A 57,671-nucleotide genomic window follows, 5' to 3' on the forward strand; every position below is an offset into this window, starting at 1 on the left:
TGAGATGGTTAACAAAATCAACGGTAAGGTCCCCAATTGGAATAAAAATCAACAAAAACAAAAATGTTCAAATATCTCTAATGAGGCCAAAATTCAATATAAAGCCTATCTATGTAAATGATGCAGTCGAATTCGATATTTCAATTGAAGCAGAAGGTGCCATAACGGATATGGAAGAAAACATCTCCTTACCCCACCTTAAAGAAAAAATCCAAGGGGCATTAGAGAAAGAAATCAGGGATACCTACAAATATGCTCTTGAAAAAAATATAGATATCTATAATTTAGAAGGAGTTATCTACAGAAAGGATTTGAAAAAATGGAAAGAAATTTCTAAAGAGGGTTTTAGCCTTAATGAAGGATCAATCCGTAATATTCAGGTGGAAGTTGGTATTAAAATAACAGGCGATTATAAATATGAGTACATGAATTGATCCTTCAAAAGTGGATTGCAGGCTGCCATGACAGAATCTTTCTTCAAACCCGTTTTCAATGATCATGATATGGCAGCTAATGTAAATGATATATTCAACAACTAACTATGTAAGGATTTAATTTGGCTTACACAATGAGTAAAGGTAATTCAATTTTACTTCAATAGGCCTAACCGAAAACCAAGGGAGCGGTCCGGACTATGACTAAAGATGCTGGGACCCGAGTATGCTTCAAAAGGGGTACGTGTAAACTCGATTCATCCAGGATATATCGATACCGGGATGGCGGACTATGCTTCTGAACAAACGGGCAGTTCAAAAGCTGAATGGGGTAAAGATTCCCGTTGGGACATCTGGGCAGCGTCAATCATGTGGCGAATACAGTGCTTTTCATTGCCTCGGACGAATCTTCTTATACGACGGGTACTGAATTTGTGATAGACGGCGGAGCGACTGCACGCTAAAACCTGACTTTCTAGCGGATAGTAGTAACTAAAACTAAGGAGTGTTTAGATATGAGATTAGAAAATAAAGTGGCAATCGTAACAGGGGGAGCAAGCGGGATTGGAGCAAGTACGGCTCAATTATTTGCAGAAGAAGGAGCAAAGGTGGTCATTGCCGATTTTGCTGATCATGGACAAGCGGTGTCAGAAGAGTTAAATGGAAAAGGGTATGATACTCTTTTTGTTAAAACTGACGTGACGAATGAAAATGACGTAAAGAATATGATCGAAGAGACGGTTAACAAATATGGAAAACTGGATATCATGTTCGCAAACGCAGGAATTGCCAGAGACGGAAACATCCATGAGTTAAGCTACGAGCAATGGCAAAAAACGATTGATATTAATTTATCCGGTGTCTTCCTATCCGATAAATATGCGATAGAGCAAATGCAAAAACAATCTACTGGCGGCGCCATTGTCAATACAGGCTCCATCCATAGCCATGCAGGGAAACCGGGGGTAACAGCTTATTCTGCTGCTAAAGGCGGGGTCAAACTATTGACACAAACATTAGGTGCGACTTATGCGAAAGATGGCATTCGTGTCAATGCAGTTTGCCCTGGATATATTGATACACCACTTATTGCCGAAGCACAAGGTGAAATAAGACAAGGTTTGATCGATTTACATCCAATCGGCCGTTTAGGCAGAGCGGAAGAAGTGGCTAAAGCCGTTCTCTTCCTTGCAAGTGACGATGCATCATTTGTTACTGGCACTAGCCTAATTGTCGACGGCGGTTATACGGCAGTATAAAACCGTGTAAGGGTTAATAGCTGGTTCTATCAATCAGGAAAATCGTTAGATGTGATAATTGCATGTGAAATGGAGCTTCTTCCGTAAGATGAGTGGTGTTAGATTACTCAACTCTGCTGGAGGGCTCTTTTTTTTGCATAGTATAAAAAAGTACCTGGGAATGCTAAAAACATTTCCTTGGAAGAAGAAACGATACAAGCAGTTGCAGGGAGAGAATTCAGTAATTTTTATGTTAACCGCCCGCGAAAAACGAGTGCCCTATGTTCCAAGCGACGTTCAAGGTTTTATAAACCTAAATAAAATGGAGACAAACTTGTTCTTCAGCGAGTTCGTCTACAGTTGAACTCAGTTCTTTCTTACTTTGGAACTGAGCTTTTTGTATTTCGCGTCATATCATTTTTATTGTTGATCCTATAATTAGCTTAATAGCGTATTTCGTAAAAGACACTTTTGCGAAGGGGCATTTTTTACAAAATGGCCTTATATTAATATCGCAAAAGTATAATCAAAAGAGAAGGTTAGTTCATTGATGAAAGTGGAAGTGAATCCAATTAATAGTATTTTTATGTTAAAGTTATACAGTTGATATTTTATTACATAATTTCAATAGGAAGGAACAAAATCTGTATGATAAAGGAAGGGTTAAATGGCGAAAAGAATAGTAGGTAGTATGTTGTTTTTATTACTAGGCATGGTTAGTTTTACTTTTTTATCTGGCTTAAAAGTTGAAGCAGCAGATCCAGTGCATACTGTATCCTCTCAAGAAACGGTAGAATCGATTGCAGCAATCTATGATATATCGACAGAGCAATTAATGGATATGAATGGTTTACCGGATGGTAAGTTATATATTGGCCAGAAGTTAACCATTCAAAATGCTTATACTCCTTCGAACTATCAGTGGTCAGAGAGAGGGAAACAAATTGGGAATTATGCGAAAACTTTTACAGGATTTAAAAAAACGGCTGGACAAGAGACACCTAACAAAGGGTTTGATTCTAGCGGATTGATTCATTGGGTACTCTCGCGGCAAAAGGTGCCTATCGACCGTTTGTCAGTTGAAGGCTATTATAAGCAAGGAATGGATACAAATACGCCTAAGGCTGGAGATATTATATTTTTTCTGGAAAAGGGGAGTTCAAAAGTCGTGACTGCTGGGATCTATTTGGGGGGAAATCAGTTCGTTAATTCTGGATACGGAGCGGAGACAGTTCAGGTGAGATCTACCATAGAAAAATATTTTGCTCAATACCAAGCCGAGTATAAAACGTATACACCAAAAGGAGAGCATGTCGTTCAAAATAATGAAACACTTAAAAGTATCTCGGATAATTACGGTGTATCGGTGGATACAATCAAAAAGCGTAACGCGTTACCAACTGATAGCTTGATGCAGGGACAGTATCTTCAAATATACAGCAGTCCCTTGTATCCATTTTATGCAAATCAAGAGGCTTCCTATGATAAAGCTTATGATGTCATAAAGTATGCTTATACTTTACGTGGATTTACCTATGTTTTCGGAGAATATGATCCGATGATTGGAATGGATTGCAGCGGTTTTATCTATTGGGCCATGAAGGAGCAGGGCATTTCCCTTAAGCGGGGTTCGGCAGCGGACTACTATTCCTTGCTGCCGAAACTCAGAGATCCAAAGGCAGGGGACTTAGTATTTTTTAGAGATACAGACTTAAGTCAAGAGATAACCCACGTCGGTATTTATCTAGGGGATGGTCGCTTTATTCATACAACAAGGAATACTGGTGTTCATATATCTGACCTTACTTCAAGTGATTTTAATAAGAAGTTCGAAAGTTTTGGGCAAGTTCAAATCAATATGGACTAAGATAGACACGAGAGAGTTAGACTACTTGGATTTTCTAGTCATAATTAAGGTAGGCAGTGTAACATCTAGAGGGGTTTTTAATGGCTTAAAAAGGGCAAAAGTTTTGTGGAATATACAAATGAAAAGAAAATGAAAGTTGTTAAGTTTTATCGGATATTAATAGATGTTTTAACTGCGGTAAGAATCGAAGTTGTGGATTAGAAAAAAAGTTGTACTGTTTATAAAAAAGAAAAACCGAAATGACCTGATTTCGGTTTTTCTTAATGAACTAAATGGGCAGTTAGTTGAAGAAAACTTTATTTTAATGGTTGTGGTGAAAATTCCAAGTCGTTTTTTTGAGAAAATGCTATTTTTGGAAGAAACTGACTATGATGTTAGAAACGAATATTTAAAGATTAATCGAAAGTTTTAAAAGTGTAAAAAGCCTTGGAGATAAAACGGTAAAATCAATTATCCGAAAGGAAAATACATGGGACACATAAAATCGAGTCTGTTGCGGTAATAGTAAAGCGTTTGAGTGGAAATATGATTTCACAAGGTAGAATGACCTTTTAACTTTATACGGAGAAAAGAGATATAGAAATCGTGATGAAGTATTTATAGAGGATATATCTTCAAAATCCGAGCTAACTATTGTTTGGGAAAAGGATGGAAAATCCTAATTGATATATACTTCAGAAAAAAACTGTTTTCTTAACGGGTGCCACTAGAATTTTATCTTGGTATAATCCATATGGATATTTTTATTTACTTTCATAATTTCTGCCACCAGCTTTTCTTGGTGAGATGATCTTAGATCCTTTTACTATATTCATCGATTTCGGTTAACATAGCAGCTGTTTTTCTTACTCTTCGAGTTGTTGAGCCTAATACTTCCCGCAATCGAATGGCTTTGATCCTTTTGTCCCTATATCCTTAAACAATGCTTGTCTCGTTCTTTCCCTTACGTTATGAATGCGTATACTTCCAATTTTTGTGCGATTGATTGAATATTTAAAAAACATTTGTTAGTTTCTGTAGTTTTATATTAGATTCTGTGGTTCCTGTGATAAATTAAAGGTGTTTTTTTGTAAGAGAAAATACGAAAAAAACAATATATGTGTTTTGGGGTTTTATGGTATGCAAACTTTAAAGAAACGGTAGAAAGAAACTTTATAATTCTTGCAAATGGAAACAAACTTAAGAGGAGAAACCAATATGAATCATCTACAAAAGCAAATACTTTCTTTCCTTGAGGAATGCAATAGAGAAAGATGTGTAAGTAAAATTGCTGAAAAGTACGATAAAAATCTTGAAGTGGTAAGGGCTGAGTTAGTGATACTTGCGAACAAGAAGCTCATAGCTATCAAAAAGAGTACAACTGGGAAGATAAGCAGAGCAACGATTAGTCCAAAAGGTAAACAGTGCTTCAGGGAAGCCACTGCAATTAAGGGTTCAGTCCAAGAGCAAATCAATGAGTTGAAACAAAAGTTGTCAGCTCTGGAAGCCTCCTTCATACGTGCAAAAGAGAATCCAACTGGGGAGAATAAACAGTCACTATTGGATAATGCGAATACGGTTCAATCAGTGGCTTATGGATTAAACTCATTCTTTAAAGTTGGATTGGATACCTTAAAGTAAACAATAACCTCAGAGGATAATCTGGGAACTCTTGTACATCTACATCATCAGGGACAAAACAGGCTAGCTCATGGGTTTATTGTCGAGGTGAGCTAGTTAATGAGATCCACCAAAAAAGGTCCGAGCCTGGTTGTATTGTTATCATCCATTATTTATTGTCAACCTCTTAAGGGAGCGATAGTCTGTGATGCACCGAGGCCGTTGGGTCAGACTAACGAATGGGCTTTGGCACCATTGTTCATCGCCTTACTCAACCAGCCATAGAATGAGTATGGACGATTTTCATTCTCTGTGGAGGAGCGCTGATTTTTGCGCTTAATGGACATGGCTGACAGGTGCTTTACTTCATTATCAGGAGCTAATGGGCATCTCCTTTTTTAGCGAAAGGAAATGAAGGACTTAAGTCGAAAATATTAAAGGAAAATGCACTTTATTAAAGACGGTCATCTTCCCATGCCCTATCATAATCTCATATATTGTGTTTTTCTATTGGAGTTTCTTCTTGTTGATCTGCTTTCTTCATTTGTTGTTGAGCTTGAGAACTATATGATACTATCTGTTTTTTTTATGAGTTTGAAGCTAGATTTGCTGGGCCACCTTGTGTGGAATTTTGAAATGGAGATACGAATTAAATTAATTGAGAAACTTCTTGATGAATATTTGCAAGCTCTTGTCCTAATTCAGTACCAGTAAAGGTTGCTACAGATAGTTGAGTGTCTATTTTTTTTGCTGTTGATTGTTTTTTGACATAGTAGAAAACCTCATTTAGATAAATTATGGCCAAGGGCAGAATAGCTTAATAAAAATAAGTAGATTAAGTGTGTTCAAGAAAGAATCGTTTGTGGAGTAATGAAAATAGAGAGTGTTATGTAGAAAAAAATGATGTATAAAATATAACAAACAAAAGAAAAAACCAGTTTTATTAGACTGGTTCTTTCATCTTAATATAACACTTTGTTAAATTCAGTTTTTGAGACTTACATGCTCAATCATCCGCTTCATTGCCTGAATTTGCCCCATATGAGTCGCTTCATGCATTAATGTTAAACCTGCAAGTTCTCCAACAGTCTTACATCCTAGGAATGGTGTATCCAAATCTTGATCTAGCTGTTCAGGAGGAATTTGCTTTAAACGAGTTAATTGATCTTTCAACTGTACAACCAGCTGATCCATAGCAGGTATATTCCCTGTCCAATCGGCTGGTTTTGTGCCATTCCCAAATAACTTTATATAATTCGTGGGAAGATGGGTTGTTACATTCGGGAAACCAAACATAGTTTGTTCTGTAATTGTCAAAACGTGACCAGTATGCCAATGAATTGTGTTATTAAAGCCATCTGGCTGCACATCGTTTAGTTCCTTAGGAATGGACTCTACATTCTTGATGAAGTATTCTCTCGTCATCTCAAATTGCTTAAATACAAGTTGATTCATCTTTTCTCCCCTCTCACTAACAAAATCATCCATATTATACCAGTAAAAACCGGAAAAGAATATGGTTTGAATTTCCTGAAATGAGCTTTATTTCAACCGGTTCTTGTTCCGCAATAGGGAGCAATCTTTTATAAAGAATCGCTTTACTTATAGAACTATATTATTAGCATTCTTACAAAAATAAAAAGTCCCATGAGGTTTTTTGGGCTCAACTGAAAATTCGATAAACACAAGATAAATGCTAAACGATAATTGTTATACAATTGTAAAATTATACAGTTTCATTTGCGGTATAATGGAAATTATTAGAAATGTATTCTGGTGTATGAATATTTACATATAGAGAGCTATTCATTCTTCAAATTCTAGAATTAAAAAGGATCCAAACAATTTTTGAATAAAGATACCCTCAAAAAAATTAACTATTAAAGTAATGTTTGAGGGTAAAGTGATTAAAAGGGAGGGGAATTGTTTTTGACTATAATAGATATTGACCAATTGCTTTTTGCTACTGAAGAACTTGCCGAAGAGTCAATTCCATTTCATCTCGATGCATTTGATATTGATCAATTATTAKATAAAACGAATAACTGGTAAAGAAAAGCATACGTGAAGTGAACTGCACCCTAATGGAGGTTGCAGTGGGGGTGGTMAATTTAAAGATGCAATTGGCTGGCTTCATCGCTCCTTTAACGATTGGTTTTGTCATAGACGCTTTCGATGGATCGTTTAATGGAGCTGTTTGGTTATTGGTTTCATTCGGAGTCATTTGTTTTATCGCTTTCATGACCTTGAAATCGGGTAAGGAAAATTTCGTGACTGAACATCCACAAACAATTCCTGCTGTAAAATAGTTTGAAATCAATGCAGGAAAAAGTGGGTATGATTTATAAAAGTTTGTTCGAAATCATATATAGATAGTGCAAAAACTCTACCGGTTAGATCTTGAAAGCCTGATGTTACTGAATTTCAGCTAACAGGGCTTTTTATTTTTTTATACGCCATTAGCAATAATATTAATCAAACAGTATGGCCCTGGCATTTTCCATGATGAATATATAACTTTTCTAATGGCTGCAATTAATCTAAATGGTGGACCTGTCAAAGGGAATGAATATACCATATCGTGCAGTAGAGTCCGAGGGAAGCACATGTATAACTTTGGTAAAATCAGATGAAAATAACCAATGTTTTTAAGGAGGAAGCAAATGAAAGTAAATAAAATACATCATGTAGCAATAATTTGTTCCGATTATGAAAAGTCAAAGAACTTCTATGTAAATATTTTAGGGTGTGATATCGAGAAGGAAACATATCGGTCAGAAAGGAAATCGTATAAATTGGACTTAATCGTCGGAGGGGAATATCAGCTGGAATTGTTCTCATTTCCTGATACCCCGCATCGTCCTAGTTATCCTGAAGCWAGGGGGCTTAGACATCTTGCTTTTGAAGTTGAAGATATTAATCAAGCGATTGAAGATTTAGAAAAAGAAAACATTCCAGTCGAACCAATCCGTGTTGATGAGTTAACAGGAAAAAGGTTCACTTTTTTTAGTGATCCGGATGATTTGCCTATTGAAATATATGAAAAATAGGATGAGGTTACCTCTATTTCTTAAGCTGATTTCTAAGATGAATACGATGATTTAAAGAGGTTACTTATATCAATTAAACTATGAAGATTCCCTATGATATGTCGATACCATTAAGTTTGATCCACTTGTATTCCATATTTCGATGAGAGCTGAAATAATCATCGGCTATACTATCTGTAGATTGGTCATTTAAATATGTCAGGAGATAAAAAAATGAATGTTTACAAATTTACAGTGTTGATACTTTTAACGACATTTTTGATGGGTTCTTCTTTTGCAGTAGTTAAAATTGGTCTACCTTATTCATCCCCATTATTATTAGCAGCATTACGCTTCACACTTGCCGGACTCATAATGGCGATAATCGTAATCTTTTTAAAAAGACCGCACCCAAACTCTAAAGGGGATTGGATAAAAATGCTCATTATCGGCACTTTTCAAACAGCCGGAGTAATGGGGTGCATTTTCCTGAGTTTACGCACGATTACAGCAAGTGAATCCTCCATTCTTACATTCACGAACCCGTTGCTTGTTGTTGTATTCGGTACGATCTTTTCACAAACACGCTATAAACTATATCAATGGATTGGTGTTTTATTAGGATTTGTTGGAGTAATTATAACGATGGGCGCGCAACTTGAATTTAAGGTTGGTATTCTTTTCGGCATTCTTTCTTCTGTTTTCTGGGCGATTTCCACTTTATTGGCGAAAAAATGGGGGACGATTTCCGATACATGGGTTTTATCTGCCTATCAGATGCTTTTTGGCGGTTTACTGCTTTTACTTGGCAGCTTTATTCTTGAAAAACCATTTTTCATACTGAATGGCAATTCGTTGTTCATTTTATTATGGTTAAGTATCATGTCATCGATCGTGCAATTTGCTGTTTGGTATTACCTTTTACAAAAGAGTGATCCCGGAAAAACAAGTGCCTTTTTATTTTTGGCACCTTTCTTCGGTGTATTAACAGGGTGGGCGCTATTAGGTGAACAGATATACACTTCACTCTTGATTGGCGGACTGTTTATCATCATTGGCATCTATCTTGTAAATTGCAATTTCCAAAAGGAAAATAAATTCGTTAAAAGAGCTTTATAGTAATCGTATGGATTTAAGCCACTACAGACAGAAAGTCCCACATGGTGAAAAAGAAAAGAGTTTCACCATGTGGGATTAAAAAATTATACCTCTATACAAAAAACTTCTTTAAATCCTTCTTTCCCTTTAGGTGTTACTTTTACTGCGCGAATAGTTGAAACACGGACTATCCAGCCTAAATCAAAAAAATGTGTAAGAAGCCCATTCCCTAAAGCTCCGCCAAGATGATGGTGACGTTCACTCCAGTCTAAACAGGAGTGGGAAAATGAACGGCGTTTTCTTCTTAAATCAAGTAAATCGATGCCGAATTCTGAAAAAAAATGATTCCMTTTGGGTGTAACTGTAAACTCTCTCTCTTCTTTTTTCAAATATCCGGCTTTCAACATCGATTCAGTTAATTGGACGCCTAGTTTTCCTGCCAAATGATCATAGCAAGTTCTTGCTTCCTGAAGCATTTTGACCTGACTTGATTGTTTTAACGACCGAACTTCAGGAGGTGGGGAAATGGCAAGAAACGATTCCAAAATGTGCGCAATTTCTCCATTTGCTAGCTGATAATAGCGATGTCGTCCCTGTTTTTCAACTATAACAAGGTTACCTTCCACTAATTTAGAAAGGTGAAAGCTGGCGGTTTGAGGTGTTATTGCAGCCATCAATGCTAATTCACCTGCCGTATGAAAACGCCCATCCAGCAGACTTGCAAGTATTGTTGCACGTGACGTTTCCCCAAGGAGGGAGGCTATCTCCACCATATTTGGATTTATACTCAAAATAGTTACCAACCTTTCTGCCGATAGACTAGTTAATATGCTGAACGCCAATTAATCAGCATTAAAAATAGGTAAACTTATACTTCCATTATACAGTACCGCTGCCCTAGGATATTCACGATGCCTGCTTTAAAAAAAGAATATTGGACCCAACAATAAAATGGAAAGCGTTATTACGTGTTTTTTCTAAACATTACATTTTGAGTCGTTTCTACAAGGATTGATGCACGTGATAAATTGGTTGCTTTTTTTGGGGAGAGATTATGAAATCAGGAGAGGTTAAAAAGAAGACTGTAAAGAAGAAAGACTGTCTACCTTTGGATAAGCGTTTTTTACTGAAGTATATTCTTTGTAAACTAGGCATACATTTTTACATGTTCACTAATAGTAAACGTCCATAATAGTCTTGGAATGAATACCGGTAAATAGTCCCTTTTGTGAATTTAGTAGTTAAATAGGAGGGAATGGAGCGTATGAAAATGTCAGACGTTGGATTTAAAGGCCAGGTTTTTGGATTTATAAAGTTCACACCTTTTGTGGAAAGTTTTTTGTCTGGAGATTTATATATGAATAATTTCAAAAAGTATATTGATATAGAAAGTGCTTCAGGAGAAAAAGGTGTAGGAGACAAATTTGAAGCAGCACATGTTTTTACGGAATTAACCATGAATTTCTTTACTCAAGATACCAATGAATTAATAATGTCGGGGCGAACTAAAAAATTGAATTTCAGAAAAAATATAAATGAAAAAAGACCATTATATTGTATGTTTGCAATTATTGGCGATATGTTAAAAGTGGTTAACGAGGATGAAAAATATTACTATACCAAATTTGATTTACCTAATGAACAAATCGATAAAATGATCAGGGAGTTCGGAGACAGCTTAATTTTTGTTACCCCATCGCAATTCATTGACAGAATTACTAGAACACTCAATGAAAAAGGTTATGCTTACAGAGGGGGCTTGGTAAAATATGATGATTATAACATCAATTCCTCAGCTAGGATGAGCTCTTATAAAAATCAAGGGACTGATATTTATTTTTGGAAAGATAAATATTTTGAAAATCAATATGAATATCGCATAGTTCTCACAGATCAAGAAGTTGATGAAGCCTTAATTGTGAACATAGGTGATATTTCAGACATTAGTACGATTTTTAATGCAAATGAGTTTTTCAGTGATAAATTTGAAATAAGATTACGAAAGAAAGGAAATCTAAGCATCCATTAAATGGGGTGATTTTTATATTTGCAGGATTAGGTGTGGAAATATCTATAAATCTGGACTACTTTTCATATCTTAATTTTTAAAACATTTATGGATCTTTTAAGAGAGAGCCATTCAATAGAGTCCAAAATACAGCAAAACTACCCTGAATATGACGACTTTCTTCTATAAGTTATTTATAAAAAACTAAAAAGTATCATTCGCATTAGATCATAGGGACCAAGGTATCAAAACGTGGAAATATACTAAGCAAATATCGGCAACGTAATTACAACAATGGTGATTATTTGTTATAGCCAGTTAAGAGTGCTTTTTATGCAATAAAGGTCGATCACTTTATAAGAATGTTTTGATGTCTGCTGCAGCTATTTGATCCGCTCTTATAGGGTAGTGACTTTTGAAGGTACTTCCTTTCGTATATGGCTCAACAGCAACCCTTTGACTAGGCTAATACGCATCAATCGCAACCTGTTCTTTAAACGAAATCGCCTTTTAGTTGTAGGGAAGTAATGATTTAATGCCGACTTTATTGCTTTTATTTTTAACAGCAAATTACTGGAAATATGATGTAAATTCGTGTAATCTACAAAAGTATGTTTTTTTCCAAATCGTAAAGGGGGGCCATAATTGAGTTCAACAAATCGTAAACAGACAACAATTGTTGCTCTTTTGCTTGCGGGTACATTTATTGCGATCTTGAATCAAACATTAATGATTACCGCCATTCCTCCGGTAATGAAGGAGATGAATGTTACGGCAAATAGTGCACAGTGGCTAACAACCGTTTTTATGCTGGTTAATGGGATCATGATTCCTGTTAGCGCGTTTTTACTGGAGCGCTTTACCACCAGACAGCTTTTCCTTTCCGCGATGGGGATTTTTGCTATTGGTACATTGGTAGCGGGGCTAGCTCCAAATTTTGGAGTGCTGCTGCTAGGAAGGATGATTCAGTCGAGCGGAGCCGGAATCATGCTCCCGTTAATGCAAACAGTCTTCCTAATGATTTTCCCTGTGCATAAACGGGGTGCAGCCATGGGACTGGTCGGTCTGGTCATTTCCTTCGCGCCGGCTATTGGGCCCGCTTTGTCGGGCTGGGTTACGGAGACCTACTCATGGAGGGTGTTATTCTTTATCATACTTCCAATTGCCATTATTGATATCATAGTTGCGTTCTTCGCTTTAAAAAATGTAACAGAAGTTACACGGCCAAAAGTGGATGTGCTTTCGATTGTTTTATCTTCCGTAGGTTTCGGTGGATTATTGTATGGTTTTACAGCTGCAGGTAATTATGGCTGGACAGACGAGAGTACCATCATATCCCTAGGCATTGGAACAATTTCACTTGTTTGGTTCATCAAAAGGCAATTGCGATTGAAGCATCCAATGCTGGAGTTCCGTGTGTTCACGTATTCATTATTCCCGATTGCCATTATTATTGGAGCCATTACCTTTATGGGGCTGATTGGTGCCGAAACGCTCATCCCGCTATTTATGCAAAACATGCGAGGATTTACTGCGTTTGAAGCTGGTTTAGCCATACTCCCTGGAGCACTTATTACCGGAATAATGTCACCGTTCATTGGCCGTATTTTTGACCGGGTTGGGGCCAGGTGGTTGGTTATTGGCGGATTACTCCTCATAACCGCTTCATCCTTTACTTTTATGGATGTTGGTCCTTCGACAAGTTTTACATTTATTACGGTTATGTACAGTATTCGGATGTTCGGATTAGCCATGGTTATGATGCCTGTTTCAACAGCCGCCTTGAACCAGCTGCCTAAACGCTTAATCGCCCATGGTGCAGCAATGGATAATACGATGAAAATGATTGCCGCATCCGTAGGTACAGCAATACTTGTTACTGTAATGACATCAGCTACCAAAAATGCTCAGCAGCGTCCCGAGATAGTCCATCCTGATATGTATGGCGCGCAAATCTCATTTATTGTCATCGCTGTACTTTCGTTAATTAGCTTCCTCATTTCTTTTAAAATAAAGGATCAAAAATCAGCAGGAAAAGAGATCGGGGAGAAGAATTAAAGATTTGAATCCGAGTTATTAAACTAAATATTAGAACTCCATTTTTTAACTTGTTATGAACATTTTCCAACGCCGCCCCTGGCGGCTTTCCCTCCCAGGCGCTATCATTCCTTTGTCATGCCTACCTAAGGGATTCTAAAAAAGAGGGAGAACAAGTCATCCAGATGATTTGTTCTCCCTCTTTTATTTTTTCTTTCTTTATAAAAAAGGTAAACATACATGAATTAGATGTAGGTGTGGAATTATCTTTTATTAAATCTGGACTATTTTTCAAATCCTTAATCTTTAAACCATTTTCGAAACTGGATCATTTAAGAGTGCGCCAAAAATCACAAAAACCCCTCTAAATATGAAGATTTTCTTCTATTATATACTACTCCCCAAACAACAAATGAATAGCTTGGCGTTCATTTTCAAAAACTTTCTCCAAATATATCTTTGAAGTGGAAAGCTGCTCATGGCCCAGACTCTTCATCATCTGATAGACATCCACTCCATTCAAGTGAGAAATGATGGCTAAAGCATCCCTAAAGGTATGAGGTCCTAAACAAATTCTCTATTTATTTAGGTTAATCAATATTAGTCTATAATTGGATTAGAAAATTATAATAAAATTATAGGATTCAATTATTATATTAATAATGATTATATATAGATATATGAATGAATAGTTAATCCTGAGATATATATACATATAGCAATGAATAAAAAAGGGTGAATAGACAAATTATGAATAAAAACATTCAGACTGTATCTTATGAAATGGGGGAAACGGTTTTTGTTCTCCTAACATGTACGGAAGAAGAAGACCCAGAGAGTTTTTACTACTTTAAACAACCACGTCTCCATTATCGTGTAGAATTTGGCTAGGCGGAAGCAGACTTGTATCATGAAGAATTGACGAATGGAAACCAACGGGATGTTCGGATAATCAAGAAGGATGGGAGGGGGATAAAGTGGAATGGTATACACAAAAAGAAGTAGCTGATTTACTCGGAGTATCCAAGGCAACTGTCTACCATTATGGAAAGCAGAAGAAAATCATGAAAATTCTGGACCCCCATCGATTGCATAAAGAGGCACGTTATGAAAAAGCGGAAGTGGATCGACTAGTCTATGAAAAGCAATCTTTACCTACTGGTATGAGCCCCAATGATGTTGCAAAGAGATTGGGGTTATCTGTACAGAGTGTGTATAAGTATATACAAGATGGTTCGATAAAAGCCGAGGCCGTCCCTTATGGGGATGAAAGAATCACGTATGTAATTTCGGAAGCAGCCTATCAGGATGCAGAGAAATCACTCAAACCAACTGAAATACAGCGATCAAAAAAATATGAATATTATGATTCGAAAAATGATATTGTTTTGTATCAAAGATTTCATTCGAATAAAATACCAGAGGCACGTGTGGTTCGTAATGAAGAAAAAGTATTTGGTTTCTACTTACCCAATATCCAAAAGTGGTTGACGTATGAAGAAGGAATGAAAACTTATACATTAAAGCCATCATACTCGATTCACCATCCTGCTTTGGATTATAAAGGTTATGTTGAGCTTCAGGTACCTAAAAATGAAGTAGTATTTTATCCCTTCATGGACTATTTATACGAAATTTGGGGAGTGGAAAACATTCGACTTAGAGAACAAAGTGAAACAGTTTTACTCTACGTTAAGGCAGGGGAAAAGCCGTTAAAATCTGATGTGTTTGGTATGACAGATATCTCACCGTATTTAACCAATGGAGAAATGCACTATGGAGAAGGTACTTTGATATTACGAAGTTCCTATCGAAAAACGAGTTTGGAATTACCTATTGATCTATTAGAAAGTATGACAGAGTTAGCAGAACAAGAAGGAATAGTATGAGTAAATGGATAGAGCAAAAATTATCATCTATACTTAAATGATTTTATTGAGGTCTTCATACCATCCACACAGGGTCATTACCCATTCATTATATACAGAGCTACTCAGGCGTCAGTATGAATATAAACTATTTCTTTCCACATTTTTCACACCGAAATACACAAAAAAGAGACCATTTCATATCCAGGAAGAAGCATGAAATGATCTCTTTGATTATTATTTTTTAGGTTGTTGCAGAAATCTAATTTTATAAGTTCCAGTATCTATATATTATCGAAACTTAGACTCATTGTAAATTAATAAGCCTGCGATGAAGATCCAAAAGATATTTATTAGGCAATCTTGAAAAGTAGTGTGTTTCTAAAAGTTTCTATATTAGAACGAAAGAACCATTGTCCATAAAATAAAAGTTAATTACGCTGCGAATCTCAGTATGGAAATTTGAAGTATAAAGGTAATCTGTGGCTTTAAGAAGGTTTTTTGAATAGTAGATTTAAAACAGCCGGATTCTTCTTTATTAGTTCCAATTTCATAGACTGTTTAACGAAGCATTGACTATGTTAAAAATCCTCCTTAGTTGTTTCTTCTAACCTCTTATCCCTTAGTTTTCCTAAGAATCATTGAAGGGGATATTTACTTTGTCTCTGGATATGCCTTTAATGTCTGAACACTCAAGTCATGTTTTTTTCATTATCAAACCATTCAAATAGTGACCATAGCGTTGTTTAGGGGGGGTCAATATAGCTGTCCTTATTTGATTCATTTCAATAGAGTCGTCAAATCTTTTTCGGTTTCTTTGATGCAAATCCTCTTTTTTTCTTATTGCTGCGATCCCACCACTTCGATCAATTTAGTGGTAATACTATTGAATGAATTAAATAAATTTGATTTTGAAATGTTGATCATTTATCTGGGGGCGATGCTTGAATAAGGCATCGCCTTTTTAACTTCGAATCACAAGCAGTTTTTCAAAATATGTACTAAAACTATTGGATGCAATTTAAAGCTAGAGGATAGTATATACATCCCTCAAGCTTTAAAAGGTTGTTGTATGGTATATTTTTGGACAGTAAATGCAACGTAACGCGACAAATCGCCTAGAATTGAATTTTTGTAATTAATGGAGCGTTGTATAATTCAAGAAGATCTTATTTAAGATTGAGTGATACCAGTATTTGGTGTAGGATGAATATAATATAGTAATTGATAAATTATGTATAAGTGATTCACTATTTTTTGGAGGTATATATAATGTCTCAAATTCAATTAATCGAAGATGCTGAAAATATTAGAGTATATAAAGATAGAATTAGAATTTTCCTTATACTTTATATTTTTTCTGAAGAAATTACAGAAAAAGGTTCCAGCTCATATAAAAAAGTTTTTAAAAGTGAGGTAAAAATACAAAAAATCGACTTTTTACTTCGTAATCCAGATTACTTTTCGTATGAATTACTATTATTTGCAAAAGAAGGGAAGTTTGATAAAAGCGAAATTAAAGTCATCATTAAGGAAATATTTGATACAAAAGAGCCCAGTATAAGACGTCTAGAAATGGAAAGGTTTTTCTTTGGCGCATATGAAGATATAGATGATGTAATTAGCTTTCTAAAAAGTATAGATTTTATTGACTTTAAAAGTAAGAGAAGCATTGATTTGAAAACTATCGATAAGCATTATTATATAACTGATTTTTCTTATAACAAGTTTGAAAGTTCACTTAAAAAACTTTCATCAATTCAATGGTACATAAAGAGGTGTATGCTAATTAAGCAGTTTTTTGGGGATTTAACTGGTTCACAGCTGAAAGTATTACAATATCAAATAGATGAATACAGAGATGCCTCTTATAAAGAGTATATTAGTGATATTCAAAGTAATGTTAAAAAACTTTTTTCGGAAATGTATGGTGAAGAATTATGATAATTGACTACGATAAGTTTTTGAAAAGTTTACATGAAGACTATAAAGATGACTTTTCAATAGATGAAATTAAAGATTTGTTAAATGGACTAGGAGAATATGATAAAGATACTCCTGTTTCTACAGGAAAAAGATTATCATTAACTAAAATTTGTATTAAAGGGCATAAGAGTAGTGGAGAGGCTATTGATTTTTCTCTACCTTTTGAAGATGGAGTTAATTTAATAATAGCTGATAATTTAAAGGGTAAATCAAGTATATTTAAAATGATACAAATTGCACTTACAGGTAATAATAAATTAAAACCTGACGTAAAGAAATGGGTTAACCAGGTTATTTTGTGTTTTAAAATAAATGATAAAAATTACTCAGCTGTTATAAAAATCGATAAATCTCGAATGAAGGGATCACTTTATAGTCAAATTGTTGACGAAGGAAGCGATACAGAATTAAATAATCTTAATCTGATTTTTAATGCTACTAGTATAGCTGACTATGAAAAGAATATTCAGGATTTCTTTTTTAAGCAGTTCTCATACTATTCCTTAAAATGGACTCAAAAAGCATCGCAGAAAGATAAGAACGAACTTAATGAAGCAAAAGCTAGTTGGAAAACATATTTTAAGTCAATTTATCTTGAATCTAAGGATAGTGCGAAACTAATGTATGGGGGGCAAGGTAAAAAAGTATTTCAAATGTTATTAGGGCTTGAATTAACTTATGCAATTAATAACCTTACAGTAAAATCGGATATGTTAACCTTTAATAAATCTAAACAAAATGATCATTCTAATCAGAAAGATCAAGACATAAATGAGATATTAAGTTTGGAAAAAAGAATAGATGCAATCAATAATGAATTAGCTATTTTAAATTCTAAGAACTCTAGTATTTTAAATAAACACTATGAGAATTACAAAAGGGTTATCGAAAAAATTAACGATGAAAATACATTAATTATTAAACAAGGAAATCTTGCAAATGGAAAAGCAAATGAATTGACTTCAATTAGTTCTAAAATAATAGGATACAATAATGAACTAAAACGAATTGATAAAGAGATTAATAAAACAATAAGATATATTAATGATATAGAAGAGTATATTGAAATAGGGATGTTCTTCTCTAATCTTGATATAAAACATTGTCCTAGTTGTAATAACAAAGTAACAGATAATAAAAATAATGATCATACTTGTTCTTTGTGTAATGAATTAGTTCAGGATTCAGACAATGAAATAAATAGAGAAATATTTTATAAAAAAGTAAGTAATTTAAAAATCACTTTAGATAAACTGAATAATGAAAAAAGTATCATTAATAAGTCTATTTATAAACTCAATGAAGAATATAAATTAGTTGAGCAAAGCTTTTTGGAATTAAATTTAACGATAAAATCACAAAGTAATAATTTTAGTCTTAAAAATGAATTAAAAGATATAGAGAATAAGATAAATAAAGAAAAAGAAAATATTAACGATGAAAGAAAAATCAACTTGATTGCGGAAAAAGCGGTTGTTGAATACCAGTTATCAAATTTTAAAATGGAAGCATTTGATAAAAAACAAAATAAAGAAAATAAGAAAATTGACATTGTAAATCAAGCTATAAAAATGCTTAGTAGTATTAGATATGAAAGTAGTAAAAAGATTTTGAACTACCTCTCAGATATAATGTTGGATGAGCTTTATCATTTCGGTTTGACATCAATTACCAAAATAAAGATTAATGAAAATTTTGAGGTCAATTATAAGCAAGACGGAGATTATATTACATTTGATGAGATTGCAGAAGGTGAACAACTAAGAGCAAAAATAGCATTTTATCTTTCTCTTATAAAATTGGATATTGAGTATAATTTTGGAAGACATACTCGTTTTCTTATAATAGATAGTCCTAACAAAGAAGAAGGGGATTCTCAATATCTAAATGGATTAACTCAAACCCTAAAAAACATTAATAAAAGATACGGTAATGACCTTCAGGTAATAATAGGAACAGCTGAGAGAAAGTTGATGAAAACTGTAAAAAGTGAAAAAATATTTGAGGAAGGGGTTTATGTTTTCTAATGAATGATTTGGATGAGATTAAAGAGTTTAAAAATTGGTCTATTATGGATAAATTCTATTTCTTTGATAATAATTGTATTGATATATTAAGTAAGTTAGAGATAAAAGCAGTTCAACAATTCTTAAATGAAATTATACTTAATCCAAACGAAAATTCTAATATTAGAAAAATGGCTCTAGAAAATTTCATGTATTTAGTTAAACTTCAAAAAATAAAAAAAAGAATTGCACTAAATTTATTATTGGATAATTGGATAGAAACGGGAGATGTTTTTTTAGAAACAATTAGGTTGAAAAGTTTAATCTTGTTCTATGATGATGGATTAGAAGAAAAAGAAGAAATAGAAGACTTATACTATAGCCTAATGGAACATGAAGAAAATGAGATTAAAAGTGAGAGTTTATTTCAAATAGCTTTGATATTTTTTTTAAAGGCAAATGTAATGAAAGATAAAGATACTTATTTGACTTGTTTAAAGAAGAGTTTGGAATATTTCAAAGGTTCAAATATCCATATTGAAAATAGAATTGATGCTGAATTTTTCATAGTAACTGTTACAAATTTAATTAATATTATACAAGGAAGAGATAGAGATTTTGAACAAAGTATAAGGAAAACCGCTCAACTTTTATGGGAACAGCAGCTTTATTCACTAGACGGTACCATTTCATCAGTTCAGGTAGGACTCTATCGGACGCTTTATGCATTTAAATCTATTAAAATAGTAAATCCAAAGGATTGGTTGGATTATAGAAAAGAATTTAATGATTTATGTTATTATTTCTATGAAATAAAGAATCAAAAAATAAAAAATGATTTATTAAAGAATGTTTCAGATAACTTAATAAGAAGATCTGTTGAACCGATTTTTGCTCTTAATTTTAATGCTGAGATATGTAGAATTAACAAAAGGATAAATGAAGTGGATAATGATTCAAAAGAGTATGAATTTCTACTGTATTTAAAGAAGATTGCTTCTGAGTCGAAACTAAAAGAAAATGCTGAAACAAATTTAATTCTCAATAAATTCATTAATACATTTCCTCATATAGAGAAAGAAAGAATTGAGCAGGAAATAAAAAAGATTGATGAGGTGCATGATACTCAAAGTATTTTGCACCTTTTTGAAATATTATCCGACTCCTCATATGAGAATCTTTTAGATGTGGTTATTAGTGCGTGTCTTAATATGCAGGGTAATCTTATATACCGAAATGCATCCGAAAATGAAAGGAATACGTTTATAGCCTCCTTACTAGAAATGGCGGGATTTAACAATAAAGATCAGACCTTGTGGGGAAAATCTAGAGCAGGAAAAACATCTGGAGAAATAGATATATTTGTTAGAAAGAAGAATGGAGATCCATTTTCAATTATAGAAGCATTAAATCTTAGTTCCCTAACTAAAAGTTACTTAGAATTTCATTTAGATAAAATATTTGGCTATGACACAACTGGACTCAAATACAATTTTATCTTAGTTTACTCTTCTTCTAAGAACTTCAACGAGTTTTGGGATAAATATATTAAACATATTCAAATACATAGCTATCCTTACCCTATAGTAAAATTCGAAGAAGTTGATGGTTATGATTTTGCTGATATAAGAGTTTGTAAAACGGCTCATATAAGAAAAGGTAAAGAATTGTATTTGTATCATATTGTGATGGATTTGTTTTAATATATTTCCTTATACACTTCACATTACATTTAAAGTGAGTAGAAGAACATACTTTATAAAACTTTCTGTATGTTTATACTAACTTAGCAAAAGGACTAATTAGGTGAAGTATAAACTCGGAAAGTTGTATCTTTTGGATTGTACTCACTCAGCATAAGTCCATTTGGTAAGATAAAAAAGCTCATACTTTTAAAATCTTATAAAATATATAATTACAATGGGGAGTATAACAATGACAATATCAATGGCGTGGGTTCGAAGTGTAGGCAGTAAGCAGGAGTTAGTTTTTTGCACTGATAGTAGACTCGGATTTGGGGGATATTGGGATTGTTGTCCTAAACTCTTTCCACTAGAAAGAGGTGATTCAGCTATTTGCTTTGCTGGAGATACTTTATATGCATATCCTTCAGTTCTACAAATTATATCATACATTAACCAATATAAACCGGCAAGAACACGAGGATTAGCGTTAGAAGATCTTAAGGGTCACCTTCTCAAGATACTGAATAGTATGACATCACTAATTGCTGATTTACCACCAGGAACAGAGGAACCAGAGGTAGAGTTCATCCTTGGTGGTTACTGTTGGAAAAGGAGTAAATTTAACATATGGTTATTCCATTATGACAGAAGTATTCGGAAATTCACATACAGACCCGCTTCTCCTTGGAGGGGGGGGAATGAGGAAAAATATTTGGCATTTGCTGGAGACTATGAGGAGGATGCAAAAGCTAGATTAATTGATTTGCTAAGAGCAAAGGGAAAAATCAAACAGGGAGGGTTTGACTTTGAACCTTTAGAAGTATTAAGAGATATGATTAGATCTTATGATAATAATAGCCGTATTGGAGGAGCCCCTCAGGTATAAAAATTCACAAACATTTAAACAGTACTCAGTTTGGGGTCTGGCCAAATAGAGAATCTAATCAGGTAAGTGTTATGTTGCGACCTTTACTTAATTATGAGCGAACAGACTGTAGAATTATTGATTTGGACACGCTTGAACAAGGATTTCTCGGTCAAAATAATTCTGTTTTTTGAAAAAAGGACAATTGAAAACAAATATTATATCTTATACAAAAAACGATTTAACCATTACCTTTCAAATTTGACTTTTATAAATGCTACGGACCTTCTTTAACAATATAGCACTATTTCTTAAAGAAGGATTATTCCTAAATAATATAAAAGCAATTCCTATACGCTCTCTATTTACCGCTCATAACATATATTACAGGTTTTAGGAGCATTAATTAGCCTTACCAAATGACGGAAACATAGATGGTGCCTCTACACACTTACCAAAAAGAGAAGACTGAAAATCTTCTCTTTTTGTATTTAATCCTTTTCAATATAATTGGTTCTTTTCTCTCCCAGCAGTTTCGCAGCCTTTTTAGCCTTTTCCTGTTCAGGGTTTGTATAGAGGGCAGCCGTTGTGGTCGACGTATGACCCAGTTGAGTCATCAGCAAATGAATATCTCCTGATTGCTCCATTAAGTTCGTCCCATATGTATACCTCAGTTTGTGTGGCGACATCGATTTATTGGACTTAAATGCCTTCGTGTATTTCTTAACTAAAGCTTCGATGCCACGGTTGGAAAGAGGGGTAGCTCCATCATTCACCCTAGTCAAGAATACATATGATGTATCATCATTTGAGCCCCTATAACGTTCCGTTCGCACTGCTAGGTATTCTTTTATGTCCTGCATAGACGGTGGAGAGGCTGCCACTACATCTTTTTTTCCACCCTTACGTAAAACGTGTATCTGTTTCTCCTCAAAATCCAAGTCTCGCAGCCTTAAATTAGATAACTCGTTCACCCTGATACCGCTTCCTAATAAGAGGGATAAAATCGCAAAATCAAGTTCCTTGTCCCTTTTAAAGTAAATAATTTTCCTGGACTTTTCAGATAGCTCCTTTTCATAGTCTTGTTTCACGAATTCAAGAAACCGAGCATCCTCATCATTGTGTAAAATCTTTGTCGATATTCTGGAAGCACATGCTCCCAATGTTTCTTTCACTTTATTCACTTCAATTTTCAACATGACATTTCGATAGAAGTAAGGTTCGCCGTATTCATTTTCGGTCTGAGTCGTTAAATACTTGAAAAGGGAACGTAATGCTGAAATTTTCCGATTAACAGATACCTTTTCCGTTTTTTTTGTTTCCTGCTTATTGATGGGGATGTTTCTMCGTTCTGAAAATTTTATAAAGGATTGAGCTTCGATCAACTTTAACTTTTCCAGAACTGACAGGGGGAAATCCTTAATATGCTCCTGTTCAGCAATGCCTACAGCTATCAGCCACTCCAAAAATAATTTATAATCAAATAAAGGTATAATAGAAGAAAAAGTAAGTTGACTTAAGAATAGGGAGACATTATCAATATGAACAATAATTTTCCAACTTAAAAAAAATTTTTGAAGCAACTCAGAGAAGATTAAAAGGAATGAGAAGGATCTGTTCACGGAACAAAGAAATAGATGAAGTAGATGAATTAATGTTTTATCTTGTTGGAAATATCAATTTAAGAATAAATACTATTTTTCATCTATTGGAGAATGATATTACTGATGGAGTTTTACCTTTACAAAGGACATTGTTTGAATTACAAGTAGCATTTGACGCTTTTACGAGTGCTGAAGAAGAAGATAAAAATATATATGTTAAGTTTTTTAATAAGAAAAACAACTTTGAAACTACTAATAAGTTGAATAGATTTTTCCAAAATAACAATGAAGAAATAAGAAACATTGCTACTTCTGAAGAAATTGAACAACTGTCTCAACTTAAGAATACAGCGATAAAACAAATTGAATCAAAACACTTAAAAGGGAAGAATCCAGAATTTAAACAATGGTATGAGATAGCGAGCGGAAAAAGTTTGAAAGATTTGAGTGCTGAATTTCAAGAGATAGCCTATTACCAATGTTATGATGAACCTTCAAATTGGGTTCACCCGCAAAGAATAATTGAAAATATGGACTTTGAAACATTTAGTCAGCAAATGCCTTTTTATAGTTTAATGATAGGAAATATATATTGGAGTATCAATCAACTTTTAAACAACATAACATTTTTAGCAAATTTTTATAATATTGTAGAAAGCAATCTGCTATATGAATATGGAGAGAAGCTTGTTGAACTGGCTGAGCAATTAAAGCTTTTAGTAGAAAAAGAGGACTAAATAGCCCTCTTTCTGTTTATGATTACGGTTTTAGATTTCCGTTATTGTGGTAGTTGTGGATACAGTGGCTATGGCGTAAGCTTTGGCTGGGGCGGCTAAAAGAAATAGGCGCTCATTTTAGTGTCTCTTCTTTATGAAAAAATCTCCAAACATATATAATATGTTTGGAGATAGATTTAATAATATTATTTAAAATTAGGTCTTGATAAATACACAAGGGGTTTAGCTGTGGTATATTGGTGGCAAAACCAATCAAATTTCCACCAATTACATCTGTTTAGATTATACTTAGTAAAAGCTTATTATATCAACAATAACAAACTATATCTGATATAAACTGGTTCTCTTCACTTTCTTGACAGGGAAGCGGTCGTGGGTTCGAATCCCTCCTGGGACACTAACTTTTTAGACGGAAACCACCGTCGAACAAGCATTCTAACACTCATAATGAAACGGTCAATGATACGGTCAACATACGTATTTAACCGAAATTCATTAGCAGGTTAGGAGGTTTTTTATTTTGTCTAAAAAAAGTCGTCACTTAACATAAGCCATGACTTATCCGGCATTTTTATGAAGGAGCCATCGCCAAGGAAGCCTATCGAAGGTATCCTAATTGATCAAGCTCTTAAAACTGTCATGCGACAAATGTAGGCAACTGGCTTTAGAGAGCGAACGATTAGCGACTATCACTTACATGTTACACACTTCGCAAAAATAACGGGCGTACAGACAATTGAAGAGATTACCGTCGAAACACATATACAATTGGTTATCGAGTACGAACGTAAGCAAACAGACCGAGCTGACGCGCTTAAAGTGTCTAAAGGCTTTCTTGGGTCGTTGCTCTGATATTGGATGGATCTTCACGAAGTTTTGAAAGCCGATTACAGTAAGGGTTGATAGTCCTGTAAAGACGGGCGCTACCGAAAAGGATATACGACTTTGAGGGTTGATATTTTTTTATCGGTAAAGTCTTGAGTATTTATACGATAAGCAGCCCATTGTGGCTGCTATTTTCATGTTTCTATATTGTTTATGTTTACATTATAATAAGTTTTCAGAGTCCTCATTTGAGGGCTTTTTTTGTTATTAAAAACCAAAACCACCCAATATAAATTGGGTGGTAGCCGTTTCGAGAGAGTGAACTTTATGCAAAATTAAGGGACTAACTTATCGATCAGCATGGTGCTCGGTTAATAGCGCGAGCTAACGAACAATGTTCCGGGTCCGGGTCCATTTCTTTAAATGTCATATATTTCATCACCCCCCCCTTTTAAGTGGCATGCCGACTCATCGAGTCGGCTTATTTGGTGGCTTTTTGTCTCTTTTGTCTAATAGGCATAAACCCATAAATGCGTAATGGTCACGAACTACATCGCTAACCATTGTAAGGGTATTTTGAATGAATTCTTCAGGCATCCCTAATGTAACTCCGCCTTGTGAAACATAACTTACTAGAAGAATTATTCCTAAACCTTTCATGTAACCCTTAATTTGTCTCTTTGTCATAAAAGTTCCCCCTCGAATTGGCTTTTGGTAGAGACCTCTAGCCTTTCCAAGGGAGAGGCTTAGAAGCCTCTAGGTTAATATTACCATTGATTTTTTATTTGGGGAAATAAAAATTTTATACATTATTAAATGTAGGGAAATTGAACGAAGATTCATAGTTTAGTTACCTGAAAAATATTTTTGATATAAGAACTTTTTACTATATTGGTTTGATATACTAGATATGGAAAAATTAAGCGAGGTATTATAATGACTAATATTGGATTTGCTTTATTTTCATTGGGTTTGCAATTGTATTATTCATCCTTATGGGTCTTGTATTAAATAAAAAATTTAATAGAAAATATAATTTTATTACAACGAACTTTTATATGCGGATCTTGTATAAACCTTATAAGTTTTAGAGATATGAAAAGACACTTCAATTCTCCCTCAAAATAACCCTTTAAAGTGTCCGGAAGTTAGTCTAGAATTAAATTACAGAAGTTAATTAACTTTTAGATAAATGAAAAGAGGTTATATATAATGGCTATTATAGGATACGGACGTGTAAGCACCATTGACCAAACATTAGATTTTCAGGAAGAGAAGTTAAAAGAATATGGCTGTGAGAAGATATTCATGGAGAAAAAAAGTGGTGCTAAAAGTGATCGTGAGGAACTGATTAAGGCGTTGGACTATTTAAGGGAAGGTGACAAGCTGGTTGTTTACAAAATAGACAAGCTAGCTAGGAGTACATTTGATTTACAAAAGATTGCTAAGGAACTAGAAGAACGGGGAATAGCTTTAGTATTCATCAAAGAACAGATTGATTTTAGTACACCTTCAGGAAAGCTAATGTTTACTATGCTGGGTGCTATTGCTGAGTTTGAACGGGATTTAATCAAAGATAGAACCACTGAGGGACGTGAAAGGGCAAAGGCAAAGGGAAAGCATATGGGACGTAAAGGTAAGGACGAGAAGGACGTTAAGAAAGCGTTAAAGCTGTATGAAGAAAGAGAATCTAAGGGTTTAAGCGTCAACGATATAGTTAAAATGACAGGAGTTCCACGATCCACTATTTACGCTAAAGTTAAAGAGATGAATAGCGATAGCTAATCGTTTTTTTTTCTGCTTTCAGGCATTGTGCTGTCATTTTACCCAATAATTTGCACTTATTTTAAGTGCTATTTTGCACATCCAACTAAAAACCGAGCTACGCTACCTTCACATAAGAAAATCGAATAGATAAAAGCCTTGATAATATTAAGAATCATAGTCAAAATGGAATAGTTTCTTTGTTGAGTATTCAGATTAATATCAAATTAAATTAAAAAGTTGGGGGAGCTTATGCGAATTAGATTTGAAGAATGGCTGGATGAGCAGGAAATAGATATTGAGGCAAATGATTTATTCAAGGAGAGTATTATTTGTTATAAAGCCTCTGCATATCGGGCGGCACTTTTGTTTTCTTTCCTTGGTTTTCAAACTATCATAAAACATAGAGTTATTAATTCCAAACCTGCAAAAGATTATTCCGAAGGAGAATGGAATCATTTAAAAAAAGAACTCAGGAATGATGACAAATGGGACAAATTAATAATCGAAGCTATACAAAGTAAAAAGAAACCCATCTTTAATTTAACCGAGGATTTGAGAGAACAATATTTGTTCTGGAAAAATCGAAGGAATGACTGTGCACATGCTAAAGGGAATACAATTAGTTCTCCTCATGTTGAAGGTTTCTGGCTATTTATTCAGTCTAACTTAGCTAAGTTTGTTGTTAATGGTGGGATGAAATTTATTTTACAAGAGATTAAGAATCACTTTGATCCTGCCCGTACACCTATTGGGACACCTGTTGAACCAATCATAAGACAGATTCCATTTACAATTGAAAAAATCGATTACAATGATTTTCTTCTTGAACTTAAGGACTTTTCATTAAATCACCGTTCGAAATCAGTTTATAAGAGTTTTGATAAAAACATTGCTAATATGTGGTTTCAATTATTTATTTTGCAGGATTCTTACTGTGAGATTATAGTCGACTTTTTGGTGAAAGAACTTACTTTCTGTTTGGAAATAATAAGGGGTAAACCTGAAATAGTTCAATATTTCTATGATAAAGAAACATTTATAAGAATGTTATGGAAAAAGGATTTCTCAGTACCAGAAGATTATAAAGCGTTTATTGAACTGCTTAGACATAACCTAATTCATAAGTCGCAACTTAGTGAAGCATTCGAACATATATTTAACACCTTGGATGCAGTAGCCTTTGATGAGGAGGCTTGGTGGTTTGAAGTTTACGAGCAGATAAATGAACTTGATAAGTTAGTTTTAATAGAAAGTGGATTTTTTACTAAGTTTAATACGATAGCCTTTGAAAGTGAAAGAATAACATACAACTTTAAATGGGCGAATCGAAACAAGTGTTTAGTCACTTATTATATAAAACAATTTGGTTTGGATGAAACTATTGTAACAGCTATAAACAATGCATTAACAGCAACGAATCCTCCTTTCAAACTAAGGGATGAATTAATGTATTTTTATAAAAAAAATCAACAGCAGCTAGAGCTACATATAGATATCAGCGAAAAAAACTCTTTAAATATTCCGAAAATCTTAATTGGATTACGTACTGAATAGGATTACCCTGCTAAAGGGTGAAACAAATGGAGATCAAGATGTCTATACGAATAATTAATATATATTTATTCGAAAAGACACAAGGAGGACAAAATGTTCAGTAAGACTACAAGTATATACTCCATAATCAACTTTAATAAAGAGGACTATAGTCAAATTATAAAAAATATTGAGAGCTCAAGAGGTTACATATCTTATATAGACTCGAAGCTTAAAAAAGGTGTCACAAATCCTAGATACGAAAAATACCTGGATTTAAAGCAGGCTCTATATACATTTAGGCCACCTGTTCTCCCAAGTAATAAAACAAATCTAATCGCGCATCAACTACCAGATGGACTCACTAAGAAAAAACTGGATAGTTTAAATGTAAAGTACGGTGTTCAAGACGATTACTATATTGATTACAAATTAATAAATGATCAACATGGAGTGAAAGTGTATAACTATAAGGCTATTCCAATCGAATGTGAAATTTTCAATGATTCACTTAGGTTAGATGAAAACTTTCAAAAATTAAATCAATCCTGCCTTAGTGATACTTTTATTATGAATAATAATAGAAGATTTATGATGCTTCCATTTCTAATAAAATTGGAAGATAAATATGTGGAGCCGGTTGTAATAGTAAATGTGTATGATGTTGGTATAATTACAATACAGTTAATTATTTATGTAGAACACGACAATGTTATACAACTAACTGAGTCTTCACCTCGTTTTGAAAAATTCCCTGAAGTATATTTTTATAAAATTCTGCAAAACTATAAAACTGATGATTTTTGGGAAAAAGAGGTAAAATACAATTTGAATTCTGATGAAATTATCGAGTTTTATGAGAAACAGTTATCAACTATTAGTGAAACTAAATTAAAATCCAATCAAAATAATCGGTCAATGAGTTGGGTTTTTGGGGATTTTGAGTTAGATAAGAATGCAGACCACAGGGACTTCATTACAAAACATAAAAAACTTTATGCAAGTCATCTAACTAACGGTAATAAAGACGTAATAGAACGAAAAACAAATGAAGATATTGATGAACTATTGAAAGAATCTGAAATAGATAAAAATGGACAATTTGCCTATTTCAGTTCACCTACGTCCTCTGTCGTAAGTGTAGGGTATAGTGCGTTTATAGAAAAAGCCAAGGAGACATTAAAGGATACTGCTGAAGAGTTAAAAAAAGAAGGCCGGTATTCTGACCATCTTAACCAAATTTTTAGAGTCCAAACTTTTAATCTAATTATTCAATATTATAGGTTTTATGAACTTACATTTATTAAAAGATACTTTTTAAAAGAATTATTGACTGGTATATCTTCAGGGAATTACAAAACAATAAAAGACTATAACGCGGTTAAGAAAGAGTTAAATTTTATTAAATTACAATACGATGAAGAAGTCTTGTTCTTTACGGAGGGTAGTCCAAAAGAATTGTATAAAAGCATCTTAGAAAAGACGAACGTAAATAAATTACTAGCAAAAGCTGAGGAATTAGTAAAGAGCATCAGTGAGGATACCTCGATAATTAGAGAAACGAGAATTAAGAGGAATGAAACTCTCATACTTATCCTAACATCGATAATGACAATACTATTAGGTTATACAGGAATTAAACTAATTGTAAATGACGTATTATTAAACCTCCCTATAATGGGGGAATTTTTTATGCGCCATCCACTAAGATACACAGTAGGCATATGGTTCGGACTTATTTTAGTAATGGTTGGTCTTAACTTTAGAAGATGGTTGATAAATAGATAGGATTGGGGACATGCAAACGGAGATAGGTGGTTATTATCTCCGTTTATTATTTCAAGTTATATTACGGGATTTGTAGATAAAAGTGTTGAAAAAGGGCATAACGAAAAAGGGGAAGTTAGTTTTGATGTAAACTTCGAACATAATAAAGGGGACAATGACCATTGGTTGAATGGAATGACGACAGGCATTAAGAAAGTCAATGGTGGATATAATTTCCAACGGAAAATGGAATATCCATTATTAATACAAACAAGATTAAATCTATTCTCGGGAATAGCCATTTTTTTCTCCTTTTATAAGAACATTAGTTCTCATATAATGAATGAAAAGGAGGGATCTTTCTAATGGGTACAATTCGTGATAGAGGAATCATTAAATGGCAAGCAGCATTGATGTTACCAGAACATAAAGCATTACAAAAAAGAAAGGATAAGGACGATTATTTCTTAAATAAAAAACCTATCCTTGATGAATACCAGGTTGAAGAATTTGAAAACAACATTCATTATGCAATGGAATATCATTTACCGATAAGCTTTAGATTGCATAACGAGGGAAATCCAATTGAACTGCATGGATACTGTGTGTATATTGATCCTGTCACGAAAGAGTTAAGTATTCAGAAGAAAGATAGTTCCTTCGAGAAAATTAAATTTAATGAAATTATTAGTGTGATTGTTGAGGATTAAAAAAAGTCCTTTTTAAATTCAGGAAGGAAAAGGCACAGAGATTTAGGAGTATACAAATGGAAATTCAGATTGAGGTTCAATTGTTTGCGAACGGTGCTAAGTTCTTACAGTCTGGTAGTTGTTCAGTAATTACAACTGACTTTAGAAAAGAACCGGAATGGTCAGCTGCTGTATCAGCTTATGAGTGGATACAAAAGATAAAAAGCTCTGTTCGCTATCCAGGCGACTTTCAAATTGTTAGTGTTGTTTACAACAGAGAAAATGACATAACAGATTTAGTAAGAAAGGTACGCCCTATAAAAAAAGATGATTTACCTTTTTAGGAACTTAGAGAATGTCTAATCTATAAAGTGGACTTCAACCAATGCCATATAGGGTTATACAGCTATATTAGGATGTCTAATCTTATATAGGATTTAGGGGGACTTTCATATGTCATTAGTCATTTGTGGGGAAGAATTTTAGGAGGGAGATTACTATGCTTAAATTATCATATATTGGAATAAGTCTACTAATAACTGTAATATTTATTTTGGATTTCTTACAAACAAATTCCCAAAAAGAGAGTTTTCTGGAATTAATTGGACCATTGGTAATGGTGCTACTATTATTCAATTTTTTGATTTGGATTGCTGGTATTGCACAACGTAAATTAGATAATTGGTTAGAGAAAAGAAGGCAAAAAAATTATTCTTTGTTTACATGGCTAGGAGATACTAATGTACCCCTTGACTTGTTTGATGATTTATCAAATATAAAAACGTTTAATCATGATGATTTTTATAAAAACTATATGATGGTAAAGAATAAAATAAAAGAACATTACCCTACTAAAAATGAGTTAAAAAGTTTAAAATCCTATATAGAAATTAGAAATGAAAGTTCAAAATTCAATACAATATTTAATTCTACACAAACAATATTAATAGCTATTATTATTCCTTCAATTCTTACGATGGTAAATTTCTCACAAAAACATTCAACCATTTTTTTTAGTACTATAATTTTTGCTGGTTGTTTTTTTTCCTTAATAAGCATTATTGAATCTACGGGAAAAGAGACCGATCAAAGGAAGGTTATGTTAAGGCTAGTTAATGAGTGTATTGAGGAATCAGATTGAATTTTGATAATAATTTTGCATAGTTAGAGAAAGTTATCGAAAGAAGGTGCCCAAAGATGAAAGAACTTACAGAAAAGGTTTTACAGTTTCGTAATAAGAGGAACTGGTCACAGTTTCATAATCCAAAGGACTTGGCTATTTCGCTTTCATTGGAAGCAAGTGAATTACTAGAGAATTTTCAATGGAAAACTAGTGAAGAGGCTATTGAAGAGCAAATGAGTGATATTGAAGATGAATTAGCTGATGTTATTAACTATAGCATATTGTTATCCAATGAACTGGGGATTGATCCGAAAGAAGCAATACTACAAAAGATCAAAAAAACGAATTAAAGTATCCGGTAGATAAAGCCTTTAACTCGAAGAAAAAATATACAGAGTTATAAATAAGGAGAGAGAATAATGAACCATGTGATATTACAACCTTCAGGCGGAGCAGGGAAGGCTAACTTTGATAATACTATAAAAAGTCCCGTTCCTTTAGAAAAAATTATTCTTTCTTGGACGAGAAGGATGTTCAAGCTGTCTCCTCACATTATGAGAATGGGTTAGAACCTGTCTGGGGTGTTACCCCTGGTGCAAGTGATACTAACCGAAATAAGTGGGACCGAATACATACTGGTGACATCGCCTTATTTACAGCAAATATGAAAATTTTCGCATCTGGAACAGTAACTCATAAGTTTCATAGCCAGGAACTTGCCCTGGAACTATGGGGTTGGAAAGAAGACGGAGTGACATGGGAGTATATCTATATCCTTGATGAAATTGAAGAACGAAATGTACCTGTTCAACTTATGAATGAAGCAGTAGGCTATTCTACTAATAAGGCTGTAATGGGATTTACAGTTTTAAATGACGAGAAAAGCAATATATTGTTAAATACATTTAACTTTCAAAGTGATGTTTATCAACCATCGGTTTCTGAGGAGGAATATAAAGAGTCCATTTTAGAATTGGATACATCGAAACCTTTGGATACTAAAAATGTAACTTATAGAAGAACAGAACAAGCTTTTTTGAGGAAATATTTATTTGCTAATAAAAAACTAGGAACTTGTGGGGTTTGTTTAAAAGAAATGCCTGTCGAATTTCTTGTAGCAGCACATATCAAAAAGCGGTCGGAATGTACAGATGATGAAAAAGCAGATTTTAAAAATATTGTGATGCCAATGTGTAAATTCGGTTGTGATGATTTATATGAAAAAGGTTATATAACCGTCCAAAATGGGTTAGTTGTTTCTCTTAAATCTGTTTTTAGTATTCATGTGGAAAATTACATTAATAGTATTAGTGGGAATGAATGTGTTCATTGGAATAGCAATTCAGAGAAGTTTTTTAATTGGCATAATGATTATCACTTAAAGCGTATTTAAAGATTATAGTATAAATTCTTGGAGGAAAAACAAATAAATGGTGAAACGAAATTGTTGAATTCCAAAGTAGGTCAAGTGGGTAAAGTCGATGAGGAGGATGAGTTTTGAAGCAGAAAATATTAAAAGATTTTGATAACCAACGAATTGTGTACCTTGAACTGGAAGAAAAAATAAAACAATTAATTATTTCCTTATTAAAGGAAGAAAAACTAACTATTCATGCAATTGAGTCTAGAGTTAAAGAAAGAGAAAGTTTAGCAAAAAAAATAGATAAAAAACAGGATAAATACTCTGGTCTACAAGAAATCACAGATACTCTTGGATTAAGAATAATTACATACTTTGAGGATGACGTAGATAAAGTCGCCAATGTTATAAAAAAAGAGTTTGATTTGGATGAAGAAAACTCAATTGATAAAAGGGAAAAAAACTTTGACTCTTTTGGATATTCCTCTTTACATTATGTAGTTAAATTAAAGGAAACCCGTGCATCACTTCCGGAATATGCAAGGTTCAATGACATTACATTTGAACTACAAATCAGATCTATACTCCAACATGCCTGGGCGGAAGTTGAACATGACATAGGTTATAAGAGCGTTATTGAGATTCCTAAAAAAATGAGAAGAGATTTTTCAAGGGTTGCAAGTTTATTGGAGTTGGCAGATATAGAGTTTATTAGAATTAAAGAGGGGATAAATCAATATTCACAGGAAATAAAAGAAAAAATTACATCACAAGATTTAAATATTCCAATTGATAATATAACTCTCAAAGAGTTTTTATTGAGATCTTCGATCATTGATGAAATAGAAAATAATTTATTAGATAATTTGAATTTTAGTGATTTAAAATGGAAAGACGAAACCTTAGAAGGGAGGGTCAATCAAATTAGTTTCTTTGAAATAAAGACTATTAAGGAATTGGAAAACACCATTGAAATAAGAAAATCCTTAATTGTGAAATTCGCAGAAAAGTGGTTTAAAATGATGCCAATAGATAAATTAGAAAAAAAATCTATGCCATTAGGAATATCAATTTTTTATTTGTGTTATGTGTTGGCCTGTGAAACAGAAGATTTAGACCAAGTTTCCGAATATTTGAAACATATGAACATGGAGTTAAATGACCAGTCGGGAATAGCAGCTAAATTAATGGATGTTTACAAACAAATAAAGGAATAACATTTCTACCAGCTCTCTGGAGGACACTGAATGAACGGTTACAGCCGTCTTTTGGTGTCCTTTTTATTTTGTCAATAAGGAGAAATAAGGATGAATCTAGTAGCAAAAGAAAAATTGAAACAGTGAAAAAAGATATTAGGACAGAACAAGCTAAGAAACCAAAATCTCTGCAAGTGGAGCAATTAATTGAGCGTACATGGGGCCGCCGCAATGTTGCCTTAAGACGACGGAGGTAAATTAAATGACTGAGCAAATGAAAAATTGGGAAGCTGAACAAAAGGTTATAGAGTGGATTCGCGATTATAATTATATGCTAAGAGAAATAGCTAGATTAAATAGATTGTTAAATACACCTTTTTTCGGGGGTCAAAAACTTACTGCCACATATGGAATAGAGGCTACTTTACCAAAAGAAAATGGGAGTATTAGCCAGGTTGAATTACGGCAGTTGGATATACGAGAAAGAAGGCTTATTAAATATGAAATGATTTTAGATTTTTTAGAAACGGCCACTGATTTATTGAAAGATGAAAAACAATGTGTCGTATATGATTGTATGATTGAAGGCATGAGGTATACAGCTATTGCAAAACATTTGGGGTTTTCTAGAGACACTATTAGAAAAGTCAAAGATGACATAATCGGCAATATCGCCAATAAAGTCAAAAAAGACTGCTTTCTGCAAAAGTTGAAATCTATTAAAATTGCAGTGTAGAATGGAAGGCAAGACGGGGAGTAGGAAATTCTCTCTGGTTAGGAAGAGGATTTTTTTGTCACTTTTTGTCGGATGATATATATGTATAAATGCAGGGTTTTCTATGATAATTAATATAAATAAGGGGGAATGAGTGAAATCTTATTTTATTAATATGAAGGACCCTAATTGTAATAAATAGGGAGTAGGTACAGTATATGGACTCTGATACGATTCAATCAGCAAGAATTGCAGCAGAAACCGCAGCTAACAATGCAGAATTATCTGCTGGTATAGCTTTATTGACAGCAGTAGTCGCAGTTTCAGGTGTAATAATTAATAGTATTATATCTTCCAAGTCAGCCAAGAATTCGGCTAAAATAGCTAAGGGTATTGGTCAAGATAATATAAAATCATTAGAGAAAAGAAGATTTATTGATACTATAAGTGCTCAAAGAATTGAGTGGATTAATAATATACGAAAAGAATTTGTAGAATTTAACAAGTTATCACACACGATGAGTATGGTTTTATTATCAATAAAAACTCAAGGGAAAAACCTAAACTATAATTTTGGTAACGATTATCAAGATATCAGTGCTATCAAAAATCATATAGAGCTATTATTAAACCCTAATGAACTTTTATCGAGAAAGATAATTATTTATCTCGATAAAATAATTGATAATTTAGCTTCTGAATTCAATATGGATATTTATAAGAAAGACAGAAAATATTTATATTTCATTCAACAAGTAATTTTAAAGTCTGAATGGAAAAGGATAAAGGTTGAAACTGAAAGAGGAGAACAAATTACAGAAGAGGAAATGACACAAATATTTTTTGAGGTAGGGAAAAAAATAGATCAAGATAAATTCAATATATTATTCGAAAAGCACTTATAGGTGCTTTTTTCTTTAAACCTAATTGTGGGTTAGGCATGCGAGGTCTAACGGACGAATATCAAATACCATGGGGATTAAGAGACAAACCCTTTATGATTGGAAAAGGAAGTATACTGTCATTTCTGACTCCATAAATCTCAGTGCGAATAGTGACTTGATGCTTTGCTTTTATAAAGATTTCCATCACCGAGAACGTAAATCATATTACACCCATAAGTGATGAGTACTTTTCTAAAAACGAGGACGTTATTTAACAGGGTGTTATGATGGCGATGGAATCAGAGAAATTAGGGACCAACAGGTTAAATAGACCAGAATATCCTTGAAGAGAGCCCAATTCATTGCTGTTGATTAGACTGGTTCTATCCTTGGTCAAATGACAGCGAAAGGACATTCAAATATGGGTGTTAAGAAATTCAAATGGCTGACACCACAGGATGAAAGAGTTCGAGATTTCTACGAGGTTCTTAGAAACAGGATATTTTCTTACTCTAACACGCCAGCTGTTGGCTTACTTGGAAACGGATTATCGTTGTCGCTCTGTTGATTTATCAGTATTTGGAGATTTATATTAATAATTGGTTACTTTTTAAAAAAACAGGGGATATGAAAAATATGAAAATTCATGAAAATAAATTTTTAGAGCGTATTAGTCGTTCTTTCAACGAGTTTATTCTTTCGAAGAAGGTAACCTATAATGGAAAAGATTTTTTTACATACAATCCAAAAACTGATAGCTTTGAGGTAATAAGGCCTTATACCAATGGTCAAACAAAACTTAGAGATTCACAGGGGAATTTGTGTTATATCTCTACTCTACAGTTTTTAGTTAATAACCCAGGTCCCTATAATCTAAAGCAACTTGTACAATTAATGTATGATAAAGAAATTCATAAGTATTATGGTTGGACTCATGGTTTTTGGAACCGTGAAACAATAACTTTATACTTCGATTTACTTAAGGAAAATGGAGAGCCACTCCATGAAACGTATATAAGAGACAATCATACTCCTTTTTATAAAGCAATAAGAAGTGCTTACAAACACGAAAAACAAAGGTACAAGAAGTTCCTATTGGAAATGGGAGAAGATCCTGAAGAAATTAGCCGTAGAAAAGATATAGATTTTTTTCTTCAACAAGGAATGGATGCTGAATACAAAATTGTCAAGTTGCTTCAAGACATACAGGCCCCTTTTCTATATTTTCAAAGGTTTTCTAAAATACAACCGGATTTATATCGAAGAGATACCAATGAGGCAATTGATATAAAAAGGTCAATCAAAACAGCCATTAAAAAAGAGACAGAAATATACACGAAATACTTTGATACCGTTACCGTTATCTATTTATTAGGTTCGCGTCAAATTGAAGACCAACATTCGCATGTGAGAAGGTTAAGTATTTTTCCTTGGATACAAGAACAGGACTTTTTCCAAAAGTTATCTGATTACGAAAAATTCCAGACATTACAAGCTTTGGAGGAGATAGCTGAATCCGTTAGTGAAAAAAATGCTGAAGCAGATAGACTTGATTCCTATCGTAATCTCGTAAATCAAATTATTGAGCTGGATCAACAGGGATATAATAACAAGGAAATAGAGGGCAGTTTGGGTATTTCTTATAAATATGTAAATATGATTCTTAATGGAAAGGCATTAAAGGAATATAGTGGAAGTTATTCAGATGTTTATAAGCTTAAGATGAAAGTTAAGGAGGATGCCCGAGAAGAGACTAAAGTATTGGTTAAGCAATACAAAAGTAGGGATAACTTATCTTCTAAAGAGATATCGGCATTATTAAATATAAGTGTAGATATGGTGAATTTTCACCTGAGAAATGCAAATTTAGATTCTAAAACTATTAGAGAAAAACGAAATAATAATATAATTGACTTGCTAAATCAAAATACTTCACATTCCACTCTAACAAATAAATTAAATTGGATTCTTAATGAATTGAAAAATGAGTATCCAGAATTAAGGTTGTCAACTTTGAAAAATTTCTATTACTCTAGATATGTGAAAAAAATTTGATAATATGTTTTCTTGAGGCTGCCATAGGTGGCTTTTTTCTGTGCGCTAGAAGGGGGCGATTGTGTGAATTTACAATGCTTTGATAGAACACTCATTCAGGATTATAGCAAAACACAAGAAGTCAACTTAACGGTTACCGTACCGATCACGCGCCCATGTGTTTTTTCATACCAATGGCAAAATGGAACAATCCAGATGGAAGCCAAACTTCCCGACGAAATCTTTAGCGATAGAACGATTTGTTCAGCTCGGTCAATACCTGTTAAGGATGACCATCCTAATAAACCGGTAAGTACAAGGGAATGGAAGCTTATTGTTTGATATTAATTTTTTTATTAGGGGGTAGAGGTGTGACGTAAATGAATTGGGAGATTATCAAAAATGAGTACGAGACATCATCAATTACATTAAAAGAATTAGCTGAGAAGCATGATATTAAACTCGGTACATTAAAGAGTAGGAAAAGCCGTGAAAGTTGGTCGAGGGATGCAATCCAAGAGAAAAAGGTTGCAACTATAAAACCGGTAATTGAATCGGATGACTTGAATGATAATCAAAAGCGATTCTGTCTTTATTATATCAAATATTTCAATGCTACAAAGGCTTATCAGAAGGCCTATAATTGTGATTACTATACAGCAAATGCAAACGGAAGCAGGTTGCTAGTAAAAGCTAGTGTGAAGAAAGAAATTCAACTATTGAGAGTAGAACAGCAACAGTCCATATTCCTTGATGGCAAAGCCGTACTGCAGAAATACATTGATATAGCCTTTGCTGACATTACAGACTTTGCCAAGTTTGGTAAGAAGGCAGTTCAAGTGATGGGGGCATTTGGTCCGTTAGAAGATGACGACGGAAACCCGAATATGGTCGAAGTTAACTATGTAGATTTTGAAGATTCATCAACGGTTGATGGGACAATAATAACCGAGGTTAAAAAAGGTAAAGATGGTGTGTCTGTTAAACTTGCTGATAAAATGAAGGCTTTGGATAAATTGTCCTTATACTTCGATTTATTCCCAGATAAATTTAAGCGTGATATTGAAAAGGGAAAACTAAAACTCGCTCAACGTAAAGTAAATGGTGAGGATGAAGAAGAATACGAAGACGATGGTTTCTTGGAAGCGTTGGATGCCAAGGATGTGAATTGGGATGAAAAAGCTTAAACCAGCCTTGTTCAAATTCAAACCATTCAGTGAGAAACAGTTAAAAGTATTAAAGTGGTGGCGGCCTAATTCACCTTATGCCGATAAAGACGGAATCATATGTGATGGCTCTGTTCATGCTGGTAAAACTGTTGTTATGTCCTTATCTTATGTTATGTGGGCAATGGACACCTTCACCGAAGAGAATGTAAGCATGGCAGGTAAAACTATTGGTGCATTGAGAAGGAATGTTTTAACCCCTCTTAAAAGGATGTTGAAATCCAGAGGATATAAAGTTAAAGATCATCGGGCAGACAACTATCTAACTATCAGCAAAAATGGAGTATTTAACTACTTTTATATATTTGGTGGGAAAGATGAATCTTCACAGGATTTAATCCAGGGTATCACATTGGCTGGGATGTTCTTTGATGAAGTAGCCTTGATGCCGCAATCCTTTGTTAACCAGGCAACAGCGCGCTGTTCAGTTGAGGGTGCTAAGTTATGGTTTAACTGCAATCCGGCCGGTAAAAACTATCGTTACTCTTAAAATTACATAGACATTTGACAAAGGTAACGGTATTAGCCTGGCTACCCTAGATGGCCTTCTAACAACCTAACCGGTGATACGAGCCTTTTGATGTCCCCAGAATGTTCTGGGAAAATAACGAAATTTGACATGGAGTTTCCACGGGTATGCTTTCCCATCCAGGAAGCCAGTTAATCAATACACCTGGCTCGCCGACAAGGCTAGCATACCCGCCCCTCCATATGTAATTTAATTAAGGTTAGATTGTATGATGTTCTCATGTAAAACCCCACAATCTATGGGCGGCATGATGTAATCATCGCCTAGAACCCTTGGTATATAGGGGTTTGCAAGGTGGAGATTAGTGAAATGCTAACTTTTTGCTAACTTTCAGTTTTTGAAACAATTTTACTTCACCAATTAGAGGAGACCTTTCGTAAGTTCACTGAACTTATGGGAGGTCTTTTCTTCGATATTTTTTGTCATATGAGCGTAAATGTTCATCGTCGTGTTTATATCTGAATGCCCTAATCTTTCTTGAATCTCTTTTACGCCTGCCCCAGCTTCAATGAGAATGGATGTATGAGTATGTCTAAAGCTCTGGGGGGTAATATGCTTGTCTACATCCAAATGCTTCATTAAACGCAATACCGCTTGCTTCATAACCCTTGGATTCCCAATGTTTTCAGCAAAAATGAAATCTTGATCCTCATATACTAACCGTTGTTTCATTTTCAATTCCATTTGCTCACGCTTGTGTGCTTTGAATAAGGCGACAAGTCCATCGTCAATCATGATTGTGCGGGTTGACTTTTTTGTTTTTGGGGTTAGGAGTTATTTTGAAGCTTCTGAGAAAGAATTGACAATCAACTATCACCTGGATACGAAACATCTTCAGCCTCTAACTTTACAGGATCTTATTGGGTGGAAAGACGCCTACAATCTAACTACGAATATAATTCATCCATTAGATGTATTATACAAGCAACACAATCTGACTGAAGATTTCTTGTTAGTTCAAATTTAAAATCCCAATTTATAAATTTAGATGTTTTTTCCGTTATCATGTGCTAATTCAAGAGTATTGAGTGGCACCTATTCTTCTGTTAAGGGGGCCTATAATTCATCTGGTTTTTATAGCAGCCAAAGGGTATCAGACATGAAATTCCAACTTAATGAAAGGACTTAGAAAGCCTTTGATACAAACTTGCGGCTTAAATACCCATTGAAGAACTAAGAGAGAACTTATTTCTTTACCAACCAATTATAAATGTTGAGGCTTATTGTAGAGGACCTTACAATATATTGGCAGTCGAAGAGTAGATCTTATAAAATTCAGTGGGGTAAATGCATCTTCGTTAGAAGAGTACATGCCAAAAAACAATTAACATTAAAAAAACTAACTTAGTGGATAGGAAATGAAATTAGGAATTTTTTTTAGAGAGTAAAAATACAGTGAAAGATGCTCTCAAGGATTAAAGAATAAAGAAGAGTTTTAAGTAATAAAGGAATCTGTTTCAATTTTTTAAGTTTAAATTATTTTAACTATAATTAAAGTGATTCCAAAATCAGGGTTATATTTAAAGAAACGAGTAATCTTATAAAGAAGACTACTCGTTTCTAGAATGTATTTTTTTATTAAGCTTTTTATATGCTCTCCATAAATTTTTATCTCCTGAATAGTAAAAATATTTTTTAGCCATAATATCACGATCTTTTGATGCATCGTCTAATTCGATGTACTCTTCAAAATATTTAGAAGCTTTATTTTTTGATTTGGTTTTTTTTAAATCTAAAATAAAATTAGTAATTAAAAGTGCAATAATATATGGGGTAAAAACAATAGTACCCATATTAATTATGTTAGCTTTTGAAAAAGTAGATATATATTTTTTTAGTTCATCTAAGTTTTGAGAATATTTATTATCACTTTCTACTATTGATAGGGTGAGTTCCTTATATTCTGGTAATGAAATACTTGAGAATTTCATACTTACAAAGAAAAAAATAAGAGTGGAAATTACTGAAATAATGATATTGCTAATTTTTAAAACATTACCGAGTTGTTCAAGCTGATAGGGTGGATGTATTAAAATTATAAAACTTAAAAAGATAATGGAGTATATGCTTATTATAATGAAATCAAATAGGTCATTTACTTCAAACATATATGAGTTAAGTATCAAATTAGTAGGTTCAAAAAAAGATATAAAATTATTTGAGTATTCTAAATCGCCTCCGTTCATTGCCCAGTTCATTGCCCTTAATAAAACGCCTAATATTGAAGTGACTACTATAAGTATTACCATTACTCCAAAAAATGTAGTACATAATATACTGATAAATCTCAGAATAAAACAATTATAGTATATTGCAACACCACTAAAGAAAATGCAAATGGAGATACATAATATTGAGAATCCATGTATACTACCCCAAAATGCTTCTGAATTTGGTCTATATTTTAAAAATAATATTATTAAAAAAGTAAAAACTGATATTATTACTAAAAAACTCCCTCTTTTTTGTCGATCTGTCTTATAGTCTTTTTCTTTAATATCTAGGAAATCTAGTTTCCTCAATGAAATATATAGCCTTATAGCTTTTAACACCCAAAGTAGTGCTAATACACCTGCAAATATGTAAAACAAATAAAAATGAATTATAGAAAAAATGCAGGCGATAGCAAGATACATTATTGAATGTCCCATTCCTTTTTTTGTATCCATATTATTAATGAGTATCCAAAATTTATCCATATAGCCCCCGATTTAAAAATATTCTTTTGTATTTATTAGAAAGTCGATTGGAAAGAAGATGCTTTTGGAATTATAAACCATTTATAAAGTATTTTCTATAGTTAATAGTCTCTGGTAGAAGAGGTGTGCTTATGGAGAAAAATTAAAAAGGCTAAGTTAAGGAGAAATGTGAATAAATGTAAATTTGCACCATTCTTTTTTTAAAATGCAAGAAGAACTGAGATGTCAGTGAGATTAGTATTGCAACTGATGTTGATTTATCTCATAAAATGCCGTGTACATAATTCATAAACATTTAGTGAACCTTTTGCTTAATGAACTCCCTCAGTATGATAGCTATATCTCTCGTTAACTAAGAGGTGATGTCATAGAAGTCCCAGAAGCATTCGGTCAAGTATTGCGAAAACATAGAAAAGTAGTTAATCTTTCTCAAGAACAATTAGCTCTACACTGTGAATTAGATCGAACATATATTGGTTTACTTGAACGATCATAAAGACTACCAAGTATATCTACGATATTTTCAGTTTCTGAGGTATTAGAGGTAAAGCCCAATAAATTAATAAAGGAAGTAGATGAGCTATTAAAAAATAATAAAAATTTTATACAAAGTTTTCAAATCAGAACAGGCACAGCATTTAGTGAATAGTGTGGGCTTTATTTACAGTATAATAAAGTAATAATACCCCAATAAGGAAGAAGTTTAATTTCAAATTAGAATTCTATATAAACAGAACAAATGAGATTTAAGCACTTACAATCTTTAATAAACAAAATAAATGTTTTATCGGAGATAATGTAGGACTGAACTAGATATTTAAGTTAAGTGTTGATCTTTAAAAAGTTTGATTATTTTACTAACTGTGCTGCTAAACTATAGAGCCTGTTTATTAAAAAATGAGAGTATAAATTTAGAAAGAGTACTTAAAAGAACTACCATTAGTGTTTAAGACTTTATGTAATTTTCGAGCAGTTCATTCGCTAGTTCCAGAAGGAGTGCATGTTCGGAAGGAGATTGCAGCTTTTTAGCGAAATATGTACAAATATATTCTTAGGTTTACAGAAAGGAACTGATGGAGAAACATGGAAAAGAGGTTGAAAAGTTGAAAACTAAAACTGAGGCAGCTGAACCGATGACCAAGGAAGAAAGTAGAAATCAATATAATAGATAAAGCGGATACACCATCAAAAGAAGAAATACAAAAATAAGGATATCAATTAATGTAAAATTTCTTATTTCGTCTCAAAATATAAGATTACTCGTTGCAATGAGATACGATAAAAACCTCTAAGGAAATGAGCCCAAAGTTTTTTTCTCTGAATGCGACTGGTCCTGGACAATCGTATTCAGAGATCCAAATAAGGGGTACCTATATTATACAATGAACAAGTATGAATATTCTGTGGAATGATACGTTTAAGATGTGTGCTTTTTTGGCACACTTTAATTCTGTCTCACTACAAAAAGATTACTTGTCATTTTGAGACAGTGAATTTTATATTTTTATAACTTCCTATAATTTATCATATGTAAACTCGATAAATCTCAAACTATGGTGTGAAGTCTATATATTCTTATGAAAATTCTTCAAAAGAGTAGATTTAAATATGTTGAATAAATTCAAATTTCACAAAATTTTACGGTGGAGATAGCAAAGGCTACACAGATTACCAATTATTAAATTCTAAGTAAGTTGGATTAAAACAAGAACTGTTATCTATACTTCTTGTTTTAATATTTTCAAAGGGCGAATAGTGGGAAACCATTATTTTAGTCATTTAATATTATTTGGAATAAGCCTATTCGAGATCACTCTCGAGTAGGCTTATTTATTTTTACAAGCAACACCTTTATTTATGGTTCCCGTAATGCATCTAAATGATGTTTTTATTTTTCATTGATCAAACTATCAATGAAACAATTTTTGCTTGATACCCTTTTGTTTATTTTTGGGAGGGGTAAGGTCTTTTGGAATTAGGGATGTATAAGTTTCCCCGTCGAGTCTTTCAGCTAATTCTTTTTTAGCATTATCAAGTAATTCAGGGTTTTCAAGAGCCGAAATAGCGGTACATGCCATTGCTTTTCCAGCTAATAACATGGCATCATGGGCGTAGCTTTCTTTACCTTGTGCGACAGCCTGCCAAGTATGAAAGGGTGTTCCAAACGCCCAGGTGGAAGTAACACATTGTGCAGTTGGAACATTCCAGCTAACATCGGCAACATCTGTAGACCCTCCCATAAATGTTTCTTTTTCAGAAAAAGGAACGATAAAGTCGGCAATAGGTCGATCTGCTAATTGAGAAGCTCCTTGTTTCCCAACTTGTAAAGCTGCCGCACGCTTCTCCTCGTCAGTCAACGTTTCATAGATTGTTTTTGCATAGTTTATATCCTGTTGAGTAGCAAGAGGAGCTCCTATTTCCTGCATATATTGGTGCATCACTTTTTCAAGTGTCAGATTTGGAATTAAATTATGGCAGGAACCTTGAATTTCGAAATCAACCTTCGTTTGCGTCATAAGTGCCGCACCGCGGGAACAGTTAACTACCCTGTCATAAAGCTCTTTTACCTGATCTGGTTTCGGTGCACGGATTAAGTATGTCACTTCCGCCTCAGCCTGAACGACGTTTGGAGCCAATCCTCCTGTATTGGTTACAGCATAATGAATCCGAGCTTCATCAATCATGTGTTCCCTCAAATAATTGACTCCAACATTCATAAGTTCGACTGCATCTAAGGCACTTCTTCCTAAATGTGGTGATGCAGCGGCATGGGCACTTCTCCCTTTAAATTTAAAGTGTGCATGGATGACCGCATTGGCAGTGGAGTTCATGACAGCATTCATTGTTGAAGGATGCCATGAGAAGGCAGCATCAACATCTTTAAAAAGACCGTCTCTTGCCATAAAGGTTTTCCCGTATCCACTTTCTTCTGCTGGACAGCCAAAATATTGTACTGTTCCACCAAGCTTATTTTCTATCAAATAATCCTTAACCGCAATTGCTGCTGCTAAGGAACCTACTCCCAGCAAATTATGTCCACAGCCATGGCCATTTCCATTTTTAATAATGGGCTCAGATATACTGCTTCGTGCTTGTTGACTTAGCCCTGCCAAGGCATCATATTCCCCGAGAATCGCAATGACCGGATGACCAGATCCATATGAGGCGATAAAACCTGTTTCAAGACTAGCTATTCCCTTTTTTACGGCAAACCCTTCTTTTTCCATTGCTTCGCTAAGCAAATCAGCTGAACGGAATTCCTCAAATCTGGTTTCTGCAAACTCCCATATTTGATCACTTAGCTGTGTAAACAAGGTGCGTTTATTATCTATTAAATTTGTAATTTTTTCTGATAGAGTAGTCAATTTTTCCATCTCCTAAATTGCATTATTTTTGAAAGAAGGAACCTCTTTCTTAGTGCGAATTAAAAATAAAGATCCCGCACACAATAGAGCAAACATAATCAGCATAATAAAAGCTACTGTATAAGAACCGTCAAAAGTATCGACTAAAAATCCTATTAACATCGGAGTAAGAACCCCAGCGAATTGCGCTCCGGTATTAATGAACCCATTTGCAGTCCCTACAACCTCTTCAGAAAGCATTTTTAATGGAGCTGAGATGATCAGAATAATATTAAACGACATGAATACAGTAACAACACTTTGATAGAAAGCAAACATTGCTATATTTGGTGCATAAGCCATTAAATATAGAAAAACCGCCGTTAATACTGCAAATACAGCTGCAATTACCTTATCTTTCCCTTCAGGTAATTTATCCAAAATATAGCCGCTTACAATCATTGCAATAATTCCTGCAAACGCTGGAATAGCTGAAATATACCCGACTGATGTTAAGTCGAGATGGCGTTCCGCTACTAAATAAGTTGGCATCCACGCCATTAATCCCCATTGCACTGCATAAATGGCAAAATAGGCAATGAACAAATTCCAGATAATCGGAGTTTTTAAAACTTCTCTTAAGGGTGCTTTATTTTTTGAAGGGTTTTCACTTTTTCCTACAATTGAATCTTTCCGCTCTTTTATAAAAAATACATAGAGGAAGGCAAATATAATACCAACGGCACCCGCAATATAAAAGATTGTTCTCCAACCGATACTTTGCATGGATTGGGTACCAATTATTGGTGTTATTACCCCCATAATCGTCCCAGAAGTGAGCATGAAGGACATGGCACGGCTACGTTCATTTTGTGGAAACCAACTCGCAATACCTTTTGACGCAGATGGAAAAAAGCTGCCTTCCCCAAGTCCAAAAAGAAACCGAATGAGGATTAAGGACATGAAGGACCATGCCATTCCTGACAAAATCGTGAAGACGGACCAAGCAAAAACAGCCATGATAATGATTTTTCGGAAACCAAACCGATCTGCGAGCCACCCACCGGGAATTTGCATTAAGGCATAACCTGCAAAAAAGCTGCTTAAAACAATTCCAGTTTGGGAGGCACTTAAATGTAGATCCTCTGAAATACCTAAAATCGCATAATTCATAAAAAATCGATCAAAGTTTCCAATTGACCATCCTAAAAATAGCAAGATGATAATGACATACTTCCAGTTCTGCGACAATTTAGATACCATATAATTCCTCCTAGCGAAATTAGTTGAAGTCTGTATAATTATAAAAAATTCTAACTATTCAAACAATGTTTGGTTCTATATAATAATTACATAAATTATGTGGAGGTCTACATATTCCTATGGAGGTTATATAAAGTGGAAACATTGATGAAAATCAAACAATTTTTAGTGGGTGACTGTTGCTTTTCACATTTTCAGCTGTGGCAAAGCTTAAATGGATTAGATTTTTCACTTGTTTTATCTCATCATTTTGACAAAGAAACACCCATACCAGAAAGATTTTTCAATGAAAAAATTCGCACCCAAGAAAATCACACCGATATTTACTATCATTATGTCAATCATACAACCATTGTCCTCAGGCTCAGCAAATCATCCGTATTAAAAATCGAAAGCAAGCAAAAACTTAAAACGATAATCGATTTACATTACTTGCAAGTCATGCTAGATAGAGAAAAATATGTTAGGAACAAAATGATGGAGAGCATCCGTGATATATCCGTACACGAAGATTTAGATGATTTGCTAAAAAAAATATTAGAAAATGCCTTGTCTGTTATACCTGTAGCTAATATGGGAGTTTTATGGATATACGAACCAAGCTTAGAGGTGCTTTTTCCTAAAGCATGGACAGGCGGTCCTAATGAAGAAATTGGAAAAATGAGAATGAGGGTTGGGGAGGGAATTATCGGAAAAACCTTTAAAGATAATAAATCTTTTATTCTTACAAATATAGAGGGAATTCTCTCAGAATCCTCTAATATTTCACCAGGTAATCTTTTTCATTTGTATAACTCTGTCCAATTTGACGATTTACAATCCATTATTTCAGTGCCAATAAAGGTTGAGGAGAGTACTTTATGTGTTTTGATCGTCTACCAAAATGGTACTTATCCGCTTTTAACGAAAGATGATCAACAACTGTTAGAAAGTTTTTCCGATCAGGTTTCTATTGTCTTAAGAAATTCGAATCTATACCAAAATCTAAAAAAACAAAATGACCTTTTAATTCAACGAGATACCATACACAATTCTTTAATAAAACTGTCTCTTCAAAGTAAAGGATTACAAAAAATCGCAAATGAAATAAAAAAGATGATAAACCATCCATTAATGATAGTAGACTTAACAGATGATCAATTATATTCAAGTCCAACCCCATGGAAAGTGGAGCTTCCTTCTGAACTGATAAAGATAAATACAAAATTACCAACTCAATCTTTTTTTACTGAGTCTTATAATAGTAAGTCATTGTATATTCACCCTATTATTGCTATCGATGTACCCATTGGAATAATGGCCGTAGAAATGGAGGAAGATGACCTTTTTCCTTTAAACAAAATGATTATTGAACAGGCAAGCTCAGTAATTGCATTAGAGATTATCAGGAAACAAACATTAGTTGATTCTTTTTATCAAAAAACAAATGATCTATTTAATGATTTTATTCAGAGCCAAGAATATAACCTGATACGAAAGAAGGCCATTGAGCTTAGAATTAATGATCATCCCTATTATATGGCAATCGTAATTCACCTACATCCACATGCAGATTTCCATTTTGTTAATATGCAAATGCACAAACTTATTGCCCAAATTAAAAAGCATTTAGGAATATTTGTTTCAATCGTTTTTGGTTATGGAAATAAAGTGAACTTGGTATGCCAATTTAATAACTTTGCAGATCAAGATTATGTTAAAAGGAGATTAGCGCTTATTCATTCCAACTGGATTAATGTGCATGAAGAATCGCTAAAAATAGGGATGGGTACCTGCTATCCAAGTATGAATAATATAGCAAAAAGTTACTCCGAAGCGGATAAAGCCCTTTCTTTTTTGATCTCGAGGCAGCTTAAAAGTATCATGAATTATCAGGATATTGGCATAAATCATCTTTTTATTCACCAACCCATTGATGACTTGAACTCTTTTGTAAATGAAGTTTTTAATCCCCTCCAATCTGAAAAAGACGGTACTTTGGATTTAGAACAAACCCTGCTTGCCTATATGGAGAACGACCGTCAAGCTACACAAACAGCCAAAAATTTACATATCCATGTTAATACTTTATATCAAAGGCTAAAAAGGATCGAAGAAAAGCTTCAAATTTCCTTTTCGAATCCAGAAGACATTTTAAAAGTTCAACTTGCATGTTATTTAAGAAATTCAATCGTCTCACTAACCTGACTACCGCAATATTGCTATTAACAGTTTGTTAAGCTGCAGTTAAGAGAACTTTCGCTTTTGTAACAAACGGGGTAAAGTGTTCACTTGGATTATGGCTGGCAACAGTTTGCAGTCCTGCAAACTTCAATCATTGTAAAAACACTAATCTTTATATATGCGACAAATTGGAGCGCTATAAGATAGAACCTATATTTTAAAATGTTAAAATGTAAGTATGATTACATTATTCAGTTAATTCGGTTTTTACACTAACCCTGATTGCTAGGGGACATTGGTTCTTGTCTACTAACGTAGCAAGGGACCAAGCAAACATTTTAAAAATATTGAACATGGGGAAAACCGTCTGTAAAAGATTTTAATATCTTAAGGAGGAGAAAAAGTGAGTCGAACGAAAAGCATCATTTCACTTAAAAATATTATCTGGAAGCGAAATGGAAATCTGTTATTGAATGGGGTTTCATGGGAGGTCCAAAAAGGGGAACATTGGGCACTTCTAGGTCTAAATGGATCAGGGAAGACATCTCTTTTAAAAATGATTACAGGTTATCAATGGCCGAATAGTGGTGAAGTGTCAGTTTTAGGAAATCTTTTTGGGGAAACGAATATTCCTGAACTGCGGAAATCCATCGGCTGGGTCAGTTCCTCATTAGATCAGGAATATCAGTCACGCCCAAATGATACAGCACTTGAAGTAGTTTTAAGCGGAAAATTTGCTTCAATTGGATTATATGAGGAAATTACAGAGGATGATGTAAAGAAAGCAAAAGCATTACTTGACCAATTCAGAATCAAATTTTTGTCTAACTAATTTATCCACACACTATCTCAAGGTGAAAAAAGAAAAGTAATGATTGCAAGGGCCCTCATGCCTTCACCGCAATTATTAATCTTAGATGAGCCTTGCAATGGACTGGATATTTACTCTAAAGAAGAGCTGTTAGCATCTATTGAAGATATGACTGCTGAACCGAACGGCCCAACCATTTTATATGTTACACATCATATTGAAGAAATTGTACCATCTATAACCCATGCTATGTTAATCAATTCGGGGAACGTTATGGGTAAAGGAGAAAAAAGGGACGTATTAACCGAATCATTATTGGAAAAGACCTTTTGTGTCCCAGTCAAAGTAGAATGGGAGAATGAGCGTCCCTGGATCCGGATTAAATCCCTGTTATTTTCTGAGAAAAAATAAACCTAGTATGCTGAAGAGTAAAGTATAGCGTTCGTAATGGTAAAACTACAAGATGAATATAGATTGCTTTCCATTGGAGGGCCTAATCAAATAACTTGATTTAGTGAGGCATAATAATAGTCGTTAGGACATCTTAATTATACCAATATGTAGAATGGTAGGTGTCTGTTCTGGCTGTTATCATTTGACAACTCCTAAAGTTAATGTATTTTTATTTTTCTTAAAGGCTTTATTTTTGGTGAAAAGCGATTCAATCTGGATAATAACGGAAGCAGGGGAACTGTTAGTATATTGCCCAGAATATAAGAAGATATTATAATAAAGTAAGTATGCGTCTTTAAATATAATAGTTGTCTACTTTGTTTGTTGTACAATAAGGTAACGTTTAGACTAATATCCATTTATTTTAACAATATTAGATGTAGGGTGAGTAAAAGTAGGATAAAATGAGATGGAAACTGTTTTATGACAATAAAATTGGATTGTAATTCAAACGTAAGATAAAAAAAAATATAAGAATGGGGTGTTTTCAATTAATTTCAATCCAGTCTCCAGTAAAAAGTTATATGTTCAAATTTATAATCAAATTCTTTCTAGTATACTTTCAGGAGAATTTAAAATAGGTGATAAACTACCAGCGGAGAGAGAATTATGTGAACAATTTGGTGTGAGCCGTGCACCAGTCAGACAAGCTCTTAGTGCTTTGGAACTGAATGGATTTATCTATTCTCGACAAGGCGAAGGTGTTTATATTCAAAGTAATCAACCTCAATCAGAGGATTCTAAATCTGATCACGTTTTAGACTCTATATCACCAGAGGATATTATTGATGCTAGAATGAATATCGAACCACTTATTATAAAATTCGCTGCTGAAAGAGCTACAGATGAAGATATTCAGGAGCTTCATACAATTATTAATAAGATGGAAGAAGAAACAAACGCGGGTGTATATGTACCCGAAACAGATGAGGCCTTACACTTTGGGATTGCAAAAGCAACACATAATGAACTATTTATTAAAATCATTTCAGACATTATTAGTTCGATGAAACAGCAAGAAATGTGGCAATTTATTCGTGATCGTACCGTTACTCGACCAGATTATCGAGATGTTAACTTTCGTGAACATCAATTACTGATTAAAGCAATTGAAGAACACAACCAAGAGGAAGCAGTGAAACTCATGACATCTCATATGCAAAATTTATATAACCGATATTGGATTGACTAATTAGATGAAATGTCTTTATGCTAAACCATTATATTTAACCTTAGAAAATTGAATTTCCTTTAAAAAAGAAAAGGCGAAGCCATGCAGTTGTCATTTACCTGCATAGACTTTGCCTTTTTTGTATTTTAGTTCAATTTTATGAATAGCCGATTTTCGTTAATATCAACAGGATTGCCCTATCAAATTTGTAAATGGAGGTACTCAATTATATTTTGATTAAAAGTACTTGACGATAACCATAGATTGTAAGTAAACTGTTAATATAAGGTTACTTGTTAGACAAGTAGTAAAGACGCTAAGTAACAAAAAGCACCTTTTAATCAACATATTTAATGATTAGATTGTGTAAACTATAAACATTTAGTATATCCAAGCTTATACCATCTTTTTTAAAAGAAGTGTAAGCACTTTAGGGGTGGATTTTAGTGTTTATGAAAAGTGTTTTACATGTCTATTAAGATACTAAATGATGTTAAAGATAGGAGGGTCTATTTGAGAGCTGCAGTAATTGATAAACCATATTCTGTTGTAGTAAATCAGGTTGACACGCCCAATATCAAACAAAGCCATGAAGTGAAAATTCAAGTGAAGGTGACTGGAATATGTGGTTCAGAAGTACACGCTTATCATGGAACACACCCTTTTCGGGTTCCCCCAGTTATCTCAGGGCATGAACTAGCAGGAATAGTAGTGGATGTAGGAAATGAAGTATCGAGTGTTTCTATAGGTGATCGAGTTACGGTAGAACCCCATTACGGATGTGGTACTTGTAAGCGCTGTCGGTCTGGGGAATATAATATTTGTGAAAACAAAAAAGTATTAGGTACACAAGAATGGACAGGATCGTTCGGTGAATTTATAGTTGTTCCAGAAAGCACGGTCGTACCATTACCGAATAATGTGTCCTTTGAACAAGGTGCTTTGATTGAGCCGCTAGCGGTTGGTATACACGCTGTCAGAAAAGCAAAAGTCGGTCTTGGTGATAAATTGGCCATTTTGGGCGCGGGTCCAATTGGGTTAGGAATTTTATTAGCAGCAAGAAACTCAGGTGCAACAAAAATATTCATTACAGATGCATTGGAATACAACATGGAAATTGCGAAGAGACTTGGAGCTACCCACCCAATTCAGACATCAAAAGTAGATGCCATTGAAACGATACTAAAAAAAACAAACGGAGACGGAGTCGATCATGTATTTATAGCCGTTGGAATCCAAGCAGTATTGAATGATTCTTTTAGGATAGTAAAAAGGGGAGGCAAGGTCTCCGAAGTAGCTCTATTTGGAAAGAAACCCGAAATTGAAATTTCCTATCTTCAAAATAAAGAAATCCAGATTATCGGCTCCAATATGTATACGAGGGATGATTTTGAAATCGCGGCGGATGCCATTGCAACTGGCATGTTTGATACCTCATTGTTTATTTCAAAGATATTACCCATCGAAGAGGCCAAGACTGGTATGAAGATTGTTGATGAGAAGCTCGAAGATGTGATAAAGGTATTATTAAAATTTTAATGATTTAATCCTTCATAGTTTCTATGAAAATAACAAAAAGTTAAAATTGTTCTACAACAGTAAGAAGAATTTTCCAATATAAGAGGTAGATAAAATTGTAAACGTTTACTCCGCTATATTGCTATAACTATGAACAATGTACCAATAAATAGTCCGGAACTAAGGAGTTGTTTAGGATGAATGCACATCAATTAGAACAATCTACTACCAAAAAAGTAACAATGAGGTTAATTCCGTTTTTATTCCTGTGCTTTACCATTTCAATTCTAGACCGGGTTAATATAGGGTTTGCAGCACTACAAATGAATCAAGATTTAGGGTTCTCAGATGCTGTTTTCGGTTTAGGAGCAGGAATTTTCTTCCTTGGGTATTTCCTTCTGGAAGTACCTGGAAGCGCTATGATGAGCAAAGTTGGAGCTAGAAAATGGATAAGCCGTATTATGGTCACTTGGGGGATTATAGCGGTCCTTATGGCTTTCATAACAGAACCTTGGCAATTCTATACTGCTCGTTTCTTACTAGGGATTGCTGAAGCTAGTTTCTATCCTTGTATGGTTCACTATTTAAGCGGTTTCTATCAATCTAAGCACCATGCTAAAGCCATTGCTGGATTTATGATTGCAATCCCAGCAGCAAATGCAATTGGTTCACCACTTTCAACCTTTTTTCTAGGTATTGATTGGTTAGGGTTCTCTGGATGGCAATGGTTATTTGTATTGGAAGCAATTCCTGCCATTATTCTAGGTGTTATTTGCTACTTCTATCTTGATGATACAATCGAAAAAGCAAACTGGTTAACAAAAGATGAAAAGAAATGGTTAATTGATGTTACAACTAAAGAACAGTTAGAAAAGCAGGCAGTTAAACACTATACTTTCACGCAAGCGTTAAAAGATCGAGATGTTTTAATTTTATCTGTTGGATATTTTTTCTGGATGATTGGGTATTATGGAATTGTAATGTTCTTACCAACCATCACGAATGGACTGTCCGAGCAAACAGGCTTAAGCATGCAATCATTGGGCTGGGTAATTGGTGCTATGTACTTTTTCGCGATGATTGTGATGTACTTTGTAGGAATCCACTCTGATAAAAAGAACGAAAGACGTTGGCATGTGGCAGCATGTTTATCTATAAGTGCGGTTGCCATGGTAGCAGCTACATTTGTTCTAGAAACAAATGTATGGTTAGCATTTGGATTATTAACGATTAGTTTAAGTGGAGCGTTCGGTGCTTACTCCCCATTCTGGGCTATCCCACCTTCTTTCTTAACTGGAGCAGCCGCAGGTGGTGCGATTGCCTTGATTAACAGTATCGGTAACCTTGGTGGTTTCTTTGGTCCATATATTGTAGGTTGGATTAGAGATTTAACAGGTAACTTCCATATAAGTATGATTTTCCTAGGTATAAGCTTAATAGTAAGTGCCATCATCGTCGTTACTTTAGTTAAAGTATCAGGAAAGTCTCTAGTTAAAGGAGAAAATGCGTCTGTTGAAAAAAATATCGCTAACATGTAATCCGATTAGAGTCATCAATACAATTAAGAAACTACGGCGGATTGCTATATAGTTGCTGTATTTTCTTAAATCGAATTTTGATTATAAAAAAGTGAAAGTTTTTCGTATTGACAGGGAAAACAAATGAGAAGCCTAGAAAATAGTTCTAAAAAAAGTTCTGAAGTGACAAACACTTAATGTAAAAATAAATAATTTGGTAGGAAAAGGGTCATTCATAAGTTGAGCAGTCAACTATGAATGACCCTTTTTATATTCAATCTTACTTATTTATGAATCTGGTAATAATTTATGGAAGTATTCTTATGATCCAAAAACAATATCATATATCAATACCCCAAAGAATGTAAGGGGATTATGGGTAGAGTTGCCGATTTAACAAGTTGTGGTGATGTATCAGGAATGAATGTAGCTATTCGTGCGGCAGTAAGAGGTAATGATTTTATATTTAAATAGTAGTGACATGACACCATAAAAGCGACAATGGACTTATTAGAAAGTCCATTTGTCATGTTTATGGTATGAAAAATTAGTAAATTAAAGTATTTGATATGGGTTGACACTATATAAATATAAAATTATACTTACGATATCTACTTAGTAGACAAGTTTACAATGAAATAGTCCTATAAATTAATATGTCTAGTATCTACAGGTGAAAAGGTTAATAGCTTACATCTTCTAATAAATAAAATGAAAGGGTTATCATCTCGTTGTATAGAGGCATTATGGAGGCTGCTAGGGAAATGATTAATTGTCTAAGTAAGTTTAAATGATTTATTAGAAAAGGGCACTTGAAAACAAAGCTAAAAATTAAGGTAAGAGAAGATCATATTGCTGAACACAATGATTAAATGTTAATTGTGAATAACTATATCTGTGTACCATTTTCTCCGTTACTATATTAAAAATTGAAAGCGCTATATATGAAATTAATATCTAGATTCACAAACTAGAATATTTATATTAGAAGAGTATTTTACATAAATTAATAATAACGTGCATTTCTGGAAATAAAAGTTTAATCCTAACAATGAGTGGAATCAATTTAAGTTTAACAGGATGTAAATGAGGAAGAATGTTGAAATGATAGATTTGGAGGGTTATTCATGCCATTATTAATAACAGCTATTGGTGTTTTACTACTACTTATCTTAATAATGAAATTTAAACTAAATACCTTTGTATCCTTAATTATTGTCTCATTTCTTTTGGCTTTGTTCTTGGGAATACCACCGGAATCAATTGCTGCGACAATTGAACACGGTTTAGGAGGGACACTAGGTCATATTGGTCTTATCTTTGGAATTGGTGCTATGCTAGGAAGATTAATTGCTAATGCCGGAGGATCCCATCGTATCGCTGTTACTTTAATCAATAAATTTGGTAAAAAGAAAATACAGTGGGCGGTTGTATCTGCTTCATTTATCGTAGGAATCACATTGTTTTATGAAGTTGCCTTTGTATTATTAATTCCGATTATCTTTACCATTTCAAAAGAGTTAAATATATCGATTGTCAAGTTAGGTCTCCCAATGGCTGCAACTTTATTAGTCACTCACTCTTTCTTACCACCACATCCAGGTGCGACTGCTGTTGCAGCAGTATATGGCGCAGATGTAGGTAGTGTATTAGTTGTTGGTACTATCATTGCAATTCCAACAGTTATCATTGCTGGGATTTTGTATCCTAGGCTTATTGGAAAACTAATGCCAGAAATATTCAAGAAAAAGAGAGAGCTTTCTCAATTAGAGGAACAAAAACATATTGATTTAGAAGATACACCGGGATTTGGCATTAGTGTTTTTACCGCTACCTTTCCCGTCATATTAATGGCTATTGGAGCTATTGTTAATGCAATTCAAGGTGCAGCAGGTTTAGGAGATAATTTATTTTTTATGGTGATTCAATTTATAGGTAATGCATCCATAGCGATTTTACTTTCGTTCTTGTTAGCTGTTTATACAATGGGAATCAGAAGAAATATTCCAATTAAGAAGATGATGGATTCATGTGGTTCATCCATAAATGCCTTAGGATTATTACTTTTAATCATTGGTGGTGGCGGAGCCATAAAACAAGTACTTATCGATGGTGGTGTGGGTGATTATATTGCAGAAATATTCTTAGGTTCATCTATTAATCCACTAATTCTTGCATGGTTAGTAGCAGCATTATTACGTGTCGCGTTAGGATCTGGAACAGTTGCTACTTTATCGACTGCTGGTCTAGTTATGCCAATGTTAGCTCAAACTCCCGACGTTAACTTAGTATTAGTTACTCTTGCAACTGGTGCCGGAAGCTGTATGGCATCTCATGTAAATGATGCAGCCTTCTGGATTGTTAAAGAATACATGGGAATGGATATGAAAGAGACATTTGCAACATACAGTGTAATTTCAACTATAACTGCTATTGCTGGATTAATCTTTGTATTAATACTAGATATATTTATGTGAAAGTATGGTATCTAGACAAAGGGAATATAATTCATTTGTCTGGTACTACTATTAGTATATCAATCATTATAGAAAGCGTGATTTTAAATGGACCTGTATTGTAATAATCGTCATTAAGCAATGAAAGAAAATGATTGGATTAAACTTGATTATAATAACAAAATTTCACATTGTACTTGTAGTAGTTTACGTGCAGATAGAATCAAAGACATTGATCTATTAAAAAATATTAAAAATAGATATTTTCCTATTATGTTAGTAAAGCTGGCAAAATAATTGAATTGATAAAACTAATGAAAAGGTTTTCTTAAAATGTATTGACAAGGATAAACAATAGATTTATATTAAACCTATAAGGTACTTAGTAGACAAGTAGACAACAATATAATAAGACAACTAGTAGAATTCTATAAAAAAACTTCCGAGGTGACAAAAATGAAATTAAGTGTTGAAGAATTAAAGCAAAAAGCCATCGAGCTTAGACAAACAGCACTAACAATGGTTTACGAAGCACAATCGGGACATCCAGGCGGATCCTTATCTGCT

Annotated in this window: 43 protein-coding genes and 6 pseudogenes (2 of these 49 cut by a window edge); 41 read left to right on the forward strand and 8 right to left on the reverse strand. The window is 33.8% G+C overall.

The features are described 5' to 3' along the window. From AC1DVB_RS02040 to AC1DVB_RS02065, 6 genes and pseudogenes are all read left to right on the forward strand, one after another. Positions 1-434: the final stretch of a Ger(x)C family spore germination protein gene (locus AC1DVB_RS02040; RefSeq protein WP_274604997.1), read on the forward strand. It extends 700 nt beyond the left edge of the window; 434 of the gene's 1,134 nt are visible here — the last part of the coding sequence; its start codon lies beyond the left edge, outside the window; its stop codon occupies positions 432-434. Positions 435-613: 179 nt separating this feature from the next. Beyond that, positions 614-898, forward strand: a pseudogene (locus AC1DVB_RS02045) (SDR family oxidoreductase); the annotation flags it as partial. A 51-nt stretch (positions 899-949) separates the two neighbouring features. Continuing rightward, on the forward strand, positions 950-1,693 hold the full coding sequence (locus tag AC1DVB_RS02050; protein ID WP_054396643.1) for an SDR family NAD(P)-dependent oxidoreductase: 744 nt from the start codon (positions 950-952) through the stop codon (positions 1,691-1,693). A 646-nt stretch (positions 1,694-2,339) separates the two neighbouring features. Beyond that, entirely contained in the window at positions 2,340-3,539 is a 1,200-nt protein-coding gene (locus AC1DVB_RS02055; protein WP_477587962.1) for a C40 family peptidase, read from the forward strand. Between the two features lie 593 nt (positions 3,540-4,132). Continuing rightward, positions 4,133-4,201: pseudogene (locus tag AC1DVB_RS02060) on the forward strand (hypothetical protein); the annotation flags it as partial. Positions 4,202-4,736: 535 nt separating this feature from the next. Beyond that, complete coding sequence (locus AC1DVB_RS02065; protein ID WP_034313108.1) at positions 4,737-5,159, forward strand: hypothetical protein; 423 nt, start codon at positions 4,737-4,739, stop codon at positions 5,157-5,159. Between the two features lie 963 nt (positions 5,160-6,122). On the opposite strand, the gene AC1DVB_RS02070 is transcribed toward AC1DVB_RS02065, so the two are convergent. Continuing rightward, positions 6,123-6,593 (reverse strand): DinB family protein, encoded by a 471-nt coding sequence (locus tag AC1DVB_RS02070; protein WP_463502540.1) that lies wholly within the window; start codon positions 6,591-6,593, stop codon positions 6,123-6,125. A gap of 474 nt (positions 6,594-7,067) precedes the next feature. On the opposite strand from AC1DVB_RS02070, the gene AC1DVB_RS02075 reads away from it, so the two are divergent. From AC1DVB_RS02075 to AC1DVB_RS02090, 4 genes are all read left to right on the forward strand, one after another. After that, positions 7,068-7,190 carry a hypothetical protein gene (locus AC1DVB_RS02075; RefSeq protein ID WP_477587965.1) on the forward strand — a complete coding sequence of 41 codons (123 nt, stop codon included), beginning with the start codon at positions 7,068-7,070 and terminating at the stop codon, positions 7,188-7,190. Between the two features lie 44 nt (positions 7,191-7,234). Beyond that, on the forward strand, positions 7,235-7,447 hold the full coding sequence (locus AC1DVB_RS02080) for a hypothetical protein (protein ID WP_477587967.1): 213 nt from the start codon (positions 7,235-7,237) through the stop codon (positions 7,445-7,447). A gap of 354 nt (positions 7,448-7,801) precedes the next feature. Continuing rightward, the gene (gloA2, locus tag AC1DVB_RS02085) at positions 7,802-8,188 is read left to right on the forward strand and encodes an SMU1112c/YaeR family gloxylase I-like metalloprotein (protein WP_477587969.1); all 387 of its coding nucleotides are present in this window, start codon (positions 7,802-7,804) and stop codon (positions 8,186-8,188) included. A gap of 213 nt (positions 8,189-8,401) precedes the next feature. Then, complete coding sequence (locus AC1DVB_RS02090) at positions 8,402-9,286, forward strand: DMT family transporter (RefSeq protein WP_477587970.1); 885 nt, start codon at positions 8,402-8,404, stop codon at positions 9,284-9,286. An 83-nt stretch (positions 9,287-9,369) separates the two neighbouring features. On the opposite strand, the gene AC1DVB_RS02095 is transcribed toward AC1DVB_RS02090, so the two are convergent. Further along, positions 9,370-10,056: an ArsR/SmtB family transcription factor gene (locus AC1DVB_RS02095; RefSeq protein ID WP_477587972.1), complete on the reverse strand. Its 687-nt coding sequence runs from the start codon at positions 10,054-10,056 to the stop codon at positions 9,370-9,372. A gap of 473 nt (positions 10,057-10,529) precedes the next feature. On the opposite strand from AC1DVB_RS02095, the gene AC1DVB_RS02100 reads away from it, so the two are divergent. The 8 genes from AC1DVB_RS02100 to AC1DVB_RS02135 all read left to right on the forward strand — a co-directional run bounded on the left by AC1DVB_RS02100 (position 10,530) and on the right by AC1DVB_RS02135 (position 21,741). Further along, positions 10,530-11,294 (forward strand): hypothetical protein, encoded by a 765-nt coding sequence (locus AC1DVB_RS02100; protein WP_053534537.1) that lies wholly within the window; start codon positions 10,530-10,532, stop codon positions 11,292-11,294. Positions 11,295-11,918: 624 nt separating this feature from the next. Further along, positions 11,919-13,331 carry a DHA2 family efflux MFS transporter permease subunit gene (locus AC1DVB_RS02105; RefSeq protein WP_477587975.1) on the forward strand — a complete coding sequence of 471 codons (1,413 nt, stop codon included), beginning with the start codon at positions 11,919-11,921 and terminating at the stop codon, positions 13,329-13,331. A 729-nt stretch (positions 13,332-14,060) separates the two neighbouring features. After that, positions 14,061-14,201, forward strand: coding sequence for a hypothetical protein (locus AC1DVB_RS02110; RefSeq protein WP_477587977.1), 141 nt, complete (start codon positions 14,061-14,063; stop codon positions 14,199-14,201). An 86-nt stretch (positions 14,202-14,287) separates the two neighbouring features. Continuing rightward, entirely contained in the window at positions 14,288-15,199 is a 912-nt protein-coding gene (locus AC1DVB_RS02115) for a helix-turn-helix domain-containing protein (protein ID WP_477587979.1), read from the forward strand. Positions 15,200-16,450: 1,251 nt separating this feature from the next. Further along, a complete protein-coding gene (locus AC1DVB_RS02120; protein ID WP_477587981.1) occupies positions 16,451-17,122 on the forward strand; it encodes a hypothetical protein in 672 nt (223 codons plus the stop codon). Continuing rightward, a complete protein-coding gene (locus AC1DVB_RS02125) occupies positions 17,119-19,191 on the forward strand; it encodes a hypothetical protein (protein ID WP_477587983.1) in 2,073 nt (690 codons plus the stop codon). Before AC1DVB_RS02120 ends, AC1DVB_RS02125 begins: the two co-directional genes overlap by 4 nt. Further along, positions 19,191-20,873 (forward strand): hypothetical protein, encoded by a 1,683-nt coding sequence (locus tag AC1DVB_RS02130; protein WP_477587985.1) that lies wholly within the window; start codon positions 19,191-19,193, stop codon positions 20,871-20,873. The genes AC1DVB_RS02125 and AC1DVB_RS02130 overlap by 1 nt, the downstream gene beginning before the upstream one ends. 232 nt (positions 20,874-21,105) lie before the next feature. Continuing rightward, complete coding sequence (locus AC1DVB_RS02135) at positions 21,106-21,741, forward strand: hypothetical protein (RefSeq protein ID WP_477587987.1); 636 nt, start codon at positions 21,106-21,108, stop codon at positions 21,739-21,741. A 470-nt stretch (positions 21,742-22,211) separates the two neighbouring features. Here the strand turns inward: AC1DVB_RS02135 and xerS are convergent, their stop codons facing one another. Continuing rightward, a complete protein-coding gene (xerS, locus tag AC1DVB_RS02140) occupies positions 22,212-23,342 on the reverse strand; it encodes a tyrosine recombinase XerS (RefSeq protein WP_477587989.1) in 1,131 nt (376 codons plus the stop codon). Here xerS and AC1DVB_RS02145 point away from each other — a divergent pair. After that, positions 23,324-24,061: a DUF5677 domain-containing protein gene (locus AC1DVB_RS02145; RefSeq protein ID WP_477587991.1), complete on the forward strand. Its 738-nt coding sequence runs from the start codon at positions 23,324-23,326 to the stop codon at positions 24,059-24,061. The genes xerS and AC1DVB_RS02145 overlap by 19 nt on opposite strands. A gap of 1,293 nt (positions 24,062-25,354) precedes the next feature. Here AC1DVB_RS02145 and AC1DVB_RS02150 read toward each other — a convergent pair. Then, positions 25,355-25,573, reverse strand: a complete 219-nt coding sequence (locus AC1DVB_RS02150) for a hypothetical protein (RefSeq protein ID WP_477587993.1) — start codon at positions 25,571-25,573, stop codon at positions 25,355-25,357. Positions 25,574-26,098: 525 nt separating this feature from the next. Between AC1DVB_RS02150 and AC1DVB_RS02155 the strand changes: the two genes are divergently transcribed. The 15 genes and pseudogenes from AC1DVB_RS02155 to AC1DVB_RS02225 all read left to right on the forward strand — a co-directional run. Next, positions 26,099-26,671 carry a recombinase family protein gene (locus AC1DVB_RS02155; protein WP_477587995.1) on the forward strand — a complete coding sequence of 191 codons (573 nt, stop codon included), beginning with the start codon at positions 26,099-26,101 and terminating at the stop codon, positions 26,669-26,671. A gap of 231 nt (positions 26,672-26,902) precedes the next feature. Then, on the forward strand, positions 26,903-28,207 hold the full coding sequence (locus tag AC1DVB_RS02160; protein WP_477587997.1) for a hypothetical protein: 1,305 nt from the start codon (positions 26,903-26,905) through the stop codon (positions 28,205-28,207). A gap of 93 nt (positions 28,208-28,300) precedes the next feature. Continuing rightward, positions 28,301-29,974 (forward strand): hypothetical protein, encoded by a 1,674-nt coding sequence (locus AC1DVB_RS02165; RefSeq protein WP_477587998.1) that lies wholly within the window; start codon positions 28,301-28,303, stop codon positions 29,972-29,974. A gap of 344 nt (positions 29,975-30,318) precedes the next feature. Further along, positions 30,319-30,663, forward strand: coding sequence for a YolD-like family protein (locus AC1DVB_RS02170; protein ID WP_477587999.1), 345 nt, complete (start codon positions 30,319-30,321; stop codon positions 30,661-30,663). Positions 30,664-30,719: 56 nt separating this feature from the next. After that, positions 30,720-30,986: a hypothetical protein gene (locus AC1DVB_RS02175; RefSeq protein WP_053534551.1), complete on the forward strand. Its 267-nt coding sequence runs from the start codon at positions 30,720-30,722 to the stop codon at positions 30,984-30,986. Positions 30,987-31,141: 155 nt separating this feature from the next. Continuing rightward, positions 31,142-31,783, forward strand: coding sequence for a hypothetical protein (locus tag AC1DVB_RS02180; RefSeq protein ID WP_477588001.1), 642 nt, complete (start codon positions 31,142-31,144; stop codon positions 31,781-31,783). A gap of 56 nt (positions 31,784-31,839) precedes the next feature. Then, positions 31,840-32,168 (forward strand): annotated as a pseudogene (locus AC1DVB_RS02185) (nucleotide pyrophosphohydrolase). A gap of 114 nt (positions 32,169-32,282) precedes the next feature. Continuing rightward, on the forward strand, positions 32,283-33,158 hold the full coding sequence (locus AC1DVB_RS02190; RefSeq protein WP_477588002.1) for an HNH endonuclease: 876 nt from the start codon (positions 32,283-32,285) through the stop codon (positions 33,156-33,158). Between the two features lie 104 nt (positions 33,159-33,262). Continuing rightward, positions 33,263-34,342: a hypothetical protein gene (locus AC1DVB_RS02195; protein ID WP_053534553.1), complete on the forward strand. Its 1,080-nt coding sequence runs from the start codon at positions 33,263-33,265 to the stop codon at positions 34,340-34,342. Positions 34,343-34,583: 241 nt separating this feature from the next. Beyond that, entirely contained in the window at positions 34,584-35,057 is a 474-nt protein-coding gene (locus AC1DVB_RS02200) for a hypothetical protein (protein ID WP_477588006.1), read from the forward strand. A 197-nt stretch (positions 35,058-35,254) separates the two neighbouring features. Continuing rightward, a complete protein-coding gene (locus tag AC1DVB_RS02205) occupies positions 35,255-35,941 on the forward strand; it encodes a hypothetical protein (protein ID WP_477588008.1) in 687 nt (228 codons plus the stop codon). Between the two features lie 615 nt (positions 35,942-36,556). Beyond that, positions 36,557-37,975, forward strand: a complete 1,419-nt coding sequence (locus tag AC1DVB_RS02210) for a helix-turn-helix transcriptional regulator (protein ID WP_477588010.1) — start codon at positions 36,557-36,559, stop codon at positions 37,973-37,975. Between the two features lie 63 nt (positions 37,976-38,038). Continuing rightward, positions 38,039-38,296 carry a DUF2213 domain-containing protein gene (locus AC1DVB_RS02215; protein WP_053534557.1) on the forward strand — a complete coding sequence of 86 codons (258 nt, stop codon included), beginning with the start codon at positions 38,039-38,041 and terminating at the stop codon, positions 38,294-38,296. A gap of 38 nt (positions 38,297-38,334) precedes the next feature. Further along, positions 38,335-39,141, forward strand: coding sequence for a terminase small subunit (locus tag AC1DVB_RS02220; protein ID WP_053534558.1), 807 nt, complete (start codon positions 38,335-38,337; stop codon positions 39,139-39,141). Further along, positions 39,128-39,649, forward strand: a pseudogene (locus AC1DVB_RS02225) (PBSX family phage terminase large subunit); the annotation flags it as partial. The gene AC1DVB_RS02220 and the pseudogene AC1DVB_RS02225, both read left to right, overlap by 14 nt. Before the next feature lie 420 nt (positions 39,650-40,069). On the opposite strand, the pseudogene AC1DVB_RS02230 reads toward AC1DVB_RS02225, so the two are convergent. The 4 genes and pseudogenes from AC1DVB_RS02230 to AC1DVB_RS02245 form a co-directional block, all read right to left on the reverse strand. Next, a pseudogene (locus AC1DVB_RS02230) lies at positions 40,070-40,459 on the reverse strand (tyrosine-type recombinase/integrase); the annotation flags it as partial. A gap of 800 nt (positions 40,460-41,259) precedes the next feature. Then, positions 41,260-42,408, reverse strand: coding sequence for a hypothetical protein (locus tag AC1DVB_RS02235; RefSeq protein WP_053534561.1), 1,149 nt, complete (start codon positions 42,406-42,408; stop codon positions 41,260-41,262). A gap of 1,910 nt (positions 42,409-44,318) precedes the next feature. Beyond that, the gene (locus AC1DVB_RS02240; RefSeq protein WP_477588013.1) at positions 44,319-45,773 is read right to left on the reverse strand and encodes a M20 family metallopeptidase; all 1,455 of its coding nucleotides are present in this window, start codon (positions 45,771-45,773) and stop codon (positions 44,319-44,321) included. A gap of 12 nt (positions 45,774-45,785) precedes the next feature. Continuing rightward, a complete protein-coding gene (locus AC1DVB_RS02245; RefSeq protein ID WP_477588015.1) occupies positions 45,786-47,015 on the reverse strand; it encodes an MFS transporter in 1,230 nt (409 codons plus the stop codon). A 135-nt stretch (positions 47,016-47,150) separates the two neighbouring features. On the opposite strand from AC1DVB_RS02245, the gene AC1DVB_RS02250 reads away from it, so the two are divergent. The 7 genes and pseudogenes from AC1DVB_RS02250 to AC1DVB_RS02280 all read left to right on the forward strand — a co-directional run. Next, positions 47,151-49,202, forward strand: a complete 2,052-nt coding sequence (locus AC1DVB_RS02250; RefSeq protein WP_477588017.1) for a helix-turn-helix domain-containing protein — start codon at positions 47,151-47,153, stop codon at positions 49,200-49,202. Positions 49,203-49,581: 379 nt separating this feature from the next. After that, positions 49,582-50,400 (forward strand): annotated as a pseudogene (locus tag AC1DVB_RS02255) (ABC transporter ATP-binding protein). Positions 50,401-50,923: 523 nt separating this feature from the next. Next, positions 50,924-51,634, forward strand: coding sequence for a FadR/GntR family transcriptional regulator (locus AC1DVB_RS02260; RefSeq protein WP_098866208.1), 711 nt, complete (start codon positions 50,924-50,926; stop codon positions 51,632-51,634). 492 nt (positions 51,635-52,126) lie between these two features. Further along, on the forward strand, positions 52,127-53,152 hold the full coding sequence (locus AC1DVB_RS02265; RefSeq protein WP_477588019.1) for a zinc-dependent alcohol dehydrogenase: 1,026 nt from the start codon (positions 52,127-52,129) through the stop codon (positions 53,150-53,152). A gap of 176 nt (positions 53,153-53,328) precedes the next feature. Continuing rightward, complete coding sequence (locus AC1DVB_RS02270; protein WP_214772922.1) at positions 53,329-54,669, forward strand: MFS transporter; 1,341 nt, start codon at positions 53,329-53,331, stop codon at positions 54,667-54,669. A gap of 1,106 nt (positions 54,670-55,775) precedes the next feature. Then, positions 55,776-57,125, forward strand: a complete 1,350-nt coding sequence (locus AC1DVB_RS02275; RefSeq protein ID WP_063576719.1) for a gluconate:H+ symporter — start codon at positions 55,776-55,778, stop codon at positions 57,123-57,125. A 435-nt stretch (positions 57,126-57,560) separates the two neighbouring features. After that, a protein-coding gene (locus AC1DVB_RS02280; protein ID WP_082854670.1) for a transketolase crosses the window boundary here: on the forward strand, positions 57,561-57,671 show its start. The gene runs 720 nt beyond the window's last position; the window shows 111 of its 831 coding nt (coding positions 1-111); the start codon lies at positions 57,561-57,563; its stop codon lies off the right edge, out of view.

Source organism: Peribacillus sp. P4_D6 (assembly GCF_056401795.1).

What these genes read in the sequence shown, in the direction of transcription:
- AC1DVB_RS02050 (WP_054396643.1), top strand. Translation starts at nt 950, where the DNA reads ATGAGATTAGAAAATAAAGTGGCAATCGTAACAGGGGGAGCAAGCGGG.
- AC1DVB_RS02055 (WP_477587962.1), top strand. Translation starts at nt 2,340, where the DNA reads ATGGCGAAAAGAATAGTAGGTAGTATGTTGTTTTTATTACTAGGCATG.
- AC1DVB_RS02065 (WP_034313108.1), top strand. Translation starts at nt 4,737, where the DNA reads ATGAATCATCTACAAAAGCAAATACTTTCTTTCCTTGAGGAATGCAAT.
- AC1DVB_RS02070 (WP_463502540.1), bottom strand. Translation starts at nt 6,593, where the DNA reads ATGAATCAACTTGTATTTAAGCAATTTGAGATGACGAGAGAATACTTC.
- AC1DVB_RS02090 (WP_477587970.1), top strand. Translation starts at nt 8,402, where the DNA reads ATGAATGTTTACAAATTTACAGTGTTGATACTTTTAACGACATTTTTG.
- AC1DVB_RS02100 (WP_053534537.1), top strand. Translation starts at nt 10,530, where the DNA reads ATGAAAATGTCAGACGTTGGATTTAAAGGCCAGGTTTTTGGATTTATA.
- AC1DVB_RS02110 (WP_477587977.1), top strand. Translation starts at nt 14,061, where the DNA reads ATGAATAAAAACATTCAGACTGTATCTTATGAAATGGGGGAAACGGTT.
- AC1DVB_RS02120 (WP_477587981.1), top strand. Translation starts at nt 16,451, where the DNA reads ATGTCTCAAATTCAATTAATCGAAGATGCTGAAAATATTAGAGTATAT.
- AC1DVB_RS02125 (WP_477587983.1), top strand. Translation starts at nt 17,119, where the DNA reads ATGATAATTGACTACGATAAGTTTTTGAAAAGTTTACATGAAGACTAT.
- AC1DVB_RS02130 (WP_477587985.1), top strand. Translation starts at nt 19,191, where the DNA reads ATGAATGATTTGGATGAGATTAAAGAGTTTAAAAATTGGTCTATTATG.
- AC1DVB_RS02135 (WP_477587987.1), top strand. Translation starts at nt 21,106, where the DNA reads ATGACAATATCAATGGCGTGGGTTCGAAGTGTAGGCAGTAAGCAGGAG.
- AC1DVB_RS02145 (WP_477587991.1), top strand. Translation starts at nt 23,324, where the DNA reads ATGAGAAGGATCTGTTCACGGAACAAAGAAATAGATGAAGTAGATGAA.
- AC1DVB_RS02150 (WP_477587993.1), bottom strand. Translation starts at nt 25,573, where the DNA reads ATGACAAAGAGACAAATTAAGGGTTACATGAAAGGTTTAGGAATAATT.
- AC1DVB_RS02155 (WP_477587995.1), top strand. Translation starts at nt 26,099, where the DNA reads ATGGCTATTATAGGATACGGACGTGTAAGCACCATTGACCAAACATTA.
- AC1DVB_RS02160 (WP_477587997.1), top strand. Translation starts at nt 26,903, where the DNA reads ATGCGAATTAGATTTGAAGAATGGCTGGATGAGCAGGAAATAGATATT.
- AC1DVB_RS02165 (WP_477587998.1), top strand. Translation starts at nt 28,301, where the DNA reads ATGTTCAGTAAGACTACAAGTATATACTCCATAATCAACTTTAATAAA.
- AC1DVB_RS02170 (WP_477587999.1), top strand. Translation starts at nt 30,319, where the DNA reads ATGGGTACAATTCGTGATAGAGGAATCATTAAATGGCAAGCAGCATTG.
- AC1DVB_RS02175 (WP_053534551.1), top strand. Translation starts at nt 30,720, where the DNA reads ATGGAAATTCAGATTGAGGTTCAATTGTTTGCGAACGGTGCTAAGTTC.
- AC1DVB_RS02180 (WP_477588001.1), top strand. Translation starts at nt 31,142, where the DNA reads ATGCTTAAATTATCATATATTGGAATAAGTCTACTAATAACTGTAATA.
- AC1DVB_RS02200 (WP_477588006.1), top strand. Translation starts at nt 34,584, where the DNA reads ATGACTGAGCAAATGAAAAATTGGGAAGCTGAACAAAAGGTTATAGAG.
- AC1DVB_RS02205 (WP_477588008.1), top strand. Translation starts at nt 35,255, where the DNA reads ATGGACTCTGATACGATTCAATCAGCAAGAATTGCAGCAGAAACCGCA.
- AC1DVB_RS02210 (WP_477588010.1), top strand. Translation starts at nt 36,557, where the DNA reads ATGAAAATTCATGAAAATAAATTTTTAGAGCGTATTAGTCGTTCTTTC.
- AC1DVB_RS02220 (WP_053534558.1), top strand. Translation starts at nt 38,335, where the DNA reads ATGAATTGGGAGATTATCAAAAATGAGTACGAGACATCATCAATTACA.
- AC1DVB_RS02235 (WP_053534561.1), bottom strand. Translation starts at nt 42,408, where the DNA reads ATGGATAAATTTTGGATACTCATTAATAATATGGATACAAAAAAAGGA.
- AC1DVB_RS02245 (WP_477588015.1), bottom strand. Translation starts at nt 47,015, where the DNA reads ATGGTATCTAAATTGTCGCAGAACTGGAAGTATGTCATTATCATCTTG.
- AC1DVB_RS02270 (WP_214772922.1), top strand. Translation starts at nt 53,329, where the DNA reads ATGAATGCACATCAATTAGAACAATCTACTACCAAAAAAGTAACAATG.
- AC1DVB_RS02275 (WP_063576719.1), top strand. Translation starts at nt 55,776, where the DNA reads ATGCCATTATTAATAACAGCTATTGGTGTTTTACTACTACTTATCTTA.